Raw genomic sequence first — 57,671 nt, 5'->3', positions numbered from 1 at the left:
TCACATCTTTGACGGTGACCACATAGGTACCGGCGCCAACGCCCGTCAGCAATGCTCCCGTGGCGCCGGTGTTCCAGCTATAGCTGTATACCCCCGGCGTGCCTCCCCCCGCTGTGGCCCGGATATTGGCATCGGTGCCGTTGAAGCATTTGATGGGCTGACCGTTATAGTCGGTGGTTGGCCCCGCATTGACAACAACCGGATCGGGATCGTTGAGCGGATACGTGCCCTCTGTTTCGCACGCGGCACCGTAGGTAATCACAACTTTGTACAACCCTTCGCTCAGATCGTTCATCGATGTCAGGGTCGGGCTTTCTCCGATCCTGGTTCCGTTCTGCGTCCACAGGTAGTTCTGTGCTGATACGACCACACCATCCGGGTCTTTTACGACGGCCTCCAGCGCGCCGTCGCTTCCGCCGTTGCACTTGATCCGGCTGCCGTTATAGTTTGACAGCGGCGCCAGGGCGACCGTGTGTGCGCGTGGATTGTCGAGTGTCACCGATCTGGCCGTACTGCACCCTTGCTGATCGGAAACGGTAAAGGTGTATGTACCGGCTCCCTTGCCGGCGACCGATAATGTTGTCTCTCCGGATGACCATGCATAGGAAACGGTGCCGATCGTATTGGCAACGGATTTTCCCGCAAAGGAGACCGTGGCGTCGCCGGGGCAGGAAAGTGTACCGGTCTGGTCGATCGTAAAATCGATCGCCGGTGGTGCCAGGAGCGTAATGCTTTCCGAATCCGGGCAGCCGTTCGCGTCGGTAACAGTGAGGGTATACGTGCCGGTACCTCTGTCGGAGATGGAAGGGCCCGTAGCGCCGGTAGACCAGCCGTACGTATACGACTGTCCCGTGATGCCGCCCGATACGGTACTGTTAACACCGCCGTCGTTTTTATTCCAGCAGCTCACGGCGTGGCCACTCATATATGTTTTCGACGGCGACAAGGATACCTGCACGGGGGCCGGTTGTTTGAGCTCGACACTTCCCGAAGCGGGGCAGCCGTTGGCATCCTTCAGGCTTACCGTATAGGTACCGGCCGTAAGACCGGTGATCGTGGCGCCCGTGGCCGTTGTGCTCCAGCTAAAATCTTTATACCCCCCTACTCCCCCTGCGCCGACAGCCGTGGCCTCCCCCTGGGTACCACCGTTGCATTTGATCGCATACGTGTTGTGGAGCGGAACGTTGAACGAAACAGCCACGGCTGTGGGCTCGGCAACGTTATGATCGATCGAAACCGGGCAGTGGCCATACGAATCGGTGTCGGCGGTATTATTGTTCACCACTTCAAATTTCCAGCGACCGGCATCCAGACCGGTGATGGTCGTGTTCCCCACCCGGACGTCGGGAACGACCCACGCCGCGCCGTTATCCAGGTTCGTACAGTTAATGTAAAACCGGTCTACTACCGAACTGGAGATTTGCAGCGTTGCCGTCCCGTTTTGCTGACCCTTGCACACCACATCGGTCTGACCGCTGAGAGAAACGGTCGGCGGCGGCGCGTATACCCGAAAGGTATAGGTGTTGGTCAGGTTCCTGTCTGGCAGGCCGGGGTCCTTCAGACGGATATAGAAAAGAACATACGGATTTGTATAGCCCAGGCTGACCAGTTCTGCCGCGTTGAACGTTACGGTCGGACCGGTTCTGGCAATGGGGCTATAGGTGGCGCCGTTGGTGGACAGTTCCCAGACATAGCTTCCCGTGGACGAGCAGGACGATGCGGTGTAGATCGACTGGCTGCACGTTTCGGTCTTCAACGGTTCGAACCGGGGAAAAAACCGGATCGTAACCGTGGCATTTCCAGGCGGATTGTTTCCCGGCCCGGAATACGATGTGCTGGAGCACGACGACCCGAACATCGAGAGATCACGTGCCGGAAGGAAAACATCCGAGCATGTTCCCTTTACGGCAACGCTGATGTTCTTGTTGGCTATGCCCGCCCAATTCGTTCCCCGGGCATACACTTTATATTCTTTACCTAACGTTCCCGGTACGACATCGCCATTGAGCCCCCAATTCTGTCCGTTAAACACGGCTTGAATAATATCGATCTGCTCGGACATGCATCCGGAGTGCGAATACCGAACGTGAATCTCCAACATCCATTCATAGTTCTGCGCCCGGGTTGTGCCCATGACGCCGAGTATAAAAAATAAAAGAAGACAGCTATTCCGGATCATTTTCGGTATCATCTTATCTCAAAAACCCTCTCAGAATTCCAGTACGATCACTTTGCCCATATCGGACAACGCACCGTTTTCGAATACGGCCATTACCTGATAGCTATATTTCTTGCCCGCCACCATTCCGCTGTCTGTGAAACTCTTTCCTTTCACGGTGCGGTATAGTATCGGCGCCTCTTCGCTTGTTCTTTTATACACCCGGTAGGCTGTCACATGCTGTTCTTCATACGACCAGTTCAACGTGATCTTTTTGTTGGTCCGATCGATGGTCGGTGTACGGACCGTGACCGGCGGCTTAGGGCCTGTGAGCCTGAAGCCCGTCATGACCTGTCCGGGAGGAGATTCCAGTCCTGCTTCGTCGACCGCAACGACGGTATAATACTGTACGGTGCTGTTCTGTAAATTCTGATCGGTATACGTATACAAAGTATCCGTACCCGCTGCCTTCGCCGCCAGGCGGATCCATTGCCCCTGATCACCTTTGCGGTATACCTCATATTTCACAACGTCCTGGCTTCCGCTCGGCGCCCAGCGAAGGACGACACCTTCTTTGGTGGACTGCACGGGCAGCCAAACGGGGGGCATGGGGGGAACCTTGTCCGGCAGTGCAAGACTTAATATTTCCGACAGCATGGAATGGTTCTGGTTCCGGTCGATGGCCATGACCCGGTAGTGGATCTTTTCATTCAGACTTTTCAATTCCACTTTATCGGTGAAGACCGTATCTCTCACGGGCTCGCCGGTCTTTAACGAAAATTCTTCGCTCTGATAATAGGCCCGGTACACCCGGTAGCCCAGGATGTCGAGGTCGGGATTCGGCTTCCAGCTGATGCTGACATTGCCGGCATCGTCTACTTTGCCTTTTAAACCGACGGGCTGAACCGGCGGCACGCTGTCCACCAGCATCGCCAGGAAGGGCATCGAAAGGATCTCTGTACCATCCAGTGTCTTTGCCTTCACCTTGTAATAGTTGGACTGCTGCGGGCTGGTATCTTTGAACACGCGCGACGCCGGGGGAAGAATGTCTTTGTGAATGGTCTTATACGGTCCCGAGGACTTCGCGGAGCGCGTTACCTCAAACCCTGCCAGCGCATCGTTGTCGGCTTCGGGAAATTCCCATTGCAGATCGACGGTCTTGTTATCGGAGCTGAGCGCCGACGTGATAAAAACACTGGACGTCACGACTTTGCTTCCCTTTACTTTCACGATATTGGAGATGGGGCCGGATTCCCCGAACGGGGTACGACCTCTGATCCGGTAACTATATTCTTTTCCGAGTGACGCCAAGGTATCGACCGCATACTGGTATTTGCTCTCCGCGCCCTTCTTGCTCAGCGCCACGCCGGCGATGTCGGTAATGTCGGTGAATGTTTTGCCATCCTCCGAACGCTCGATACTATACGTTGTATAGAGGCTGGCGTATTCAAGCTCGTTCCAGCGAAGGGTCACCACGTTTCCGGCGGTTTCTCCCGTTACATCCGTCAGGGCCGGCAACTGATATTTCTGGGACGGCTCGATGAAGACACTTCCCCGCAGTGTGTCGGTCGGGGTAATGACGCTGATGCGATACAGGTACTTTACATTCTTTTCAATTTGTTTGTCGCTCCAATACAATCCTTGTGCTTTGGCTACGGCCGGCGACATGTCGGCGCAAAATAAGGCGATGGAAAAACGCTGGTCGTTTTCCTTTGCTTTGTTTACAATCTGCGTGATGTCGCTCTGCTCGATGTTCAGCTCGAAGGTCTCGCCGTACAGCGCCTGCGCGGCCACCAGCCCGTATTTATCGTTCACGAACTTTTCCCAGGCAGCTTCCGGCAGCGGCTTGAGAGGCGCGGACGTCAGTGCCTTTCGCTCTACCGGCCGCACGAGCTTTCCGTTTCGCACGAGGGTGAACCGTTCGACGTAATAGCCATATTTATTCGCCGTCGTCCAGTCACGGAAGTTCAGCGGCGCCCAGCGCAACGTGATCGAATCTGCTGACGGGCGCGCGATCACGCCGATGGCATCGCTGCGATCCGCCACCCGCACCGAGTCCTGCGCTGCGGCATGCATGGCCGACAGGATCAGCATGCCGATAAAAAAACCCTTAATCCGGGACGGCATTGAATAACTCCCACTCATAACTGCTTGTCGTTTTATTTGTTCCTGGTATCCTGTAGTTCAATCGTATTTTGTATTTGCCATACCGGTAGAAGGGGAATGGTCCGATCAGGATCTTCTCCAATCGTTCGGTGATCCGCTCCGGTTTGTCGACCACATAGTTGGCCACCTGTTGCTGGATGCTCCTGTAATCTTCCATCATGACACGCATCAGGTCATAGCGGACGTTGCCCACGAGGGCCGACGCCGCGGCCGGGGTTCCTTCGGCGGAAAGCTGCGCTTTCTCTGAGAGCTGGTCGAGGAAAGCAGCCCGGACGGGCGGGAATCCCAACGCCGCTGTATCGCGTCGGGTCCGGATATACCCCTGGAGCGGATACCCGTCGTATACCAGCGGATATACACGCTGATTGTACCAGGTGTTGTCCGCCAGCAGCGCTTCCGTGGTCACCATCGGGCTATATTCATCCACCCCTTCGAGTTCGTACCGGTCCAGCGACTCAGGTCCCTGCATGTACGATCGCAGCTCGCTCACGTCGCCCGTCTGCGATGGGATGTTCAGGGTGGTGTTCAGCTTGATGCTGGCGATCTTCTCGCGGAACGTATTGTACTTGCTCGTGCGGAAAGAAGCGTTGAATACCGTCTTGGCATCGCGCAGGGTCAGGTCGCCTTCGATGTTCTTCGTGGTCAGGGTCGACTCGCCCGCATCTTTGAGCTCGGTATCGATCTTCTGCACGTTGGCATCCACTACTTCCGAATTCCGGGGCAGGTTCAGGATCTCCAGCTTGTGCACCTTGTCGTTGGGCAGGCCGCCCGGGATCTCAAAATAAACACTCTTCTCTCCCGCGTCGTATCGCAGCGTTGTCTCGGCATAGCCCTGTGTTTCGACGTTGGTCAGGTGCAGCGTCTGGATCCATTCCTCACCCGGTGTGAACAGGTACGGCTGACCTTTTCGCAGCCGGATAAAGCCCTGGTTGTATTCCTTCGGATAGAAGTTGAACTGCCCCATCACCGGGTACGAGATCGCCACGTTCGACGCCGGGATATGATCAGGTGCCGTGCCCGTTGTAAAGTCTGTCTCTTTCACTTCTTCGACCTGTTTTCCTTCAAAGATCAACGGGGTCCAGGAACCATTGACGAGCTCCTCGAAGGTGAGCTTCACGTACACCTTTATCTCTTTCTGCGGCGGCAATACGTCGTGTGAATCGAACGCCACCACGTCGTTGTCGTCGTTCCAACGCAGCGTTCCGGGTACTTCCACGGTTCCGTCTGATACTTTAAAGTCGGCCAGCTTGCCACGGAACGACCGGCGGCGGTCTTCGATGTCGGTGATCTCGAACACTTCTCCTACCGGGATATTGAATGCCGCCTGCGGCGCGTTGAATACATCGACGTCTTTTTCGCCCTTGAGCGGGCTGAGCTCGGAGATCAGATCGATGTTCTCGAGCGGGTTGCTCTCGCCTACGATCTTACACTCTTTTCCGATGGTCACCTCGAATTTACAGTTGCCTTTCACAAGACCGCCCAGGATGCGGTAATATCCACCGACAATACCCTTCATCCAGAAAGGATTCGGGCCTTTGGCCTGCAGGACCGCGGCGACCCCGATCTTGATGATATCAAAATTACCTCTATAGAACCGCAGCTTCACCTTGATCCCGATCTTACCGGCCACATATGCATAGGCTTGTCCGTTGGCAAACCATCCGTTGATACCGATGGTCTCGTCGGAGCCGGCGCAATGATACTGATCGCCGTATTTCTTCACCATGATGTCCGAGCCGATGCCAAAGGCGAACCGCGCGTAGAACATGAGGAAGCGAAGCTCGCCCGTGTCCATGCTCAGGTTGATCCCGAACGCAAAGCCAAAGGCCGATTCCGCGGCGTTGAGGTCGCGCATATAGTCCAGGTCCGCGGCGCTGATGCCCAGGATCTCGGATACCTGCCGCGGCGGCGGCGGACTGCCCGGAAGGTTTTTACCCAGCATGAAGTAGCTCTTCACTTTCAGCAGCCACAGCAGCTCCAGGCCGATGGGGTCGTTCGGCGTGCCGACCAGCACATACCATTCGTCTTTCTCGAAGTGCATCACGGCCCAGCCGGCGCGGTTGCTCGCACCGACACCTTTTATAATGCCACCCGCCACGTTGATGTACATTTCCATGTTCGCATGGAACACATCGTTGACGTTATCGAACAATATTTTCACATTGGCCGACACCTGCCCTTGCAGCATCGCCAGGATCTTCTGCGCCGCCTTGGAGTCACCCACGACCGCGGACGCCTGTTCCTTGATCTTTTCGACGCCTCCCGGTAACGGCGGCGACATCACCACGATATTGCCGGTGAAGGTCACCGAGTTGATGCCTCCATGCCGGTTCAGCATGACTTCGAGCATGACATCGCCGTTGTAGGGCGCCTTGCTGGGCGTTGCCCCGAATTTCACGATGGCTTTGATCCCGATGGTATTTTCGTCCGGCACATACGTGACCCCGGATGCATTCTTTCCGATGGGGCTTCCGTTGGACTCGGCGCTTTGCTTCATTTTAGAATAGTAGCCACCCCCAAATCCGTAGGCGGAAAATCCGGGTGCGAGCGGCAGACCACTCTCGAACTCGACCAGCGCGTCGGCATACCAGTAGCGGAACTCCGGCGTTCTGCCAAAGAGCGCTTCGACCTTCAGCGAGATCACCTGGATCTTACCCGACACCGAGCCTTTGAAGCCATCACCATATACCGGGTCCTCATCGAAGAAGCGGATCATGCCCGCGATCTCGATCACTCCGGCTTTTTTGAAGTTCACGCCGATGGCGGTGAGCTCTATTTTATCGAACTTCCAGTCGCCTTCCGCGCTTTCCACCTGGCCGCTGGCCGACGTCGTTTCCGTCACGTCACGCTTGCCCCACACGATGAGACCGGCGGTTCCTCCAAAGCCCTCATCTTCCGATTTGCCGGCGATGTTGATCGTTACGTCAAACCCAATACCCAGGCGGTTGGTACCATCTTTCTGTACCGAAATGTTGTTGATGGTCAACGGGAACTTGGATACCGATTGCGATTCGCCTTCTTTACCAAAGCTGATCGATTGGATATCAAAGCGCGGCGCTTCCGAGCTGATGCGAAGCCCTTCGAAGCTGATGCCGTTGAAGCTGGCCTTCGGACCTTTGCTCAGGGCACTGATGCTCAACTCGCCGTTCAGTATGGCGGTGGGGTAAAATTTATTCTCCTTCTCCTTTATGGTGATCGACGTACCCGGGCGTAAGGTCAGGTCGGCTACGAGCAGCGGCAGGCTGAGCTCTTCCTTGATCGTGACGGAAAAGAGATAGTTTCCGTCGGCGCCGCGTGCGGCCCGGTAGCCGAACTCCGTGGCGGTCTTATCCTTTTTCTTTTTCAGGTTCGGAACCGAAATCTTACCGGCCAGCTCAAATCCTTTGATCTGGTTGGTCACAAAGACGAGCTCCACGTGATCCAACGAGTAACCCCATCCGCTCATGTTACCGAGCTGCAATACATTATCGGCAAACACTTCGCCGGAGAAGCCCTGGTCGTCGAGGATCATGTGCTCGACCCCGACTACGATGCGCGAGCTGTCACCCTTCTGTTTGGCAAAAGACGGTGGCAGCCTTACCTCCAGGCGCTGCATGTAAAATCCCTGCCACAGCAACGGCTGTCCTGCCTGGACGAACGGTGAGGAATAGTCCTTTGGAAACGTTATGCCCGGAGGGTTCGCCAGGTCGCTCCAATCCATGAACGCCTGGGTGACCTTGAAACCAAAACCTTTGAGGTTTGCCAGCTGGAACGCCGGAACGTTCACGCCCACCATCAGGTCGTTGAGGCTTTGCGCGTAGGTGGTGAACGCTATTTTTACACGCTCATCTTTGTTGGTGCTGGCAATCCCCTTGTCATTCTCCGGCACGATCAGGTCGCGCGAGAACTGCACGAGCGCTTCGATGCTGACGCCTTTGAAGCCGCCGCAATCGAACTCCACGTAGGTATTCTTAGAGCCTTTGATCGTCAGCTGTGCCGAGCTGCCGAACTTGAGGATATGATCGCCCACCAGGAACACTTTTGCATTGCCCGCAATCCCTCCTTCTTTCGACAGGGGCACTTTGCCGTGGAATGCGATCCGGTCGCCCGACTGGGGCAGGGCCAGCGAAACATAGACGTCCATGATGGCGCCTTGTGTGGTAAAGGTCATGCGGTCGATCAGGATGCTGTAGTCTACAGCTCCCCCCGACTTCACCACGCCGACGGGCAGTTCTATTTCAGAGAGCGCATCCAGCGATTCGACAAAGCGCTGTGTGGCCTGGACTTTTTCCAGCAGTGATTGTGCATAGGCCCGTTGCTGCAGCACGGTGTCGGCCAGGACCACGTTGGGCAATATGATGGGATCGGATGCGATGTTGAGTGACTGAACATAGTTCAACTCGTTGAACGTGCGGGAAAGCTCCGCCCGGACGGCAGGCGGCAGCTCCGCCGGAGGCACAACCTTTGTCGAGTCGGTGTAGGCTGCGCCGGCGCAGAAAAACTGCGCTGTCAACAAGAGAACGGCTACTATACCAGTCCGTAAATATTTTCGCATATCGTAAAAATTCAAATCACTGTTCATTCCAGGGTTCAATACCGGTCCCGCAGGATCTTATAATCGGGATGCTTCACAAACCATTCGCGCACGGTCTTCAGGGCCGTTACGTAGTCCTTTGTTTTGATGTCGCCGCTTTTGTCCAGTTCCAGCGGGTAGCCCGCAATGACCGGCGCCAGTTGCTCCATAATGCGATACCCACACAGAATGGGTTGCTCCCGCTCGGCATCGGCAGACAGGCAATTGGTCTCGTCGCTGTTCAACGCCTCCACCATGTAGCCAATAGCGTCCGGGTGCCGGGTATACACCAGGTCGGGAAAGATCTTATAGATCACGTCGTCGTTCACCGGCAGCTTGCGCACCCGTTGCATAACATCTTTTATAGCCCCTGCATCGTTCATCCGCGCAAGCGCCAAGAGGGCAGCCCAACGGATGGCCGGAGAATTGCCGGGCTGCGCACGCAACTGAATCACTTTTTTCAGCTCTGTCATTTCCAGGAAACCTGCCAGCTTCAAAACCAGGTCAAAATGCGGAGGTTCGGCGGCAAATATCCGAAACACGGTGTCTCTCGCCTCCCGTGTAAAATCTCCCTGGTGGAACGTAGTAAGATAGTCTAAGGCCAGACCTGCATTGCCACTATCGCCATCACGCCCACCCTGCACTAGTTGCGCGACTGATGCCTGGCGGACGGCAGGTTGTTTCGCACCTGCGCCAACGCGTTGCAGCAACGTATATACCGCCGCACGCACCGCCGCAACCGTATCTGCCTGGTAGGCAGGCAACGCGCCGAGCACAGCTTTCGCCCGATCTGGGTGCAATACGACAGCGGGTATCGCCGGGGAGTCGCCCGAACGAACGGCCGAAAAATAAGATCTCAGCAAATCCGTCGTCTGATCCTGGGCAAAGCTTACCGTGGACGCCAGAAAAAACACAAGGGCTGTCAGCACAAATTGTATCAGAGCTTTTGTACTCACTTGTTGCATACTAATCAATATTGTAGGTGGTAAACTCCCCGTCCTTTTCTACTTCATATTCCAGACTGTAATCAATTGCCTGCACCCGTAGCGCTGAAACCAGTTTCGGCAAAAAAGCCTGTAGCTCCTGTTCATCGCCATGAAACTCAGCGCTGAAGGCCAGGCGACCGGCTGCATCGTCATGGTCAATCGAGTATTCCAAAATGTCGCCATTTGAAACAAGAACTGTCTCTGTTTCGATGAAAGACGATTTACCCGCAGGAAGAAGCGTATCCAGAACAGCCTTTAACTGATGCAACGTTGCCCCCCTGAATCCGCCATAAAACATGATCATATCACTTTGTTATAATGTTATAAATGGTTTCAAATCAAAAGTACCACCTGCCGTCTGAACGGTAAGGTTGTCGATTTCCAGGTTCGAATAATTCCCTTGTATTTGGTGATAAAGATCTTTATGCCCCGGAATGATTTTGTCGTTCGAATATGCGCCTATTTTGCGTTCACGCATAGCTTTTGAAAAACTCTCCGCCTGATTAGTGTAGTTTTTGGGGTTCGCCAGAATATCGTTGGCAAGCAGGCGCAGCTCCTCCGCAGACTTGCCTGTGAGATCCAATGCAGTCCCCGCTTTGGTCGCAATGCGTTTCGAGAATCGCTTCACGAGAAACTGATCGAAATCGGCGTCAGAAATGAGCACTGCCATGTCTACGTCCTTGGCATCGGGTGTACGGAGAGACGACCCTTGAATACGCACGTTGTCCGACGGAATTCCGATTTTATCCAGGCCTGCTTTGAGCTCATTTGAGAATGCTTGGAATTGGTCCTTGGACAAAAACTTATAAGGGTATCCGCGCACGTTAGGATTACTGACCACGTTTACCCAATTATCCATTTGTTTCACTAATTCAGCCGCAGCGATCGGCTTATCATTTCTACAGCTGATAAAAATAAAATCCTCGATTACATCTTCCGGTAAGTCAAGCTCGAGTCCCTTTTGCATCATCTCTTTAATCTGTTTATCGGTATGCTTCAAGGTAAAGTCTTTCGCACCGCCTACCCGCGCGGTAAGCCTGGCCTTAAAGGCGGCAAACAATTCCTCGACTTTGAATGCCGCGGCCATCTCCTTCCGGATCACATCTTCCAAATCCTCGCCATGCTTCAGCTTCCAGTCATTGACAATCTTGTTCTTCAGCTCAAGCATCTGTTGCGCCGCCTTCTTCGAAGCCGCCTTCGCCGACAGTTTTCCCTCTACTTTGATGATCGCCTTCACAAAGCCATACACCGTGGCCCGGTTCATGGTATAGGTCAATGCCTTCGCCTTCGACAACGCCTTGGGCATGCCCTTAATACCACCTCGGATCAACTCTGCCGCACCGATCGCCAGCATTGCTTTGTCCGACCATTCCACAGCCTCTTTGAACTCAGGCTCCGGAAGCTCACTTTGCATGGTGCGCAATGTGAGGTTACCCGCAGCATTGGCAACCTCCAGCGCACGAAGCGCGATCTTACCGTACTTGATCCATTTATTGACCGCGGCCGTGGCCCGCGTAAGCTTCACAATCGCTCCCGCGCCGGTAACCATCGTGGCAGCATCCAGAATGTTGAAGGCAACATCCTGAATCGCATCATTGTCGCCTTTTATATCGATATACTTCAAAAAGATGACGGGCACGAATACCACCTGTCCCGCCGGAGCCTCGGTGGCTGCATCGACAATAGACAAATCCGAGTAATTCGTCAACGCTACCAACTCAAACGGCGCCAGCGTATGCTCGACAACGCCCTCACCGGTCGGCATGCTCACGACTACGCTCTCCGCATCACGCCAGACTTCCTCTTCTACCTTGTAGCGGATCTGTGAATCCTCGTTGCCCTTGCTGTCGGCCGCCCAGTTCGCAAATTGAAGCTCAAGGGTGGTACCGATATAGCTGTAATCTCCCTCCAAACGCGGTTTCGGCACGTGGGCGTGCAGGCTTACCGTGCGTTTGCTGATATCGTCCTCGAACAACCGCAGCAACCGGTCTTCAAAATCCGGGCTCTTCAACAACAGATTTTTGATCACTGCCATCATCTCGGTATAGTTCCCGGCGGCAAGCCCCAGAATACCATCGTGAACCTTACTATTTAGATTATACAACAGCGAAGAACTTGCATTAGCCGCCTTCTCGCCACAATTCAGCGACACGGGCTTCGCTTCCAGCGCTGCCAGCAGGTCTGGTACCTGCTCCGGCGGTGTGTTTTTCAGTGTCTTGATGGCAAAGCTTTCTTCGCCGCCAAAGAAATAATAGTCGCCCACCATGGCGCCCGTCACCAGGTAACTCAGCAACTTGGTACGCTCGGGCACTGTCAGAATACCGTAATTGCTTTGGTCCAGGTCCACAAACCGGTCTTTGATCACCGACCGGTCTATCGTCGGCTTGTCAATCTCTGCAATAAGCGCTTCGATCGCATTGCGATGCCGCTGTAAGTAATCCTCCAGACTCTTAATCAGCTCATCCCAGCAGCCGCTGTAATCGATACCAGGTTCACTGACCATAATATACCGGCACGGCCCTTCCTTCGCATCCGGCGATTGCTGGTACGCCTCGTACATTTCGTCCGTGAACTGCTCCAGCAGCAGGCTTATCTGTATGGCCTTGTCGATATTGAGATCCTTGCGTGCGAGCAAGTCTTTGGAATAGGCCACGGTATGATCGCGGATGAACGGAAAAAGCTTGTAGCTCTCCTGGCTGTACCAGCCTTTACCGTTGTCCAGGTCTGACTTTTTCCATCCGCCGTCGTCTTTCTTCGGGATAGTGGCAAGCTTTGTCGTTTCGTACAAGCCCATGAATTTGTCCGACACGCCCCCTTTTGCGTCGACGTAAAACAGCGTGACGTACTCTTCCGAACCGATTTTAAAATGACCGTTGGCGAGCTTCTCCACGGCAATACCTTTCTTAAACACCAGTACGCTGCCGTTGGCAAGAATAAACGATGCGCCTCCTTCGAAACCGTCGTCGGGATTTTCATCGATCCCCCACGCAATACCCGCCAGGCTGGCATCGGCCAGGGTAATCACGGCTGACTCACTTTCCTCATCACCTTCAAACAACCCAAAGACGCGCTGCGGCTCGTGAATGTAGTCCCATTGGTATTTATAGAGTGCGGTGCCGTGGTTATAATCCATCAGGTTATCGGTCGTGCCTTTGGCCAGGCCTCCGAATTCGCTGAACGTGTGTTTGAGATTGAAGGCGCCGTGCCCTAACTCGTGGCCGATGGCCTCGACGACATTGCCGGCATCGAGGTTATCGACAAAGAGGAACCCGGCCTGCCTGGAGCGGGGCATATACCCGATGGCATCCGGGTCGGTACGCGGTTTGGAAACCAAAAACAGATAATACGTTTTGTCAACGAAGGGCCCATAGGCGTTGATGACCTTCTTCATGTCTCCGGTATAGTTGGTCAGTATGCCGCTCTCACCTTCGTCGAACGTGGCGTCGAGCGGAACGGAAAGCGACGGATCGACCTTGACCTCCCACGCCGCCACGGCCTGACCATAGATGTCGTTGAGCTGTTGCGTGATCGCGGCCGCCGAAAGTCCACCGGGAACACCGTTATCGTTCACCGGCACCACGACCAGTTTGCGGCTGATCTTATCGTAGCTGACCAGGTTGAGCTTGCCGAGCACATCGTCTTTTGAAGTATCGGTCGGGGCATAGAGCGCCAAAAGCTCTTCCACCATGCCACCGGTTTTACCGCGCAGGCTCAGGGTAAAATCATTGCCGTCGCGGGTAGGAGTAACCGGCACGCCGTTTACTTCAAAACGTATTTTATCCGGCTCGACATCGGTCCCTTCCAGCACCGCCTGCACCGGATCTGCCTGGGCACTGGTAACGGCCTTCCAAGGTATATACGCGCCCGATTCCAGTTGCTGATAAAACGACGCCAGTGCATCGTGCTGTTTCTCATCAAAGCCCAGTTTGCCTACGCCTTTTCGGAACGCGAGCGTCAGTGTATAATTACGATCACCGCGACCCGCGGCGTCTCTTGCTTCCTGCGCCGTGACTTTGGTGATCTCGCCGTCTTTGCTTACGATATAACCATTGCCGGTTTCATCGGCGATGGAATAGCTCTTGCCTTTTTCGAGCGTCTTCGTTTCTCCGTCGGATGTAGCGATCTCGATGTCGCCATCCTCATTTTTGGTCACCGCTACAATGGAGGTCCCCTTGATCTCGATCAGCGTTTCGGTTTCCGCTACCGTCACCGGCACTTCACCATTCGAAGGCCGTGTCGAGGGGTCGGGCTTTTTGTCCGGGGTCACCAGGAACTTACTGTCCGGATTCCACACACTTTTGATCTCCCCCGACGTCAGCCAGTGTTGTTCGTTTACGCTGATCTTCTTAAAGGTCACGCGCACTTTGGCGCTCATAAACCACGGCACGATCGCCATGCCCGAACCGGTATAGACGCCGTTGTTGTTCTCGGAAAGCTCGCGTACCAGTACATCGTATCCACCGGCATGGATCGTATCGTTGATGCCCAGCCTGACAGCCGGTGCGTTCGTGGTCGGGGCCGGCGGCGGTGTGACGTCGCTCTTGCAAACAAACTCGTTGGCGCCCGGCAGGGCCGTTTTGAAAACCTTTACCGGACCGTATTCGCTTACCTGTACGTTTTGCTCGGCGCGCACCTGTACTTCGTACTCCGTATCGGGTTGCAGCTGCGTCAACGCGCGCCATTGCTCCTGGCTTTCCTCTTCATACCAGTTATCGTGCGCACGGTCCTTGTGCGGACGGTACCGGACGCGATATTTTACAGCGTCTGTGCCGGCTACGTTCTGTTCCCACCGCACGACAAGCGATGTAGGATTTGCCGTTTGCAGGTATAAGCCTTCGGGGGCGCCCAGCGCGTCGCCGAATTGAAACACAAACACTTCGCTCTTGCCCAGGTTCTTGAACAGGTCTCTTCCCTCCACATCTTTCGCCTGCACCTGCCAGGCATACTTTCTGCCGGGGATCAGCGCGGGCTCTGCGGGACCGTAGACGATCTGCGTGGAATTGGTCGTGATCTCGTAGAGCGGTTGCTGACTTAAGAAAGCGTCATAGGGATTGCGCGTGGCGGGCCAGATCTCCACCAACCGGAAGATGTATTCGGTTGTGAAGGCTGCATTGGGCGAGCCGGTGTGCCGCGGTGTCCACGTGAACGGAATGTTGGTGGGATCCACGATCCGGACCTTGGTATCCGTGCGGGGCATGTTCAGCAACGGCGGATCGTTGAGGATGATAAAGGCCACCGTGGTGCCTTTGTTGCTGACCAGGGTGCCGCGGTTGTAGTCCAGCACTTCGACCGTGAACCGGTACACGCCATCCGGCAGCTTGGCACCTTTGGTGTACTGAGCTTTGGAAAAGCCTGCAAAGTCCAGGTTATTGGGATTGAAATACTCTTCCAGCTCTTCGCCATATAGTTGGAGGGGTATGCCTCCGCCCGGCAGCACCAGGGGCTGCGGCACGAAGCTTTGCTTGGTACGAATCGTGATCCCGACGCCTTCGATCGTGAGCCGGAGCTTGCACCGGTATTCCGGCAAGGTGGGGTCCCTGAGCACGAAGTTAACCATGAACCGCTCCGCGCCCACGGCAGAATAGTCACTCAGGTACGGGCTATACGGCGGTTTGATCTGGGTGCTGACCTGAACCGGATAGGTCTGTGCGTACAGCCGGGCCGTGCTGGCGGCGAGCGCCAGCGCACTGATCAGCAATATTCTTTTTAGCAGCTTCAAGGTTTTTCTCATTTCATTCCAAAGGCATAACTGTATCCAAGCGTGCCGGTAAACTCCGAAAAGGAGCGCGCGGATGTTTCTGTCTGGCTGTCGCGGTTCACGGCAACCAGGCTCACGTTGAGGTTGTGTTTCTTCTGCAGGGTATAGCTTCCATTGACGCGTCCGTTCAGGATCGTGCTGACGCGTTGCGAATTCACGTAGCTTGTGTTGTACGATGACGAGACCGTTGCGCGCAACCTTTTTTCCAAAAACGACTTGCTGACAGACGCCGTGGGGCCTACGGTCCTGGAACTGATCCCCGGACTGTCATTTATATTGGCATTGAGCGCCACCGATACGGTCAGGTTTTTGGGTACGATGTTCAGCGCGTACGATGTGTTGAGGTTGTAGAACTTGCTTCCCGAATTCTGCGTGACATCGGCCTGCTTATCCGCGGCGCTCTGCACGCTCAGGTTCAGGTTCACGCTTTGCTTGCGCTCCTTCGAGCGGCCGAACGAATACAGGGCCATGGCGTTGGCGCTCTGCGTGATCTGTGTGTAGTTCAGCGTATCGAGGTTATCGTAGGGCGTGAGCTGATTGATGTCCAGGAATTGGGAACGGATATTGGTATATGTCTGAAAGCTGGAGTACGAAGCCGACAGGTTCAGTCTTTCCGTCGGCAGATAATTCACATTCACGGAGCCCACCATCCTGCGCATCGTGCTAACCTTGGTTTTGTCAAGATTATCATGCTGGGTACCGGCGCTTACCGCCACCGTCATTTTCCCCTCCATGATAGAACCGCTTCCATTGACGGTGATGCTTTCCAGGTCGTTGTTAAAGTAGTAGGCTCCCAATGTGCGGTATTCCGGATCCACGCGCTCATAGGCTACGCCGATCGCATATCCATCCTGCTGATAGTCCAGGGCCGTTTTGAACGCTTTATAATAAGACGACGACAACCGGGGGGTATACAGGAACCCGGTCTTCGCCAGCACATGTGAGTTTCCGTTTTCGTCGGCACGCGTGTCCCGCGACAGTGCACTGGACGAGATGTCGGCCTTCAGTACAAAATGATCGAATATCGTTTTCCCGGCACTGACACCGACGACCAGGTTCTCTTCCGGCAAAATGCCGAGACTGTCTGGCACAAAGCCGATGGAGTGGATGTCGTCTTTTGCATGGAACAGGATCAGGTCGACAAAACCACCTTCCCGGCCATAGCTGGCCTTAAACCCATAGCCCATGCGTTTAAATGCCGGAATGGCGGCATTTTCATTTACCGTATCGGGCTCCACGGCTTTTAAAAATCGTCCGTATAACGCGCTGAACTTCCAGTTCCCTTCGGGGGCGGCATCTACGGCGGCGCCCAAAAAGATATGGCCATTCACCGTGTAGGGTGAATACGACATGGAAATATACCCCAGGTGACCGGTAAACCACTTATACGTGGGATGCAGGCTATACTGATTGAATGGCTGCTGAAAGGAGGTATTCTGGTTGGAAAAACTAAAGCTGAAGGGTACGCTCCAGCCGTACAGTGAAAAATTTACGTTGCCGGAAGCGAAGTACGTGTAGGGGTCGCGCCGGGAATCAATACCGTTCGCGGCATAAAATACCTGGCTCAATGAAGCGCCCCCGGTAATACTGAGGGGCTTTTCCTTGCCAATGGATTCCAGGTTCTGTGCCACAAGCGATGTAGCCGACATGCACATTACTATGGTAGCAACGGTAGAGAGTTTTATCATAGATTAGCCCCACACATACACCCCTAAAGATGTGACATTTCCCATCCCTCGAAATGCATCACTCAACTCATTCCTTACGTATGTCTGCTGATCTCGCATTCGCCAGTAATCGTATCCGGAGCCACTCATGAAGGGTTCAGGAAGTATACCTGACGGTCTTTTACCGGATAAATCCGGTATTAGAAAGGTATAAAATGAAGCCTTTCAAATAAAAAACTTACCTGATCCGATGTAGGATAAGGCCTCTGAATGATAGTATAAATCGGAATTACCGTCCAAACCGACGGTTTTTACGAGGCGTTATCCCAGAAACTGCCGTTGGCCCGCTTCGCGGAGCCAAAATGCGTCAGTCACTACGATCGGGCGGAATGATTCACCAGGTTGGTGGGGGGATATCCGAACTGCTTCTTGAAAGCCAGCGAGAAATGTGACAGATCCTCAAACCCCACTTCCAGGTATACCTCCACGGGCTTCCGGCGTTTCTCCCGGATCTGATAGTGCGCCAGCTCCAGTCGTTTTTGGGTGAGCCACCGTTGTGGCGTAACGTGGTAGTGTTTTTTGAAGTCGCGGTTGAAGGTCGAGAGGCTGCGGCCGGTGAGGTAGCTGAACTTCTGCATCGGCATGTTGAACATATAGTTCTTTTCCATGAAGCCGGGCAGGTCGATCTTGCCGGGCTCGTCGAAGTTGGCGAGGATGCCGTCGATCCCCGGATCAATGACGCGCAGGATGCTGATGGCCTCCTGGATCTTCAGGGAGGCAATGTTCTCGGGGAATTTTTCCTCCACTTCAAAGTAGGGTATCAGGGACGCAAAACAGCTCTTTAAGAGTGGATGCTGCTCGAAGTAGCGGATCTTGTGCGACACCACGGTGGGCGCGGCGGGCGTTATGCCCTCGTAGAACTTGCGCAGCCGCCGCTCCGGCAGGTGCATGGCCACGGATTTGTGCGGCTGCCCGTCTTTGGGATAGATGATGACCGACGACAGCTGGTTTCGCGGGATGAGGAAGATGTCCCCGGCCTGGAACGCATACATCTCGTCTGCCTGGATGATCTTCGCTCCGCCCGCGATGATCCATATTAGCATGTGGTCGTCAAACAGCGCTTCTGCCTTGAACGGCTTGTCCGAATAGCAGGCCAGCTTGATGTCGGGGGTGATATAATTCGTTTGAAAGTCCATGAGTCTTTTGTTGTCTGACAGGACGCATGTAGCCGCGCGCGGGTTGCCTGCGCGACGGCATAAACAAAGGTAATGATGCGGGGTCAATCCACCGCGAAGGTTATGCCCGTCATTTCTTCGCTGAGCGACCATAACCGTTTGGCATTGGCTTCGTCGAGGGAGTACGGCTGCACACCGCGGTGCGTCGACGGGTCTTCAAAGTCGGGCAGATTGCCCTTGTCCAGCTCGGCCACATCGGCGTCTTCGCAGTACACGCCGCCGAGGTCGTTCAGCAGCGGGCTGGTGGCACACCACACCGTCGTGGCAGCGCCCTGGGCCAGCGTCTTGAGCCTCGCGGCGACTTCGGGCTTCAGGTTGCCGGCTTCATCAAAAGTGCCCATTTGCTGGAAGAGCGCGATCGGCGCCTCACGCCCCAGGTCTGTGCCGTTCACCGCGCCTGGGTGCAGTACGTAGGCCCGCACGTTGTGCGTCCGGGCACGGCGGTCGAGCTCGACCGTGAACAGGTTGTTGGCGGTCTTCGATTGGCCGTAGCCTTGCAAGGTTTCATAGTCGCGGTGTCTGAAATCCGGATCTTCGAAATTGAACGGAGCAAACTGGTGTCCATACGATGATACCGTAACGACCCGCGCGCCGTTTGCCTTCTTCAGCGCGGGCCAGAGGCGGGCCGTCAGCTGGAAGTGGCCCAGGTGGTTGGTCGACAACTGCGATTCGTGACCGCGGCTGTCGTAGCGCAGGGGTACCCACATGATGCCGGCATTGTTGATGAGCAGGTGCAGAGGTCTGCCCGACCGTACGAAGCCCGCGGCAAAGGCATCGATGGACTTCGGATTCATCAGGTCCATCGTTTCCACGGTCACGTTGCGAAGGCCTGCCAGGTTTTTACCGGCCTTTCCCGGGTCGCGCGCAGGCGCAATGACGGTCGCCCCCGCTGCGGCAAGCACCCGGGTAGTTTCCAACCCGATGCCGGCATACCCGCCGGTGATGATCACAACCTTTCCGGTCAGGTCCTGGTCGCCCAGTACTTCGCGGGCGGTAGTGGTAGCGTTAAAACCGGTGTTCAGGGGCTGTTGCAGCACGCCTTGATAATTGTTCTGTTCCATAGTCGTTTCTGAATTTTGTTGGAACAAAACTAGTGTGCACCGGCCCGGTGAGGCTTTGTTAAAAACGTCAATCTTACTTTGTTCAGATTGTCACTTCCATGGCACGATCTTAGAAATTAGCCTATTTTGTAACAGATTACAGACCTGGACGACAAACCCTTCATGAAACCGCTGGTAATTCTCCTGGCCGTCTTCGGCCTTTCAAGTCTTCTCTTCTGGCTTATTACAGGTGACTGGAATCTGCTGTTCTGTGGCAACCTGGCTATGTGCGCCATGTTATGCTTTACCGCCCTGGGCCACTTTCTCTTTCCCAAAGGCATGGCCATGATGATCCCGCCTTTTATACCCTTTCGCACCGCGCTGGTATATATCACCGGCGTGGCCGAGGTCGCCTTTGCCATCGCGCTCCTGTTTCCGGCGTCGCGCTGGTATGCGGGGTATGGGCTGCTGCTGTTCTTCGTGCTGATCGTACCCGCCAACATCTATGCGGCCTGGCACCACATAGACCTCGAAAAAGGAACGGCCACCGGCCCGGGTCCCTCCTACCTGTGGTTCAGACTCCCGCTGCAAGTGTTCTTCATCGCCTGGGTAGCGTACTTTGCCACGCCGCTGGTCGCCGTGTTATCGTGGTAAGAGCGCCGAAGTTTCCTCGATCAGCGACTGCATCAGCGCCGCGGCTTTGGTGTGTTTCAGCAGCGGGGCGATCTGACCGCCCCAGAACAATACCATGTCGTGTTTCCTTTGGGCCAACGCGGCCTGGCGGAGCGACGACATAAAGGACGTCTGCAAGGGGAATGGCAGGATGTTTTTCTCCAGGCCTGTCAGGTCCTTTGCGATCTGCGTGGTAAGGCCACGGCCGAGCCGACCGGTAAAGGCGCGCGACAACGTGGTATACTTTGCGGCGTCCGAAAAGAGCGCCGCCCGGTGTACCGGCAGTGCCCCGGACTCATCACACGCCAGGAAGGCCGTACCCACTTGCACGGCATCGGCGCCCAGCGTCAACGCGCCGGCTACACCACGACCGGTGGCAATACCGCCGGCTGCGATGATGGGTGCTTTTACTTTCTCCCGCAGCAGCTGCACCAGCACGAACGTGCCCACGGTTGACTGTTCGGAAGGCGCCAGGAACGACGGGCGGTGGCCGCCCGACTCGAAGCCCGATGCGATGATGAGATCCACCCCGGCGTTATCCAGGGCCAGGGCCTCGTCCAACGTGGTGGCGGCGCCCACCAGCTTGATACCCCGGCGGCGACATTGCTCCAGCACATCGGCCGACGGTATACCGAACATAAAGCTGAACACCCGGGGTTTGATGTCGAGCATCACCTGCAGCTGGTTCTCAAAACGCGACTGGAACGGCTGGGGCTTTTCGGGCACGGTTATGCCCGCCTGGTCGAAGTACGGTTTGAATTGCGCCTTGACGCGCTCGTATACATCGTCCGTTACCGTACCCTGTACGGCGTCGGTATCCGATACCCACAGGTTCAGGTTATAGGGTTTATCGGTCGCCTGCCGGATCTTCTGGTCGATGTCGACAATCTCCTGCGGGCTCAGCGTATACGCGCCGTAACCTCCCAATCCGCCGGCCCGCGATACTGCCGTGACCAGCTCGGCGGTGGACAAGCCCCCGCCGAATGGTCCCTGCAAGATCGGGTATTGAATGCCGAGTATTTCGGTTGCCTTCGTGTTATACCACATTGCATTATTTTTAAATCTTCTTATCCCACGTGGTGCCCGGCTGCAAAGCCGCCGTCCACGTTGATGATCGCACCGTTTACAAACCGGCTTTTGGCCACGGTATATACCATCTCGGCCACGTCGTTCGCTTCACCCACACGCTTCAGCAGGTGCAGGCCGGCCATCTGGTCGGCGTTGTCGCCGTGCAGCGGCGTGCGGATGACGCCCGGGGCGACCGTGTTCGTGCGGATGTTCTGCGCACCGAACTCCGCGGCCAGTTGCAAGGTCAGCGCGTGGACGGCGCCTTTGCTGGCCATCGGCGCCGTTACCGGTACACCGCCCAGTGCATGGCCCACGATGGGCGTGCCGATGTTGATCACCACGCCGTCCTTTTGCTTCAGCATTTGCGGGATCACTGCCTGTGTGGTAAAGTACGTACCCTTCAGATTAGTATTCAAGAATTTGTCGAGGTAAGCTTCGTCCACTTCCAGGAATGGCCTGGGCTCGAAGATCCCGGCGTTGTTGATCAATACATCCGCAGAACCGAAGCGGTCGACGGCGGTCTTTACCAGCAGCGCGCCCACGGCCTTGTCGCGGATGTCGCCAGGGACAAAGGCCAGGTTGGCGCCGGCACCCAGCTCGTCATAGGTTTGTTTCAGTTTGCCGGCCGTGGCCGAATTGATCACCACGTTATCTCCCTTCTGCAGAAAATACTGTGCTACGGCTTTGCCGATACCCGACGAGGCACCGGTAACAATAATCGTTTGCTTTTTCATAGTTCTCATTTTTTGTTTGCTGTAATTCCTTTTTCGCGTAAGACCGATACCTGCTCGCCGGCATATCCCCAGTCGTCGAGCGCTACTTCCTGAATGACGACGTGTGTCAGGTGGGGATCTTTGTTCAGTACGTCGGTCACGAGGTCTGTCACCCCTTTGATGAGCTGTTGCTTTTGTTCGCGGGTTACTCCCTCGCGCGTGAGTTCAATCCTAATGTATGGCATGACTGTAATGTTTGTGTTTGCAATAACAACACAAACATGGCGGCGGGTGTTGACGCGATCGTGTGACCTACATCACATTCGAAGGGATCCAGGCTGATATTGTGACCTACATCACAAAACTACGGTTGGTATAGACGGCTCAACGTCTCGCGCGACACGCCCAGGTAGGCGGCAATGAGCTGCTTGGGCACAACGTTGTACAGCTGGGGATATAACTGCAAAAGCTCCTCGTACCGCTGGCGCGCATCGTGGTGCATAAAAGAAAGGAGGCGCTTCTGCGCCGCGACATAGCCCCGGTTGGTGCGCCAGCGAAAAAACGACTCGACGGCATGTACCTCCCGGCAAAGCTTCTCGCGGTCGGCACCGGACAGGCGTAATACTTCGGCGGCCGTAACACAATCAACCGTAGTGGTCGCCCGTGTGCCGTTATACAACGCCTCGTAATCCGACGCCCACCAGGTAGGCATGGCAAACTGCAGGATAAACATCTTGCCCTGGTCGGTCCGGTAGAACGATTTCAGGCACCCGTGCAGCACAAAGTATTCATGCCCGACGGCCTTGCCGGGGGCGATGATCGTTTCTCCCTTTTTGTACGACTGTGGCGTAAAGTGCGAAAAGAAATAGTCGAACTGCTCGTTTGACAACGGTGTGATCCTGGCGACATGTTCCTGTAAGATCGCTTTGGCGTTCATGCTGGTAGCGTGAACGCGAAAGATACAGAATTAAGGCGATACTATGACTACATCACCGCCGGCCGCAGTCGTTTCTGAAAACTGAGAATAACATCATACAAGAACATCGGCCCCGTCCACGACACCCAGATGATCGTCGCCAATACCTCGCCCGTCGCGCCGAGGTATTGCTGCGTAACCGGCAGCACATACACCACACTCTGTATAACAAATGCCATCGTAACGATATAGCTGCGCGTCGCCCATTCTTCATGGAGCTTAAATTGTTTGGTCACGGCCATGCGCCACGCCAGCACCGTCGTGACAGTCCAGGCGGCACCCAGGGCGTGCAACGATACGACATACGAAAGGCCCAGTACCGGCGCCGTGGTGGTGACCAGTATCAAGGCGCCAAAGGCGCCGGTCAACACCGATACCGCATAGGCCCGCCCGATGATGCGGTGCGCGCGCCGGTACTGCTGCCGAAAGGATTTCCAGAACAAAAACGGCCCGGTAACAAGCGCCAAGGCGCCGCCGGCAATGTGACCCAGAATGGCCCAGGTGTACGGCAGGTATTTACCCAGCACCTCCGGCGCCAGGCTAAAGAACTTCGCCGAATGCACGATGAAGTACGCAGACAATAACACCAGGATGGTTTTGCCCACAAGGCGGCCGTAGCCGTAAACTTTATCTACGATTTGCATGATTTTCAAGCAGTAAGTTGTTAGACGATATTTTACCCGGACACATCCCTCCCACGCGTCAAGGTCGGATGTGACGATTAATCACTGTTCCTCTTTTGGAACAGTCCCGAAAGCATTACCTTTGTTTAGGTCAGGTGACCAAACAAAAGTAGGTCACTCGACCTATTTATACAAGTACTTTTACAAAATTCTGATGACAAAGCGAGACGAGCGCACCCGGCAGATCATCGATCAGACCATCCACCTTTTGCGGGAAGAGGGCAGCGAAGGGCTGACCCTGCGCAAGGTGGCTGCCGCCTGTGGCATCACGCTGAGCAATGTACAATATTACTTTCCGGGCAAGCCCGAGCTGATCCAGGCCACTGTCGCGCAGTTCTTTACTACCTGCAAGGAACTGATCCAGGCCGACCGGGCGCTGGTACTCCCTAAAGACCCGGAATCGTCAAAGGCCTTTTTAAAACGGGTCATCGAAGTGCTGGTGGTATGCGATAACCAGGAGTTCAACGTGATCTTCCGGGAGATCTGGGCACTGTCGAGCCGCGACGCCGCGTTGAAGGCCACGCTGGAAGAATATTACCGCGACTATGCGCAGTGGATGATCGGGCTGATCGAGGAGATCTTCCCGCAGGCAAATGAGATCGTCAGTTTGTTGATCCCCTATGCGGAAGGGTATGCATTGGTGGGGAATACCGTACCGCTAAATCGTGATAAGCAGGTGGCGATGCTGGTGAGGCTGATTACGGAATGGCCGACGGCGGGGCGCGGTGTCAAGGGTGGTTCAAAGGTCGGGATCAGGCGGTAGCTTTTTGAATGCTCTGACTTGCGTCAGCAGCCGGCTTGCACCAGCACACCATTACACCCTACGCTCCCACCGGCAGCACTACGGTAAACCTCGCGTAATGCCCCGGCTCCGAAGCTACGTCGATCCTGCCCTCCAACGCCTGTGCTGCCTTGCGTGCTACATACAGGCCCAGGCCACTGCCCTTCGAAGACTCATGCCCGATAAAGAACATGTTGAACACATCCGTGCGTACCCCGTTGTCGATACCCACACCGTTGTCGTATACCGTCAGCAGCACTGTATTTCCCTCGGCTTCGGCTTTTACTTCCACGCGTGCATGGTCGGTACTGCGCAGGCGGCTGAAGTATAGCGCGTTCTCCACCAGGTGTGCCAGGATCGTCTTTACCAGGGGGGCGCTGGAGCGCAGCTGGATGTTGTCCTGGCAGTCGACGTGAAACTCTACGCCGCTGGCGGTGATCTGCGTTGCCAGGCGGGTTTGCACTTCGCCGATCGCTTCGCGCACGCAGAACCTGGCAACCTTCCGGGCTTCCTGGCTGATCTCGCTCGTTTCGATCAGCTTCTTGAGCATGCGGTCCATTTTCAGGACGACGGCTTGAATCCTTTCTACCAGCTCGCCGACCGGCATCTTCTCGCCGATGTGGCACAGTCCGAGGATGGAACTGAGGGGCGAGCGCAGGTCGTGTGAGGCGCGGTATAAGAATGTATCGAGCTCGCGGTTCGATTCTTCCAGCGACAGCGTTCGTTTTACGACAATGGCTTCCAGGTTTTCGTTGATGGTGGTGATCTCTTCGTTGGCCATGCGCAAGGCTTCGCGCTGGCGGCGCAGCCGACCACTGAAGGAGACCAGCAGGACGATCAGCACACCGAAGACGATCAGGATGCCGATGGTGATCAGTAGCCGCTGCTGAAAGAGCGCTTGTTCTTCGGCCCGCTTTTGTTGCGTGATGGAAAGGCGCTCTTCGAGGTGCTGCACATCAAAGTAGGTATCTTTCAGGGTATTGATGATCTCGCGGTAGTCGTTCTGGTTCTTATAGAACTTGCTCTCGTTCTCGATCAGCATAAGCTCCAGGCGGTCGAGGTCGGCCAGCAGGGTCTTGCGCGTCTCCTCGTCGAGGTTGGAGACGCCCTTCTGAAGCTTGCCGGTGATCATGCCGATCTTCTCTTCGAACGCCGTGCGGTTGACGTCCAGGGCTTCGCTTTCGCGGCTGGCGTGGCTCAACAGGTTATGAATATCTTCGGCCACAAAGGACGAGTCGGAAATGTTTGCCATGTAGTCCGACCGGCGGGAGACGGAGTCCTGCATGCGGCCCACCAGCTCGCGGAACTTGGCGTCGATGCGCGCCCGCGCTTCCGGACTGAGGTTACTCATGGAAATGTTCTTGAACACCGCATAAAACACCGTCAGCGACTGGATGGAGTCCAACCGCGACAGATCGAAGTCGCTGAGCTGATCGCGCAGGGTGGTTGTCTTCGCCGGAGCTTTGCTGCGTTCGGCCACCAACACGTTTTCAGACAGGTTGATGCGCAGCACCTTCATATCCTGCACCTGGAACTGGTCCGCCGAGGTAAGCTTTTCCTGCAAAGGCAGCGGCAGCTCGAACTCGCCGGCCTGGTTTGTGGTGACGGTAACAGGCTTGGTGCCTTTGAACACCACCGACGCCTGTGGTATGGGCCGGCCGTTGGGAAGGCGCAGCGCCATGCGCACCAGGGTATAGCTCCGCTGCCGGACGATGATCTCGATCACACCCCTGGAAAAATTCCACGATGCCGCCTCCAGCTTCTCATCCCGGATCCGCACGGACTTTACCGGCAGATCGTCGGCACCTACTTCCACGAACGCCGAGCCTTTGGAACCCGAGGAGATATAGGCACCGTCGTTCAGCGACAGCTCTATATTTTTCAGCGGCTTCAGCTTTTCGTCAAACGTCTTGATCTGGATCATTTGCTTATCCTGCGCCTGTACGACATGGCCGGCGGTCAGCATGACCAGCAGGGCGCCCATAAAAAATACGGAATATTTCATATTACTTCCTGTCGTTGTTCTTTTTAAAAATGTCTTTTACAATCACGATCTCGTGCACACTCGCTTCGCCCTGGTATTTACTCAGCTCAAAGCTCGCTTTGTGCGTCCCCCCGTCGTCGTCTGTCACCTGTACATAATATTTGCTGAAATACGGGATCACAATCGAAAACTTACCCGAGGCATCCGTTTGGGTAGCAAAGACGGACTTGCCTGTGCCGCTGTCCATCAGCGCGACGCGCGCGTTGGGCCAGGTCATGTTACGCGAGCGGTCGCCCCAGGTATGCTCCTTGTATTTCAACTCACACGCGACCGTAAACGGGTATGTCTGCAGGTCCATGTCCACCTCGTACACGTCGTCGTCATAACCGCCGTGCCGTCGGTTGGAGCTGAGGTAGCCGTGGGTTCCCAGGGTGTCGAGGGCCAGGCCGAAGTCGTCGTAGGGACTGTTGACGGGATAGCCCAGGTTTTCCGGCTCGCCGTAGCCGTCGTCCTGCACCTGTGCGCGGAAGATGTCGAGCTGCCCCAGGCCGGGGTGGCCATCGGAGGAAAAGTATAGCATGTGGCCATGCAGGTAGGGAAAGGCTTCGTTCAACGGCGTATTGACGGTCTCGCCCAGGTTGCGCGGCGGGGTCCACTTTCCATCGACCCACCGGCAGGTATATACGTCCTTGCCGCCCACGCCGCCCGCCATGTCGGACGAAAAATACAGGACAGTGCCCTCCTCGTTGATCGAGACATCGTGGATGGAATACCGGTCGCTATTAAATGCGAACGGCGCGACGACCTTCCACTTCTTTCCTTCCCACGCGGCAAAGTATAGTCCTAACGTGCGTCGTCCTTCCGCGCCGGCCTTTTCCGACGAGGTGACAAAGACCATCTGTTTGCCCTGGTGGTAGAAAGCCATGGGTCCCGTATTGTAGCCTGCCCGGAGAGAGGACGCAAAGGCTACCGGCTTACCAACGGTCAGGATATGGGTGGCGGTGTCTTCCTTCCACCGGGCCTGGTACAGTTTATAGAACGGCGTGTTGGACTTCCGGTTAAAGCGTTCGACGACGCCGGCCCCTTTGCGGTTCGAGGTGAACACAAAACCATCCTGGTAAGGCACCGCGCAAAGCTCACCCGATGTTGTATTGATATTCAGGGGGCGCACGGCATAATGCGCGGAGTCTTCGTACAGGTATTGCAGGTTGGCCAGGCGCCAGACCTTTTTGGCGATCAGCTCGTTGTCGGGCTGCTGCGCCAGGCATCGCTTGTAGTAGTCCAGCGCCATGGCGCGGCGCCCCAGCGTGGCGTTCGCTTCCGCATAATAATACTGATCGTCCCAGGTCAATGTACTGCCCGCGGACAAGCATTGGTCGTACGCCGTCACGGCACCGGCATAGTCCTTGGCGCGGTAGCGGGCCTGCGCCAGTTTACGGCGCATGACCACGTCGTCAGGCTTTCGCGACAGCCCGGCGGTATACAGGGTGGCGGCCCGCGCATAGCGGCCGGCGGCAAAATGCCGGTCGGCTTCGCGCAGCGGGTCTTCGAACAACGAAAAGACCGTCGCCTGCCCGGCCCCCTGCAGGTAGCCCAGACATCCTATCGCCAGTACGATCCACGTTTTTGTCATACCATGTTATCGGGGTGATTCCACATCCATTTGAATATCGCTGAAACGGTAGCCCACCATCAGCTCGTGCGAAGCACTGCTCAACCGGCCGGCAAAACGAATCGGGTGGTCGTACGCATAACCCAGCTGCAATTGCGGCGTAAGCTGAAACCGCAGCAGCAGGTCGACCGATTCGCCCTTCCGATACGAGAGGCCGGCCGAGAGGGCTTTGCGGTATACAACGTTCACGTTGACATCGGCCGAAACCGGCACGCCGGCGTAATACTTCAGTATGACGGCCGGTTCGACGTCGAAGAACTCGTTCAGCATAAAACTATACCGCGCATACGCCAGTACATTGGTCCGGCGCAACCGCACCGTCAGCGTATCCCGCACGTTCAGTGTTTTCGACATCAGCTCGGGCACCGACAGGCCGGCACACCAGCGCGTGGTACGATAGTATATACCGGCGCCAAAGCCGAGGAAGGTTTTGTTTATGTTCGTCATGAGCTGCGGGTCGCTGCTGCTGCCCAGCAGCGAGGCATAGTCGGATTTCAGGCTGGTGACGCCGGCCTGCAGGCCCAGGGACAAGATCCCGCGGTTGTGTACCGGCAGGTGGTAGGCATAGTTCGTGCGGATGTTAGTGTTTTTGTGTACGCCGATCTGGTCGCGGATCACCGCGAGCCCCAACCCCACCCGCTGCGGTTGCAGCAAGGTATGCGCCGAAAAGCTCTGTGTGGAGGGTGCGCCATCCACCCCGCTCCACTGGCTGCGCGTCAGCACCGTGAGGCTCAACGCTTCTTCCGCACCGGCATAAGCGGGATTCAACACCATGTTGTTCAGCATGAACTGCGTGAACTGGGGACTTTGCTGCGCGGCGGCGTTTCCGGCGAGGGCCATTGCGAGGGTCACTACCAGCAGCCGGACAATCAAGGAATATTGTCTTCTCCGCATGCTCAGGGTTGTATTACTTCCAATGATCCTTTCCGCTTCCAGACAATACCCTGCACCCGCACTTCAACTGTATAGAAGTACGTACCCGTGGGCACTTTTACGCCTTGCTGGTTGTGGCCGTCCCAGAAGACACGCTCGTTGTCGTAACCACTTGCCTCGTACACTTTGTTGCCCCAGCGGTCGATGACCAGCACGGCATTGTCCTGATATTTTTCCAGGGAAGCAAGCTCCCAGTGATCGTGAATGCCGTCACCGTTGGGTGTGAGGGCTTTGCCGATATCGATCGAAATGTCGGGAGGCGCTACGATAACGTTAAAGCTACACGTTGCTGTGTGATCGCCCTCCCCAAAGGTATATTGTACGGCGGTTGTGCCGATGTTGAAAATACTGCCGGGGGCGTGCGATCGTTTCACCGGCACCTCGCCACAGGCAATGGTCGCCTGCGGTTCGGTCCAGGTGGCGACGGCTTCGCCCCGCTCGTCTGCCTGCACGCGGATCGGCTCCGGCGGGCATCCGGTCACCACCGGAGTGGTCTCGGTGATGACGTTTACGGCAAAGCTGCAGGTGGCCCTGTTGCCTCTCCAATCGGTCGCGGTATACTCCACGCGTGTCGACCCGATCGGGAATTTTTCGCCCGGCTTATGATTGGACATTACCATCGGATTTCCACAGAGATCGCTTACCGTGGGCGGTATCCAGGTGACGATCGTTTCGCAGGCGGCATTTTCCTGGATGGTGATGTCGGCCGGACAACCGGTGAACACCGGGGTGGTCTCGTCTTTTACGCGTACGTCGAAAGAATACGTGGCGGTGTTGCCCCGTGCATCCCGCGCGATATAGGTTACTTCGTGGTCTCCCACCGGAAAAGAAGCTCCCGGAGAAAAGTTACTGCTTACCGTGACGGCCGAGCAGTCTGTCACGGTCGGCGGCGTCCAGTGTACAACGACTTCGCAGGACGCCGTGGCGGCGACGTCGACCGACGGCGGCAGGTTGCTGAACACCGGACGGACGTCGTCCAGCACCGTAATGCGAAAGTCACACGTCGACCTGTTGCCGGCTTTATCGACGGCGGTATAGGCAACGATGGTGTTCCCCACGGGGAAGGCGTCGCCCGGATGAAAGTTACTGGTAAAGCTCGCCACGGTACAGTCATCCTCGGCAGTGGGCTCTGTCCAGCGAACGACCGCCGTACAGTCACCGCTCGTCGATGACAAGGTGACGACACGATTAGACGGGCAATCGTCTATATCCGGAGCATCGTCATCGCGATCGGAGGCGTCGCAACACAGCGCACCTCCATCTTTACTTTCGCCGGCTACAACCGTGAAGCTACCAAAGCGGTCGCCTACTTCTACATCGCTGCCGCAGCCGGTGCCGATGCCGGTGTTGAACAAATCGGCGACGCGAAGCGAGATATTCGGCCCCAGAAACTTTTCATTGGGCCGGGAGCTGGTAATGGTGAACGTGTCGCCGCCATTGACAATCCCGATATAAATAATACCGCCCTGGTCGAAGGCTGTGACCAGGAATGGCAAAAAGCTATTGAACCGAAGGGTAAGTTTACTCAAGCCTCCCTGGCAAGGGGCACACGTACCTGGCAATGGACAATCGCACACTTGTGCGGAAGCGCATAGCGAAGTGAACAGGAATATGACAAGAAAGATATTCTTTCCACGGCGGCCAAGGCAGACGGGATGCTCGGGTTTGGGTGTCATCGAAGGTAGGTTTGGCTGAAAATGGCTCTCATATCCAGTCCACATACCTAGTAAAGGTAATCATTTGATGCACTGCGCACACTGCAAACCGACGGCCGCGTAAGTTTTACGACTAATCTATCTCATTGTTGGCCAGGAATGTATGTGGCACACTTTTTTAATATGGGTATATTTTGCCCCAGCGTCGATAACGCATTACCTGGCACACCATTTACTACGGGAAAACCACGATTGACCCGCGACCAAACATTTTTTTTGATCATGTCACAAATATTCCCTTTTGGCAGTCCTTGCCTATAAATACGACATGACTATGCCTGACAACCGCATGTTCTGAAAAAGTATACATTACTTCGCCGGCATCACCCTGGCTCTTTTTATCGGTTTTCACCTATTGAACCACCTTTTGTCCCTCGGCTGACCAGACCTTCACATCGCCTGGATGAAGCGGCTCCGCACGGTATAATGCCATCCCGTCGTCGAAACGGTGTTGCTACTGGCTGTTGCGCTTCAGCTCATCACCGGCGTTCGCCTGCTGGTACGCCGCGAGGCGAAGATCGCCGCGGAGAAGATCCAGGCTTACTCCGGATTGTACCTCGCCTTCTTCCTTGTCGTGCACATGGGCGGCGTCATGACGGGCCGGTTTATCGAGCACCTCGACACCAACTTCTATTACGCGGGCGTGGGCATGAACTATTACCCCGCTACGTTCCTTCCTCTCGGTGGCATCGATCTCGCTACACGTCGCGTCTATACATTACATCAAGACACGCGCGACCGGTACTTCGTACGCCATTGCGGGCATCGGAATCGTGGCCGCGGTGTTGATCCCGGTGGGATTCACCAATACATTCAATAGCGGGATATGCCCCCCACTTAACCAGGCGTCTAGTTAAACGATTGGCGGAATTCCAGGGGGGAGACGTTGGTTTTGCGTTTGAAGATCTTGCTGAAGGATTGGGGGTGCTCGAAGCCTAGTTGGTAGGCTATTTCGGCGATGGTGAGGTTGCTGGAGCTTAGGATCTGTTTGGCTTTTTCGATCAGCTTGTGGTGGATGTGCTGTTGGGTGTTTTGGCCGGTATAGGCGCGCAGCATGTCGCTGAGGTAACTGGGCGATACGTGCAAGGCATCGGCGAGCTCTTTTACGGTGGGTAGGCCTATCGTTGTGTGGTTGTTGAAGTGTGTGTCCAGGAGCGTGTCGAGCTTTACGAGCAATTCGTTGCCGGCAGGTTTGCGGCTCATGAATTGCCGGTTATAGAAACGGTCGCAGTGATGCAATAATACTTCGATCTGGGAGACCATGACGTTCTGGCTGAAGCGATCGAGCGGGGCTTCGTACTCCCGGCGGATGTTCCGGAAAATGCCTTCGACCGTGCGCTCTTCTTTTTTGGAGAGGTATAGGGCCTCGTTGATGGCATAGGAGAAGAACTCGAATTGTTTGATGCCTTTGTCGAGGGCGTAGCCGCGGATGAGGTCTGCGTGAAACAGCAGGGAGCTGCCGGCGGCGGGGCGATCGTTCCGCTCTTCGTAACACACCTGGCCCGGGGCGATGAACGACATCACGCCTTCGTCGAAGTCGTAGTAGCTTTGTCCGTAGCGGATCTTTCCTTTGAAGTCTTTCTTGATGGCGATCATGTAAAAGTCGAGCGAGCAGCCTTGTGTGAAGTCGGCGGTAGCGTCGCGGATGTCGCGGAAGTTTATCACGCTCACCAGCGGGTGTTGCGGCTCGGCAATGCCCAGCATGCGGTGCATGTCGCGGATGGAACGGATCCGGATCGAATTCTTGTTCATGACGGGAAAAGCGATGTGATGTTGCAAAGATACACATCCACGCAATACGCCGCGTTGCCAAATTGCGGTACGGCGTTGCCAAAACGAGGGTACCGCCGCGATAATAGCAAGTTCCGGGTTTCCGGGGGCTTTCGGCGACCGCATCTTTGCGCTGTCACTAAACAACCTGGCTCTTATGGTCACCGCTGAAATAACTACGTTGCGCACGGCGCTTATGAATACCGACTGGCCGGCCGTCGCCCGTCAGCTTCATGAAAAAGGGTATGCGTCGCTGCCCCACCTTCTCTCCGACGCGTTGTGCGAGTCCCTTAAACAAGGCTACGCCGCGCCGCACGGCTACCGCAAGACGGTGGTGATGGAGCGCCACCGGTTCGGGTTGGGGGAATACAAATATTTTCACTATCCCCTGCCGGCGGCGTTGCAAACGGTGCGGGAAGAAGTATATCCGCACCTGGTGCCGGTAGCCAATGCGTGGATGGAGGTTCTCCACCTGCCAGACCGCTTTCCGGCTTCGCTGGACGCGCTCCTGGAGCAATGCCGCGCGCACGACCAGCATAAGGCTACGCCCCTGATCCTGAAATACGGCGCGGGGGGGTTTAACACGCTGCACCAGGACCTGTACGGCGAAGTATACTTTCCGCTGCAGCTGGTCTTCTTTCTCAGCGCGGCCGGCAGCGACTACACGGGCGGCGAGTTTGTGCTGACGCAGCAAACGCCGCGGGCGCAATCAAAAGCGATCGTGCTGACACCGGATAAGGGCGATATGCTTATCTTCACGACCAATTTTCGCCCCGTGAAAGGCAGCAAGGGATATTACCGTGCCAGCATGCGCCACGGCGTAAGCGAGGTGCACCGCGGCGAGCGATATACCCTGGGGGTGATCTTTCACGACGCGGTCAGCTAACTGTATGCCTGTAGACTATAAACGCTGGAAAGATGGACTTATTCCATGAAGCGGCCTCCGGCCCTCCGAACCTGCTGCCGTACGAAGGTACGGTGCATTACTATGGACCGGTCTTTACACAAACCGAAGCGGATCATTATTTGCAGACGCTGCTGGACTCGATCGCCTGGCGTCAGGACGAAGCGGTGATCATGGGCAAACACATCTTTACCAAGCGCAAGGTAGCCTGGTACGGCGACCAGGCGTTTTCGTATACCTACTCCAACACCACGCGACACGCGCTGCCCTGGACGCCGGCGCTGCTGGCGCTCAAGCGCGTTACCGAGGAGCGCACGGGTGAGACCTATAATTCGTGTTTGCTCAATCTATACCATACGGGCGAGGAAGGCATGGCCTGGCACAGCGATGCCGAACGGGACTTAAAACGAAACGGCGCCATTGGCTCGCTGAGCTTTGGCGCCGAACGTAAATTTTTATTCAAGCATAAGAAAAGTGCCCAGACCGTTTCGGTGGTGCTACAGCATGGCAGCCTGCTGGTGATGAAAGATACTACGCAAACCTACTGGCTTCACCGCCTGCCGCCGACGAAGCTCGTTACACGGCCGCGGGTCAACCTGACGTTCCGCACGATCGTTACCTGATCACTCCGACCGCAGGGAGCTTACGGGGCTTACCCTTGCGGCGCGGATAGCTTTAACGCTGACCGTTACCAGGGCGATGATGATCGCCAGCACGCCGGCCAGGGCAAACATCCACCACGACAGGGATACACGGTATGGGAATGTTTCCAGCCAGCGGCTCATGGCCCACCACGACGCGGGGACGGCGATCAGCATGGCCACGACCACCAGCCTGAGGAAGTCCGACGACAGCATGCCGGCGATGCCGGCTACGGATGCGCCCAGCACCTTGCGGATGCCGATCTCTTTTACGCGTTGCTCGGTGGCGTATGTGGCCAGGCCAAACAGGCCCAGGCAGGCGATGAAGATGGTGAGCCCCGCAAAAATGGAGAAGATGCTGGTGAACTGTATGTCGGCCCTGTATTGGCGGCTGAAGGATTGATCGAGGAATGTATAGAGGAAGGGGCGCTGCGGCACGACGGTATTCCAGATGGCCTGGAGCTCGGCTATTGTCTTTTCAAAATTACCGTCTTCTACTTTCAGCGTTATATTGTTCAGCGATTCGATGGGCGCCAGGCGCAGCGCCAACGGTTCTACTTTGCGGTGCAGTGACTGATAGTGAAAGTCTTTTACGACGCCGACGACTACGCCTTCACGTCCCCACTGTGAGAACTTCTTGCCGATGATGTCTGCCGGGTTGGAGTAGCCATAGAGCTTGGCGGCGGCTTCGTTCAGGAGCATCGTCTGTGTAGAGTCTACCAGGAAGTCCCGCGAGTACGTACGGCCGGCGGCCATTTCGATACCGTAGGTCGGTACGAAATCAAAGTCGATCTCGTACAGGGACGGTCCCCCCGCGATCATTTCGCCTGTGGGGTCTTCCACCACGGTGTGGGCATTGGGAAAAAAGTTACCGGGCACGGCGCGCGAGGCCGTCGCGGCTTTTACGGCAGGGTGCCGGCTGAGGGCGCCTTTGATGGCTTCGATTTTTTTGTTCACTTCCGAATCGCCACCATAGTCGATCACCAGCATCTGGTCTTGCTTAAAGCCCAGGTCGTGCGACTGCATGTGATCGAGCTGCGACAGTACGACCGCCGTGCCGGCCATCAACGCGATGGATAGGCTAAACTGTACGACCACCAACCCCTTGCGGAGCAATACGCCGCTGGTGGAGGCTTTAAATTTACCTTTCAAGACGGACGCGGGCCGGAAGCCGCTAAGCACGAGCGCCGGATAGCAACCGGCCAGCAGGCCGATGACGCCCGCGGCGAACAGCACCCAAGGCAGCACATGCTTCAGTGCCTCGCTCCCACCCAGCGTTTTACCGGACAGTTCCTGTACAAACGGCAATACGAGCAACGCCAGCGCCAGCGCACATACGGCCGAGATAAAGGAAAGGATGACCGACTCGGTGAGGAACTGCGATACCAGGCTGCTCCGCAGGGCGCCTACGGTCTTGCGTACGCCGACTTCTTTGGCCCGCTCCAGCGAGCGCGCGGTGGACAGGTTCATAAAATTGATGCAGGCGATCAGCAATATAAACACGGCTACCGAGCCAAAGATATATACATTGGCCAGGCTTCCGGTGACGCCGGGCTGGCGGCCAGCCCTGGAATATAAATAGGCGTCCGACAAGGGCTCGAAGGTCATGGCATACCAACCGTTGGCACCGTTTTCTACGTTGCGCGTTACGAAGTCGGGTATCCGGGCCTCCAGCTTGTTTATGTCAGTGCCGCCGGGTAGTCGGAAGTAGGTGTAAAAATCCACGTAGCCCCACCATCCGAAGATCTCGGGACGGAACTTGCGAAAGGTGTTCATCGAAATGAAACCATCGAACGAGAAATGCGAATTGGCCGGTATATCTTCCATGACGCCGGTAACGGTGAGCTGGAAACTATTATCGACGCGTAACACCTGGCCGAGGGCCTCTTCTTCGCCGAAATATTTATGGGCCAGGCTTTTGGTCAGTACAATGCCGTTCAGCTCTTTGAGTGCCGTAGCGGGATTTCCCGACAGAAGCTTCCAGCTGAAGATATCGAACGTAGCAGAATCGGCGAACGTGATATTACTTTCCTGGAAACGCTTGTCGCCATGTTCCAGCAAAAACGTATTCGGGCTGGTAAACTGTGTTACGTGCTGGACCTCGGGATAATACTCCTGCAGGGCCGGGCCGACGGGCGCACAACCCCACACCTGGTACTCTTCGGGGGCCGGTGGCGGCAGCTTTGCCTCTTTGTTCGGCTGCCGGAACGACTGCAGCACCCGGTATATCTCCGGTGCATGCTCGTGATACCGGTCGTATGAAAGCTCTTCGCGAATGTAGAGGGTGATCAACAGGCAGCAGCAGAGGCCTACGGCCAGCCCGGTGATGTTGATGGCGGTGTAGACCTTGTTCCGGAGCAGGCTTCTCCAGGCGATGACAAAATAGTTCTTAAGCATAGGTATACCGGGGTTGGCAATGTTGTCCGTAGGGCACTATTACAATTCAACGGCCACAAAAAAAAGCCCCTCCGGGCGCCAGTTCAGGCTTTTTTCCCAGGGGGGCTGTTCGGTTACAGGACAAACCGTTCGCGGGCGGACGGCTATTTTTTCTCTTCTACGGGTACCTCTTGCGTGGTGCCTTCTTCTTTTTCTTCGGCGCTATCCTTGCCCCAGTATGCCCAGATCGCACCGGCGACGAACACGAGGATGATAGCTTTGCCACCGATCTTGTCCCACAGCGAAATGGGGTTCGACGGCAGGTCGAGGTTATAGGCCGATGCATACGACTTCAACTCTTCGTCGCTCACGTCGAAGTATACATCCTTATCTTTGATCGACAGGCAGTAGTGCTCGTCGAAATTCCAGATCGGCAGCCATACGATCCAGAACTGCTTGTAGACATAGGCTACATCGGCATAGGCCTTGTATTCTTCTGAATAGAACTGGGCGCTGTCCGGCAGGTCGGCTACCGGAATGATGTACTGACATTCGGAGCAATACGGTATCCGGGCACGCGCCGAAGACTCTGTATACACCACAAAAAGCAAAGCGGTCAGGAGGAGGAGTTTTCCTTTCATGTTGGTTGTGTTTGCGGTAAAGATACAGGAAGGTATAATTATACCCGATGGCAATCTGTGAACCCCCATAGGGGCCGTTACCGGGTATAAAATTACCGGTAAAAAGCAGGCATTCGGGGACAACCGGCGGGTTCCGCAGATGTAGGGAGGTCGGAAAGCTGTCTATATACCAGCATGTAACCGTAAAAGTGTCATCCGCACGGAGAATGGGCCCAACGTTTACCGGACCGGCTGCCGGCGCGAATGATCGGCCGGCAACAAGCTCACAGTATTTTTCTTTGTTAAAGCGCAGAGGGCTGCATGACAAGGTACTGGCGGATCTCGGCCTTCAGCAGGCCGGTGATGAGCCGCATCTGCTCGTAGCTTTCCTGGATACGGCCGATCAGCAATGCGCCTTCGAGCATGGTAAACATCTTGATGGCAAACTCTTCTGCCGGAAAACTGTCCAGGAACTCGCCGGCTTCAATGCCCTGTTGCACGATGCGTGAGATCCGTCCCTGAAAGAGCCAGATGACATTGTTCACCTGCTCTTTGATAACAGGGTGCGCGGCGTCGGCCTCTACCCCGAAGTTCAGGATGGGGCAACCGCCGGCATCGTCCTGCAGGAGGTATTCCTCGTAAAAGTCCAGTAAGGCAAAAAGCTTTTGCTTGCCGGTACGCTCGCGCGCTACAACTTTGTCGAGCCTGTCAGAGAGGTCCATCGCCAGATAGTTGAATGACTCGCGGCAGATCTCTGCTTTGCTTTCAAAGTTTCCGTAGACGCCGCCTTTCGCCAGCTTGGTAACTTCCATTATGTCCGTAATGGAGGTGCCGGCAAAGCCTTTCTGGTTGAAGAGGGGGGCGGCCTTTTCAATGATAAACTGGCGCGTCCGCTGCGCCTTTTTCAGAGTAGTAACCATAAGACCAATTTTGTGCGTTGTTAGTTAGCTTGGGTATAAAACAACTGCAAGGTCTGCACGAAACCACAGAAAAAGATATGTAGTTATTAAGCGGCTCCGGCCAATTATTAAGCGGTCGGGCTCACCCGCGTGGGCTTTGTTTCAACGGCCGACAGCAGCCTGTCGATGAGGCTCTTTTGTACTAACGCGCGTTCTACTTCGTCGAGCGCGGTCAGAAGATTATTCGGTGTGTCGGTCAGCGCCGTCAGTACCCGCGTCAGCACTTGCCATGCGGGCTGCATCTGTGTGACGAGCGCCTGGCCTTTGTCGGTGAGCTGCAGCAGACGCTTACGCTCGTCCTGTTTGTCGCGCCGGGAGCGGATCAGCTTATGCTTTTCCAGTTCCTTTAATAGGCTGATGGTCGAGGGGTGGGTATAGCCTATCTCGGTGGCGATTTCGACGACACTCAGTACGGGCTTTTGGTGCAGCGCATAGATCACGGGGAACCACTTCGGCTCGAAGTCGATGCCCTGCGCTTTATACAACAGCGCGCAATCTTTCCGCAGTTGCTCGCTGAGGCGTTGCAGGCGGGTGGAGATGGCCAGGATGCCGGCCTCGTCTATCAGGGGAATGCTCATGATCGTGGGGACAGGTCCAGGTAATAAAATACAGTGTCGACGGCCATGACGGGAAACGCTGGCGGCAGGTCTTGTTTTTCAATCCGGCGGAAGCCGTTGCGCTCATAGAATCGTATGGCTGCGTGCAGCTGGGATACAGTGCCGAGGTATAACGCCTGCAGGCCTCGTTGGCGGCTACAGGTGACCAGCGTGTCGAGCAACTGCTGGGCTATGCCCAGTTCCCTGCCGCGAAATTCTTTTCGTACGAACATCTTACGGATGGCGCCGGCCGGTCCGGCAAAGGCGATGAGCCCAATGGTGCCCACGAGCTGCCCGTTATACTGCGCGCCCCAGAAGCCACCGCCCGAGCCGTGGTAGACCTCTTCGAGTTGTAACAGGTCGGGCTGTGCCTCCAGGGTTACGGGCACGTTAAATTCAAGTTGCTGAATGGGCAATATAATATCAATCACCTCCCGGCTCCGGTCATTGCCGAGGGGGTCGATGGAAAGCGACGCGGTCATGCTGCAAGTATTTATGTACAAAACTACGTAGTTAACTACATAAATGCACACCCGGAAAAATACCCTTTTCTCGGTGTTTGGTTCTTTTCGATCTTTTGGGTAGGTTCGCTCATGAGCCCTCCGTATTGTCTCGCACGAGGCGATACCGGTGGGCTTTTTATATTTTTCTGTAACCCAGACACTTTATATATAGTATGGCAGATGAACGTGATGCCGGGAGCGCTCCTCCTGATCAGAATCCCCCTATTCCTTCTCCTCATACGGGCCCGCCCCCGGAGGATCAAAAATTGAGTCTTTCCGCGGCCTTGCTGGCGCCGCTGAACTCCATTTTCGAAGCGCAGGTACAATCGGCCCGCGCGTTCCTGAATTTCATACTTCAGATCGGATTCCGGCACCAATACACGAAAGAAGAGAGATCCGAGCTGGACGCCAAGATCGCCAGTAAGAATATAGATCCTGCGTACCGGGAGGAGCTGCTGCGGGCGCGCAAAGACATCGAGCAATACGACGAGGCCAGGACAAAAATTGCCGCCCAGCTGGAGAAAGCCCGGGACCCGAACCAGACGCTCGACCCACAGGAGCGCGCCGACGTGGAGGACTTCTATCGTCGTTTCGGCGATCTTTACCAGCAATGCTTCAGCTACCTGGACGGCGGTGGCAATATGCGGACCATCTATGTGCCCAACCTGGCGTTGCTGCCCGTCCAACCGTTGGGCATCGATACGGCGAAGTTCAAATTCTCGATGGAAGTTTCCGACACATCGGAAAAATACGATCAAATGGGTACGGTGCAATCGGAGAAGCAGGAGAGCCGTCCCTGGTATCTCATTCAACCGAAGAGTGTACGGGGTACGATCACGTCGGGCACAAAAGAGAACCATTCCCGGTCGATCGAAGTGGAAATGAATATCAAGGCGGGCGACATGCCGTATGGGTTACACCAGATGCTGACCGCCATCACCAATATATCCGCCGACACTGCGAATAAATCAAATACTTAAATCAACTATCAACCCCTAACTATTATGGCCGAAGAAATCAACGTTAGCCCTGCGGAGTTTCAGAAAATTCCCCTGGACTTTATCATTGCCACTCCCCTGCTCACCACCATCAATGCGCACCGGCAGGCGGCTGAAACCACGCTGGCTTTTATTACCAAGCTGCTGAATAAACCGGCGGATGGAAGCGGGCCCGGCGGTATGGAGAACCTGACGTTCAAGATGAAAGTCAACGAGGTCAACGCCAGCGGCCAAAGTGTTGAAACCACGCGGGAGATCTCGGTGCCACTGATCACCCTGGTGAAAGTGCCCAGCCTGAATTTCGATTCGATGAGCGTGAGCTTTAATTACAACATCTCGCAGATCAGCAAAGAGACCAATACGAATGCGCAGTCGGCTAAGCTGGACATCGGTACGACCGGTATCCTCAAGGGCTTTCTGAATGCGTCGCTGGTCGGCTCTGTCGAGCACAGCCGCACGCGCGAAACCACCAGCAACCGCGGCGGGAGCCTGGAAGTAAAAGTAAATGTCAGCGAATCAGCGCTGCCGGCGGGGTTGCAGAAGGTGCTGGATGCGCTCGTTGAAAACATCGAGCTCCCAAAGTAGATACAGTCATAGCCGCAGAACAAAGATCGAGATGGCCGCTATGGCTTGCTGTGCGCGACCTGAAATGGTTCGATAAACTATGGAATTCACTACACGTAGCCGGTCTGCATCACCGGTCTCTCAAGGATTTGCTGCCACCTTTCTTCAGGAAGTGGTTCGGGCAGACATGAGTATGCACGACATGCAACTGGCCGCCTGGCGGCACTTTCTGCAGCACGCCCCGGGAGGACGTGCGGGGGGTGCCGCCGTCGGCATGGCCGAGCAACGCTACCTCTATTTAGACCATGTCAGCCTGACCTTTTATATCAAACCCCTGCCGGGGTCGTCGTTCTGGCAGCGGGTACGGCTGTCGTGGAATGTGCTGCGCGGCAAGCAGGTGATCGATGGCATCGGGCCGCAGTGGTATGAGCTGTGCGAGGCCGACGACCCCGAGCGCATTGCCGTGGTGGTGGACGTACGCCGTGGCGCCGACGGCAATCTGGAGGTTACATCCCAACAAAATGTTATGTCATGAAACTATCCAATATTACTTCTTATTGGTCCAACGCCGTGGAGTGGAAAACCGCTGCCGATTCTTTTTTCGTGGCCCCCGGGGAGACCGTCCAGGAGGCGGCATTGCGACTGGGCCTGTTCAACGTGGGCGAAGTAAAGAACGCGAATAAAACCATCACCGGCCGCGCCGAGGTGCCCCGGCCGCTGACGATCTCGGATACCCCCGAGGTTGTGCCGCGCGAGGTGAAGGCGGTGATCGATACGATGGACCGTATGGGCTATACGGTCTTCCGCAGCGCCAAAAAGAACTACGACCTGAACCTGGTCGGGCTGCGGTCTGAAAATACGACGCCGAATGCCTTCGACGACGAGCTGATGGTATTCTGGAAGTGGGAGAATCGCTGGACGTTGAAACGGTATAAAATTACCACCGATCCGGGGTTGACGTACCTCGCAGACCCCATGAACAACCAGGGTACGGCGATCCTGAAGGAAGGCCAATACAGAAGCTCCCACCGGCTCGGAAAACACAAGGGGCAATACGAAGCGCTGGTGCAGGCCAAGCCCGTAACCGTTATCCGTGACTTCAACCGCGACAAGGTTCTGAACTATGCTTCCGGTAAAGAGCAAACCGGCATCTTCGGCATCAACATCCACCGTGCAACGGCCAGCGGTGAATCTACTTTTGTCAACAAGTGGTCGGCGGGGTGCCAGGTGTTTGCGCGCTCAGCGGAATACAATGACTTTATCAAGCTTTGTAAGCTGGCTATTGCGGAATGGGGGAATTCGTTTACATATACGCTCTTGCCCCGAAGGGAAGTCAATCTATAACACCGGTTTGACTACCACTCGCTATTAATAATATCGGATTACCATCTTCATCGCGCAACCTATTCCATGATATTAATATACCGTATTGGCCGGCCGGGACGGTGAAAGATGCTTTTCATCAAATTAACTGAACATCTCGGACAACTGGAAGATCGACGTACCTGCGATTTTTGAGTAATACCACGGCGCATTGTCGTATTGGCGACGGGCCGGCAAATATTACGCTCATGGAACTATCGTCTATTCTTTCAAAAAAGCCCATCGTGCATCGCGGCGTACTGCCACCGGTGTGCAAGACACCCGGCAGGGTGCAATTTGAAGCATACTCTCTCGAAACTTTTCGGGATGCAACGGCGTGGCCGAACGCAGACTACGTTATCCTATGGATCGTGCAGGGCACTGTGGTGTTGACAACAGGGCTTGACCGACTGATACTGGAGGACAGCTCGATCTGTTATGGTAAACCGTCGCGAGGCTTTGACGTTAAAATCAACAACGGTGCAACGGGGTTTGTGATCTGTTTCTCCCGGGAATTTGTCGAGCTCTATGGGGCGAGCTATTCCAACCTGATCGATTCGACGTTGCTTCATCACCGCCCCTCTGCTGCTATTATCCGCCTGGACGACGCGGGGGCCTTTCTCCAGTCTATAGCGCTGGAAATAATGCAAGAGCTTCAAAGCAATGCACGTCTGCGGCTCGAAGCGATCAGCGCACTGCTCAAGTTTTTTTTGATCAACCTTATTCGCCGGTCCGGAGGCAAGGCCGACGGCACGAACAGCTCCGGGCATTCGGTTCGTTCGAGAAAAGCCGACATCGTAAACAAGTTCTATGCCCGGCTGGAGGAAGATTTTGCGGCGAACAAGACGCCGCGATATTATGCCGAGACGTTGCACGTAACGCCCAATTACCTGAACCAGATTGTCAAAGAGCTCTCGGGCTATACCGTCACCCAGCACATTCAACAACGTATAATATTGGAAGCGAAGCGCAAAGTGCTCTTCGAGGGGTATAGCATGAAAGAGATCAGCTATTTGCTGGGCTTTGTAGACCCGGCACATTTCAGCAAGTATTTTAAGAAGAGTTGCGGCGAGAACTTCTCGGATTTTAAGCGCGGGGCGTTATATCAGTCGCTACAAACCGCCAGGCCGGCTGACGGGTCCGCTTAACCTGGAAGTCGGCGCTACGCGCCGCACGGGAAATACCGCCCGTCTATGCCAACCGTTTGCGCTGCCGTGCCTGTGAACAGCTTTGTTGTATGAGTCATCGTTTGTATGTATTTGTTTCTTTTCCCTAATAGACCAACCGGTCGACATACGGTTTGCTCCTTTGGGCGGTCAACCTACGCGTTAGTCGATTTAGCCGTGCCGTGCGGCGGCGTGTGTTGTCAATTTACGGGCGAATGGCTCCGGCGTGGCGTGTGCGGTTGGGCAAGATTTCGCCGGATTGTAATGAGCGTTTGTAATTTTTCCAAACTATAAAATTAATTGACAACCCCTATGAAGATTTTCTATCAACATGTCAGACGCGCCGTGGCTGCATGCTTCCGACAACGCTTTCTTTGGCTTGCGGCGGCCTGTTGGCTGCTGCTGGCCATTCCACGGGTGCATGCCCAGTACGTCGTAGAAGACCTGACGCCCACCACGGTGATCCGCGAGGGGCTTTCGCTGGCGCAGGCACCCGACGGCCGTATCTTTATTGCCGAGCGCGCCGGTGTGGTAAAAGTATATCAGAACGGCGCCGTATCGAACGTGTTTACGGTTACGACCACGACCGATAGCGAGCAAGGGCTGCTCGGCCTCACGCTGCACCCGAACTTTGCGAGCAACGGTTATATCTATATATTCTATACACGGGCCGACAAGTTCAACCACATCATCGAGCGTGTGCAGATCAATGCCAGCAACCAGGAAGTGGGGCGTCAGCAAATCCTGACGCTGGACCCGATCCAGGGTGGCTTTCACAACGGTGGCGACCTGCAGTTCTTTAACGGCTTTCTGTTTATCACGACGGGCGACAGCCAGAACAATGCAAACTCGCAGGACCTGAGCAACTACCGCGGCAAAATTCTGCGCGTGACGGAGACAGGTCAACCGGCTCCGGGCAACCCGTTCTTCGGCAGCGGCACGGTGCAGCGCCAGAGCATTTGGGCCTATGGTTTCCGGAACCCCTTCCGCCTGGTACCCAACGCCCGGGCAAACAAACTGTTTGTACTGGATGTGGGTACGTCGTGGGAAGAGATCAACGACATTACGAACCCGGCCCCGCTGTATAACTACGGCTGGGGTCATCCGCAGGGCGGCGACGGCATGCAGACGGAGACGAACCTGTTTGTGAACCCTATCTTTACGTATGCGACGGGTTCGATCGGCAATGCGTTGACCAACGGTTTGCTGTACAACCCCACGGTATCGCGGTACCCGGGTGAGCTGACGAACAAGTTCATCATCAAAGATTACGTTCGAAACGAGATGCGCGTATTCGATCCGACGCAAAGCAACCCTGCGTCGACGATCTTCTATACCTCGCCCCACCGCTCGGCGCTGGGGATGATGCTGGGGAACGACGGGTATATTTATTATTGTGAGTATGGCACGAATGGCAACCTGATCCGGCTGAAGTATGGCGAAGGCCAGGCGCCGCAGGTGATCAATCACCCGGTGTCGCAGACGATCGTGGAAGGCAGTCCGGTGACGTTCGGTGTTGACGTTTCGGGACAGGAACCGTTTACGTACCAGTGGCAGTACAATCAGGCCAACATACCGGGTGTCAACGGCCGCACCTATACTATCCCGACCGTTACGATGCAACAGGCGGGTAACTACCGTTGCATCATCACCAACAGCCTTGGGACGGTCACGAGTAACAACGCCGTGCTAACGGTACGTGCCTTCAACAACCACCCGGTGGTGCAGATTACGGCACCGATCCAGTCGTTGACGTGGGATGCCGACGACAATATTTTCTTCGCGGCGACGGCCACAGACGTGGAAGACGGCGTGCTGCCAGCCAGCGCTTTCTCGTGGAGCATCGACCTGTTTCACGAAGATGTGCCGGGTGCAGGCCACTCCCACCCCGGCGCCAGCCCGCAGGGTGTGAGGTCGGGCAACTTTATTGCCGGCAACCAAGGCGAGAAGACGCCGAACGTATGGTACCGCTTCCTGGTAACGGTTACGGACAGCGACGGTTTGACCGACACAGCGTATGTGGATGTACATCCGAACCTGATTACGGTGACGGCCACGACCGTGCCGGCGGGCCTCTCGATCGAGCTTAACCAAAAGCCGGGTACGGCGCCGCGTGTTCAGCGGGTAGTGGTGAATGCCGACCTGCAGGTGTTAAATGCGCCGACGCCGCAGTTCATCGGCAACACGCGCTACGACTTCGACCACTGGGCTGACGGCGGTGCGGCCAACCAGCTGTTCCGTGCGCCCGACCATGACGTTACCTACACCGCGCACTATACGGCCACCGATGTAAGCCAACGTCCTTATCTGGGCGTGGTCGGCCAGATTCCCGGCCGTATCGAGGCAGAGCATTACGATGAAGGCACCGGCGCCTATTTTGATATCAACCAGGGCGGCGACGGCGGCTTCCGCGCCGGCGACGGCGTGGGCACCGAAGGCTCGTCGGAAGGCGGCAATAACATCGGCTGGGTAGTGGATGGCGAATGGCTGGAGTATACAACGAATGTAAACCAGGCCGGCAATTATACCATCGGCTTCCGCGTGGCGTCGCCTTACGACACGCGCAAGCTGCACCTGGAAGTGGACGGCATCAATGTTACGGGCACGGTGAACATTCCGAACACGGGCGGCTTCCAGAACTGGCAGACGGCTGCCGTCTCCAACATATCCCTGAGCGCGGGTGCGCACATCCTCCGTGTGCACTTCGAGGCCAACGACATCAACTTCAACTATCTCGACTTTACGTATGACGGCGATGCCAACACGCCGCCGATAGCCGACTTTGAAGCGAGCACGCAAACGGTTTGCCTTGGCGGTTCTGTCACGTATACGTCCGTTTCGCTCGGACAGATCACGGGTTATACCTGGAACTTTGGCGCAGGCGCTACGCCGGCCACCGCCACGGGTGCCGGTCCGCATACGGTTACGTATGCGACGGCATCGGGTGCCGGCTCGCGCACGATCCAGCTGACGGTGAGCAATGCCGCCGGCAGCAATACCAAGACAGCCACGATACAGGCCACCAGTTGCACGAGCGTGCAGACGCCGTTCGGCGGATCGCCGGCGATCATCCCAGGCCGCGTCGAGGCCGAGGCCTACGACCAGGACGGTGAAGGCATTGCCTATCACGACCTGAGCACCGGTAACGCGGGTGGTGCTTTCCGCAATGACAATGTCGATATACAAGGTGCCTCGGGCAGCAACTACAACATCGGTTGGGTTGAATCAGGCGAATGGTTGGAATACACGGTAAACACGACCGTGCATGCCGAATATACCATCGCCTTCCGCGTGGCTACGCCGTATGACAACAAGGTGCTGCACCTGGAGCAAGACGGCGTCAACATTACCGGCCCGATCGCGGTGCCGAACACCGGCGGCTTCCAGAACTGGCAGACCGTGAGCGTAAGCGACATTCACCTGCACGAGAACATCTCGGAGCTCCGCGTGGTGTTCGAGTCGGCGGATATCAACTTCGACTATATCGACTTCACACCGGTAACCAGCAGCCATGATCCGGAACCGGAAGTTCCCGGCGTCAGCCTGACGCTGCAGGCCGAAGACGCAACCGTCAGTGGTGCTGTCGTGACCGCCAATCAGGCCGGCTATACAGGCACCGGCTTTGTGGACTATGTAAATGCAAGCGGCGACTACATCGAGTGGAATGTAACCGTGCCGGCAGCAACGGCTGTAACCTTGTCATTTGATTATGCTCTCCTCGGGGGCAACCGTCCGCTGGACGTAGTGGTAAACAATGCTTCCCCAGGTGCCTCTAATTTCCCGGCCACGGGTGCATGGTCTACCTGGTCGTCGGTTAACGTGGCGGCGATGCTGCAGGCAGGTAACAACACCATCCGCCTGGCGGCCCGCGGTTCCAGTGGCCCGAACGTAGACCGCCTCCGCGTAAACAGCACGGGTGCCAGCGCTGTACGTGTAACATCGCTTGCCGCGGCGGGTAACGAGTCTACGGTGCGGGCGTACCCTAACCCTTCTACGGGTCGTTACACCCTTTCGGCCACGGCGGCGTGGATGGTCATCGACACCTTTGGTCACGTCATCCTGTCGGGCCATGGCCAGGAGGTAGATATGACACAGCGACCGGCGGGTGTGTATACGATCATCGTCGGTGGAAACCAGAAGATTAAAGTTGTGAAGCACTAACATCGCGCAAGCTAACATAGTACAGCCTGAGACGCATCTAATGAAAGCTCACCGATGTTTATGGAAAATGTAACCCGCTTGTTGTGACTTAATCCGCCGGCGATATGTTCCACCAATTCGTCGACATATTCGCGGATGTTGATCAGGGAGCTCTTTTGCGAGCGATATAGTTTTTGATGGATCAGGGAGATGGCATACATGCGTTCCTGGCTTTCCTGAATGGCCTGCATGGCCGCTTCGTTGTCGAGGTAGTTGGCCTGTGTATTGAGCAGGCTCATGACAATCTGGAGATTGTTCTTGACACGGTGGTGAACCTCTTTCAACAGCCATTCTTTCTCGTCCACCAGTTGGGCCAGGGCCTCATTCTTTCGGGTGATGACGTCCTGTTGCTCGGTTAACTGTTTATTCGTGCGTTGTTTAATGCGAAAACGATTATATAAGACCATCAAAAAAAGAACCAGAAGCGTAGCAAAAGCAATCACCACCTGTTTCGCAAATTGCTCTTCCCGGGCCTTGCCTTCGTGCAATGCCGACTGCTGTTCCAATATCCGGATGTTATTATCCTTCCGTTCGGTCTCATAGCGAATCTGCAGCTCGCGAACCAATTCCGCCTGCACAGCGGTTGTCACGTCTTTAAATGCCATTCTATACGCGGAAAGATGCCGATATGCATTGCGGAAGTCGCCGTTCAAAGAATCTAATCTTGCCAGTGCAAGTTCCGCCTCCGCGACACCATTCAGACCTTTCATCACAGGTTCGTTCAGATATTTTTCCAGATAAAAACGCCCGCGCCTGAATTGGCCAAGTTTGGCGTAGATAAGCCCGGCGCTATGATAGAAATCTCCAAGACGTATATCGCCGGAACGAGCAGAACTCTCATGCTGAAACGCTTCGGCTTTATGAAGGTATGCTTCTGCTTCTGAAGCTCTACCCAAGTCCATATGTGCGGCTGCCAGGTTTAAATGAATGTCGCGTAAACGCAAAGGATCGCGAGTCGGGATTTTCGCTAATATCGATTGTGACAGCGTAATCCGCTCTTCGTTTTTATTCATGTGCCTGAGCATGTTCGAAATACCGTCTACACATGCGTATGCCGTCGGGTCACCGGTATTTTCAAACATACGTATTGCCTTCTGATACCAATCAATCGCCTTGATCGCCTCTTCTTTAAAAGGCCAATGTGCTATAGTACCTGCATGTTTCGCATAAAATGAAGCGACGCGATAGCAGAAATAACCGTAGCCGGTGCTATCTCCTGTTCGCTCGACACCCTCAATCGTTTTTAACGATAATTCCAAACTCACCGCATCGTTTTCTTGTGCCCCTTCTAAAAATGCCAACATGTCATTCGTGTAATGTGTAAACGGGAAGCCGATTATCTGCTGCCGTGCCAACGACTCTCTAGCGTACCGTTTGGAGTCTTCCACCCTTCCGGCGGCGAAGCAGAGATAACTCATATTCATGAATACGTTGATACGTTGATCTGTTCTATCGATGATCGTAAACAGGCTATCGGCCTGCGCGAGTGTGCGAATTCTGTCGTTAAGCGTCGATGGCGAAAAAGGACTATATGTTCCCCAATAGTACCGCGCCAGCGCTTCTTCCAGGCGGTCATGGATCTTTTGTGCCACGCGAATAGCCTCATCGTAAGCTTTTCTGGCGAGATCGACCTCTCCGTAGTCCAGGTAACATTTCATCTTTCCATATAACACGTGACAAACGGTTTTATCGTCATTCCAGGCCGCAGCCTCTTTTTCCGCACGTGTAAGATACGTCAGCGCCTTGTCGAGATCGTTTTTTGTCGTTCCTGGCTGGTATGCATAATAATATCCTACCAGGGCATGCATCCTCGCGCGCTCTTTTCCTTTGCAAGCCGATGCCAAGCGTTCCATATCGCCGATGCTTTCTTTGCCTGCTAAAAACCGATAGCCGTTTTCCGTTTTAACGAGGTCGTCAAAGTTTTCCGTGATCAACACCATGGCGTTCAGGCGCGTACCCCTGCAGGCGAATCGCAGCGCGCTGTCCATATCAATCTGGTTGACACGGACCACATTCGTGTGTGCAAAAGCCAGCTTCAACAACAATCGCTGCTGTGCCAGGCTTGCCGACTGAATCTGAGCACCGGAAGGCTGGGTTAATGCGAGCAACAGCGCTATGAAGGAAGCACGGCTGAAATGACAGAAAAAATGTTTCCTGATTGACATGGTAAGATTGGTAGGTTAGATAAGTTTACTGGCTATCCTTGAAACTGTCGCCTGATCCCCAGCTTTTTCATCCTCGAACTCAGCGTGCTCGGGGGGATACCCAACAGATCAGCCGCTCCCCCCTCGCCGGCAATTCTGCCGTTGACGCGTTGCAGCACTTTCAATATATACTCCTTCTCATTATCAAAGATCGACTGGATCTTAAAGTCCGCTTCCACCGGCGGGTCTGCGACATTGGCGGGCGATGAAAGATGGATATCCTTGATGGTCTGCCCTAGCGTTAAGAGCACGCTGCGCTCCACCACATGTTCCAATTCGCGTATATTGCCGGGCCAGCTATACTTTTTCATCTCCGCCAGCACTTTTCCGCTCAGGCTGGTGATCGGCTTTCCCGACTTCCTGGAGAAACGTTTGACAAAGTGCAGTGCCAGCGCGGCGATATCTTCCTTCCGCTCCCGGAGCGGTGGCAGGTGAATCGGGAATATGTTCAGGCGATAATAGAGATCGGCGCGGAATTTTCCTTCCGCCATCATTTTCTCCAGGTTGCGGTTCGTGGCGGCAATAACCCGTACGTTGACCTTGATCGTGGCTTTGCCGCCGAGTCGCTCGATCTCCTTTTCCTGGAGTGCGCGTAACAACTTTACCTGTAACTCCACGGGCATTTCGCCGATCTCGTCCAGAAATAACGTGCCCTTGTCGGCCAGCTCAAACTTGCCGATCCTGCGCTCGACGGCGCCAGTAAAGCTGCCGCGTTCGTGGCCGAACAATTCGCTTTCGATCAGTCCGGCCGGCAAGGCCGCGCAGTTGATCTTGACCATGAGCTTATTTTTGCGCGGCGATGCCGCGTGGATCGCCCGGGCAATCAACTCCTTTCCGGTGCCGGTCTCTCCGAGCAATAACACGGTGCTGTCGGTGGGCCCCACCTGCGAGACCAGACGGAAGACCTGCTGTATTGCGCCGGAGCCGCCGATGATCTCCGACCAGTTTTGCGTGGTAGAGAGTTCTTCTTTCAAATAGATTTTCTCTTCTTCCAACTGCTCACGGTATCGGCCGATTTCGGTCAACTGGCGGTTTACTTCTTCGTTCGCCATTAAGTTCGATAACGTGATTGCTATTTGCGAGCAAATGCCCTTAAATAAGGGCCGCGGAATGGAGAATGCGAGGTTGTCGTTCCATCGGAAATTCATGACGGCGATATTCTCACGTCCGAGCCTGATCGCTACGCCGGCCATGGTCCGCAACCCTACCGACTCCGCGGCGCGGGAGTAGGTCGGGGGCGCGGGAGAGGTAAACCACTTGGTCACGTCAAAGATGACGATATCGTCAGCTTCCAGGATGGTATTGAAGATGCCATCCTGCACGCCGGTGTCGGTATCGATCAGCTTGGCGAAATCGGGATGCGCGGCAAAGTCGGCCGCCGGATCGAACAGCACCGGCCGGTGTGTTTTTTTGTCTTTGCTCAGTGCGTGAATGACATAGTCGTCTATATCAAATAGTTCTTTTAAATGTACGCGGAGGATCTTGCCCAGGACCTCTTTGTCGCGCACGGACGCGACGGCATTGCTGAATTCCAATAGTTTGGCTTTCTCCAATTCCCGTTCGCGAACAGTTTCGTTGGCCACGATATTGGAAACGGCCAGCGCCAGTTGGGAGCAAACACCCTGCAGCAACGTGCCGGCCAGATCAAACGCGGCGCCCTTTTTGACAATAAACAATACCGCCCCGATATCGGTCCCACCCGCGCGAAGCGCCGATATGACCATCTGGCCGATACCTGTATCCCGCCAGAAGGTAACATAATACGGCATGCCGGACCGTGCCGCTAACGCTGCTACATCATACACCACCGGTCCTTTCGACTGCATGATCTCGTTGAACAAAGGATCATGTACATCAAATTTTTCAGCCAATGTTTTCTTCAGGTCAGGGTGATCGGTTATTTTTTCACAAATCGCGATAACAAAGAATCGGTAGGCCTCTCCCCCTTCTTCTATTGTAAAAAAGCCAAGTTCTTCAACCGGGAACAACTGCTTTATTTGTCCATTGACAACCTTGACCAATTCCTGTCGGTTTTTGACGGCAGCCAGGTCGTTGCTGAGCGACAGCAGCAAGGAAGTTTCCTGCTCACGCCGGCCTATCTCCTCCCGGGCAATGATGTTTGCCGTCGTCATCGACACAGAGCAGGATATCTCTTGCAGCAGGCGGGAGGTTTCCGGCAGCACCGGGCGGTTTTCGGCGAAAAGCAGGACCAGCCATCCGATCAGTACATCCCCTTCCAGGAGCTTAAGGGCGATAAAATCTTTACCCCCTGTGCCTGTGATCACGGAATCGTCCTCGGCAAGCAGTTGCCGGGCATCTCTGTTTCCTACCGCGGCGAAGCTGCCCGCCAGGAACCCGGCGATGTGTTGCTCTTCAGTTTTTTGAAAGATGTAGGACCAATAATGCCCGGTCTGTTGGTTATGTCGCAGGATGAATCCACTCTCAAACACGATATATTTTTTTAGCGTGCTGCTAATAAAAAGCAGCATTTCCTCCTTGCTGCGTATCGGAACGATCTCCTTATTAATTGAATGTAAAATATCCCACTGCATCCGATCTCAAACTCTTTTGATGTCATGCATTCCAAATGATTCCCCAATAAATATCGACGCAGATGTTTTAACGACTATCAACGCTCCCACCTCAGCCCATCCGGCAAAGGCCTTGTCAACAAAGTCTTGAAAGCTGGCGTCCTGAGCTATTCCCTATAAATTTAGTAAAGATATCCCATTACATCAATGGGGTTACGCAGATTGCTACTGCGCAGCCGGCAAATTAATATTTACTGCAAATACAGATAATATGCAACCATATTAACTGCAATTACGATTAATATCCTATATTTACTTTGTCACATCGATCATTGCCATGAAGAAGACCAAACTCGGTGAATTTGAAGAGCTCGTATTGTTAACGGTAGCCGCGCTGCAGGGGGACGCGTACGGCTTGAAGATCAAGCAAGAGCTGGAGGAACGGCTGAATGAAGACCTGAGCATGGGCTCTATACAATCGGCATTAAAGCGCCTGGAAGAAAAGGGCTTTCTCAACTCCGAGTTCGGAGAGGCCACCCCGCAACGCGGGGGCAAACGAAAGAGAATTTACGAGATCACCAGCCTGGCGCATCGCACCCTGGCCGAATTAAAGGCCATTCGCGCCGATCTCTGGAAGTCTATACCTAAACTGGCCGGCGGCCTGAAAACGATATGAGCGCTCGCCATTCCCTGCGTCCTCCCCGGTGGCCCCTTGCCATCCTTCGCTTTTTTATCAAAAAGGAATATCTCGAAGAAATTGAAGGCGACATGGAGGAGCTCTTTTATGACAATGTTGCACGATGGACCGTGCGTAAGGCAAAAAGGATCTATACCGTCGAAGCGCTTAAGCTTCTGCGGCCTGTGCTGTTAAAGAAGCTTGGACATTCATTCACCCTACCCTCCTTCCCTATGTACAGAAATTATTTCAAAACCTCCCTGCGGGGCCTGCTGCGAAATCCGCTGACGGCGTTCATCAATGTGTTCGGGTTATCCGTTGCCATCGGTATTTGCCTGATCGTATATGCTTTCATGCTATACGACCGGAGCATCGACCAGTTCCATGTCCATAAAAAATCGGTATACCTGGTGACTATTTTAGCCGAGCACGACGGCGAAACGCAACAGTATGGTCTTGCGCCGCGGCCCCTGGGAGAAAGGCTCCGGGAGGATTTCGTTCAGGTTAAAAATGTCTGCCGCATCGAAGAGGGCCGCGTGGTGGTCAAACACGAAGATGATGTATATCATGAGCACATCCGGTACGTCGATCCTTCTTTCTTCGATATGTTTACGTTCCCGCTTAAGTGGGGTTCGCCCGAAGCGCTGGCTGATCTGAACAACATGGTGCTGAGCGAAGACATGGCAGTGAAGTATTTTGGTGAAGACAATCCCGTGGGCCGGGACGTACTGGTGATCTTCAACGACTCGACCAAGAAGGCTTTTACGGTAGCGGGTGTGGCAGCGGCATTCCCCAAGGCGCACGACCTCGACTTTGACTTCCTGGTTCACTTCGACAACATCAACGTCGCCGACGGCGCCTATGACATGGACGACTGGCGTGCGTTCCTGCCGGCTACCTTTATACAGGTGGAGAATCCTGCCGGGCTGCGGACGATCGAACAGCAACTGAAACCCTACCAAACATTACAAAACGAAGCCCTGCCCGACCGGCCCCTGGCTGCCTTTGCGTTTGAACCACTCACCTCGTTGCATGAAAGGGCTTCCCACCTGCGGGATGCTATCGTGCATGACTTCAATGCCGAGGGGCGTATGGGTATGCCCATCATTGCCATCTTTATGATTGCCCTGGCGTGTTTCAACTATATCAATATCGCCATTGTGTCGGCGTCGAAACGTTTGAAAGAGATCGGTGTCCGAAAAGTGATCGGTGCCAACCGACGCAAGGTGATCCTGCAGTTCCTTTCAGAAAATGTCGTGGTCACATCCTTTGCGGCGGGCATCGGTATTGTCCTTTGTTATTTTGCATTCCTGCCCTGGTTCGTACAGTTTACGGGTTGGCCGCTCGAGCTGCCGTTGGTACACGGTGATCTTTGGGTATTCCTGGCAGCCCTGCTGTTGTTTACGGCCCTGGTTTCCGGGCTTTATCCGGCACTCTATATCTCAAACTTCGATGCGGTCAAGATCTTCCGTGGCTCGTTACAGTTTGGCAAGCACAATCCGTTCACGCGGGTGTTCCTTTGCGTGCAGCTCATCCTGGCATGTATCACCATTACCGCCGGCGTTGTGTTTACGCAGAACAATGCCTTTCAGAATTACCGAAGCTGGGGGTACGATCAGAAGCATGTAGTATACGCCAGTGTTCCCGACGCCGCGGCGTTCGACCGTTTGCACGCCGCGATGAAACAGCAGCCGGGTATCGTCGTGTCGTCGGGATCGACCGACCACCTCGGAAAAACGGTCTCTCCGGTACTGCTGCGCCAATCTTCGAACCACTCCCACGAGGCGGGCCGGTTGGCGGTCGATGCCCACTACTTTGAAACGATGGGATTGCGATTGATCGCCGGGCGTGGCTTTCGGGAAGATTCCGAAAACGACCGTCGCGCGCTGGTGGTAAACGAGCGGCTGGTGCATGAGCTGAATTTGAAACAACCGCTCGGACATCGGTTCGACGTGAACGGTTCTCCTTATGAGATCATCGGCGTGGTACAGGACTTTCATCATTGGGATTTCTTCCGGAAGATCCAGCCCATGGTCTTTACGCTGGCTACGCGGGAAGACTATCGCTATTTGTCGTTGCGTGTTGAAAGCGGCGCGGAAGCGCGAACATACGAGGCGTTGCAACGGCAATGGGCCCGGCTCTACCCGGAGATCCCGTTCCAGGGAGGCTATCAGTCCGATGCCTGGGGAACTTACTTTAACAGTGTGAATCGTTCGGAGACTTTCAACAAGGTCATAGCTTCCATCGCTGTCTTGCTGGCTTGCCTGGGATTGTACGGCCTGGTGACGCTGAATGTATCGGGACGGATCAAGGAATTCAGTATCCGCAAGATGCTGGGCGCCGGCGTGGAGAATATAGCGATGGGGATGTTGCGTCAATATGCCGTGTTGATGACGGTGTCGCTACTGCTGGGCGCCCCGCTGAGCTATTTCTTCTCACGGGCTTACCTGGATATGCTTTTTGCTTACCCCATGCCCCTGGACTACTCCGGCACTATTATAGCCCTGGTCATCCTAACCTGTCTGGTGCTGGCGGTCATCGCCACGCAGATCAGACGTGTATTACACTTACGTGCGGTAGAGGGGTTAAAGATGGAATAACATATCTCCCTGGTTTCCCCTCGCTTTTGCGAAGTATAGCTCTAACCTCTACAGGGTAGTGTGTAGACCCGCGCCGGGTAGTGTGTAGACCTGGGCCGGGTATTGTATAGAATTATTCTAAATAGGAGTTGTAATTCCTATGTGGGTGTTGCATACTTGCGCGCAGAAACCAACCTACACAAGTACACATCATTACCATGAAAAGTTTAGCGCTTAGTCTTCTGATATTGCTGAGTGGTACGGTGCTGTTTGCACAGACCACCGGCTCGGTAAGTGGTACGGTTAAAACTTCTGATGGCTCGCCAGCGGAGTTCGTGAACGTGCTGCTCGAGGGTACGTCAAAGGGCACGGTGGCGGATAGCCGCGGCCGTTTCAAGATCGGCAACCTTGCCCCGGGATCATATACCCTGGTCGTTTCTTTTATCGGCCTGGAAACCCAGCAGCAGGTCATCGAGATCACCGCGGGGCAGAACAACGAAGTAAATTTCTCGTTGAAAGAAAACTCCTCGGAATTGCAGGAAGTCGTGATCTCGGGCACGCGCGACTCGTATAAGGCCGACCGTACGTCTTCGTCGCTGCGCTTAAGCTCTTCGTTGCTGGAGACTCCGCAGAATATCCAGGTCGTGACCGGCGAGGTGTTAAAAGATCAACAGATCATCAGCATGAGCGACGGTTTAATCCGCAACGTGAGCGGCGTGGTACGTTCCGAGCACTGGGGCGACATGTATGCCAACCTGAGCGCCCGCGGCTCGCAGCTGCAGGCTTTCCGCAACGGGTTCAATATTGTAAACTCGTACTGGGGCCCGCTGACGGAAGATATGGCCTTTGTCGATCATGTGGAGTTTGTAAAAGGTCCGGCGGGCTTTATGCTGGCCAGCGGCGACCCGGCCGGTCTCTTTAACGTCGTGACCAAAAAGCCTACCGGCCAGACCAAGGGCGAGGCCGCGGTAACGATGGGCAGCTGGGGCCTGTTCCGCACGACGCTGGACCTGGACGGCAAGCTGGAGTCGAGCGGAAAGCTGCTATACCGTCTCAACCTGGCCGCGCAAAACAAAAACTCTTTTCGACCCAACGAATACAACGACCGGTATGTCGTGGCCCCGGTGATCTCCTACCAGGTAGACGAGAAGACCAAGCTTACGCTCGAGTACGATTACCAGCGCGCCAATATGAGCGATGTAGGCTCGTTCTATCTCTTTGCCAAGAACAGGTATGCCGAATTCGACCGCGACGCTACGAGCCTGCCGGCGGGTCTGCCCGGGACGGTCATCAACGACCACGCGGTATACCTGAACCTGCAGCACCAGCTGGCCGACAGCTGGAAGCTCACCGCCCAGGCAGCGCGGTTTATTTACAACATGGAAGGCTCGTCTATGTGGCCGACGATCTTTAACGACGATGGCACCTATATCCGTACCGTAGGCATCTGGGACGCCAACAGCAAGATGTCGCTCGGGCAGATCTTTGTGAACGGCGACGTTACCACCGGCAAGATCCGGCACCGTGTATTGGGTGGCATCGACATCGGCCGCAAAGCCTATATGGCCGACTGGAGCCAGGGCCACAACCTCGACTCGCTGACGCATCCGTTCGATCCTGTCAATCCCGACTTGGGTGTACCGCGAGCAGGCTATCCGAAATTCGATCGCGAAACGCCCCTGGAGGAGCGCGCGCAGATCACGGGCGGACTATACGACACACGCTATACCAGCGCCTACCTGCAAGACGAGCTGGGCTTCCTTGACAACAAGATCAGGCTTACGCTGGCACTTCGTTATACCGACATTTCGATTGTGACCTACGGCGGTGCCCCGCAGACATCCGAACATGTTACGCCGCGCCTAGGCCTGAGCGTGACCCTCACGCCGACACTCTCCGGCTATGCGCTGTACGATCAGGCATTCCTGCCGCAAAACCCGCTGGGCGTTCCGGGCGACGAGGTGAAGCCCATCACGGGTGACAACCGGGAGATTGGCTTCAAGAAGAACTGGGGTGGCGGCTGGTCTACAACCTTGTCGGCATTCAGCATCCTGAAGAACGACGAGCTCACGGCCAACACGCTGACGTCCGATCGAAACGATATGATCGGCATTGGGCAGAAGCGCGCCCAGGGTATTGAATTCGACCTGCGTGGTACTGTTGTGAGGGGATTGAATGCGATCTTTAATTATTCGTACATGAACTCTAAGGTAACGAAGGGCACGCCCGGTTTTACCGAGAAGGGTGACGTGGTGCCCGGCTT

General features: G+C 55.3%; 40 protein-coding genes (2 of these 40 cut by a window edge). 14 read left to right on the top strand and 26 right to left on the bottom strand.

Annotation, left to right across the window (positions count from 1 at the left end; genetic code table 11):
* The 9 genes from KK078_RS07200 to KK078_RS07160 all read right to left on the bottom strand — a co-directional run.
* Positions 1-2,134: the start of a T9SS type A sorting domain-containing protein gene (locus KK078_RS07200; protein ID WP_254089576.1), read on the bottom strand. Its footprint begins 2,210 nt before the window's first position; the window shows 2,134 of its 4,344 coding nt (coding positions 1-2,134); the start codon lies at positions 2,132-2,134; the stop codon falls past the left edge of the window.
* 75 nt (positions 2,135-2,209) lie between these two features.
* Complete coding sequence (locus KK078_RS07195; protein WP_254089575.1) at positions 2,210-4,285, bottom strand: fibronectin type III domain-containing protein; 2,076 nt, start codon at positions 4,283-4,285, stop codon at positions 2,210-2,212.
* The gene (locus tag KK078_RS07190) at positions 4,269-8,858 is read right to left on the bottom strand and encodes a hypothetical protein (RefSeq protein WP_254089574.1); all 4,590 of its coding nucleotides are present in this window, start codon (positions 8,856-8,858) and stop codon (positions 4,269-4,271) included. Before KK078_RS07190 ends, KK078_RS07195 begins: the two co-directional genes overlap by 17 nt.
* A 35-nt stretch (positions 8,859-8,893) precedes the next feature.
* Positions 8,894-9,841 (bottom strand): hypothetical protein, encoded by a 948-nt coding sequence (locus KK078_RS07185; protein ID WP_254089573.1) that lies wholly within the window; start codon positions 9,839-9,841, stop codon positions 8,894-8,896.
* A gap of 1 nt (position 9,842) precedes the next feature.
* Positions 9,843-10,166 carry a hypothetical protein gene (locus tag KK078_RS07180; protein ID WP_254089572.1) on the bottom strand — a complete coding sequence of 108 codons (324 nt, stop codon included), beginning with the start codon at positions 10,164-10,166 and terminating at the stop codon, positions 9,843-9,845.
* 9 nt (positions 10,167-10,175) lie between these two features.
* Entirely contained in the window at positions 10,176-15,593 is a 5,418-nt protein-coding gene (locus tag KK078_RS07175; RefSeq protein ID WP_254089571.1) for a fibronectin type III domain-containing protein, read from the bottom strand.
* Positions 15,590-17,308, bottom strand: a complete 1,719-nt coding sequence (locus KK078_RS07170) for an outer membrane beta-barrel family protein (RefSeq protein ID WP_254089570.1) — start codon at positions 17,306-17,308, stop codon at positions 15,590-15,592. Before KK078_RS07170 ends, KK078_RS07175 begins: the two co-directional genes overlap by 4 nt.
* 353 nt (positions 17,309-17,661) lie before the next feature.
* Positions 17,662-18,483 carry a helix-turn-helix domain-containing protein gene (locus KK078_RS07165; protein WP_254089569.1) on the bottom strand — a complete coding sequence of 274 codons (822 nt, stop codon included), beginning with the start codon at positions 18,481-18,483 and terminating at the stop codon, positions 17,662-17,664.
* A gap of 83 nt (positions 18,484-18,566) precedes the next feature.
* Complete coding sequence (locus KK078_RS07160) at positions 18,567-19,583, bottom strand: SDR family NAD(P)-dependent oxidoreductase (RefSeq protein ID WP_254089568.1); 1,017 nt, start codon at positions 19,581-19,583, stop codon at positions 18,567-18,569.
* A 162-nt stretch (positions 19,584-19,745) separates the two neighbouring features.
* Here KK078_RS07160 and KK078_RS07155 point away from each other — a divergent pair, with 162 nt between their 5' ends.
* Complete coding sequence (locus KK078_RS07155; protein ID WP_254089567.1) at positions 19,746-20,216, top strand: DoxX family protein; 471 nt, start codon at positions 19,746-19,748, stop codon at positions 20,214-20,216.
* Here the strand turns inward: KK078_RS07155 and KK078_RS07150 are convergent.
* The 5 genes from KK078_RS07150 to KK078_RS07130 form a co-directional block, all read right to left on the bottom strand.
* Positions 20,205-21,281: a nitronate monooxygenase gene (locus KK078_RS07150; protein ID WP_254089566.1), complete on the bottom strand. Its 1,077-nt coding sequence runs from the start codon at positions 21,279-21,281 to the stop codon at positions 20,205-20,207. The two genes, KK078_RS07155 and KK078_RS07150, sit on opposite strands and share 12 nt — an antisense overlap.
* A gap of 20 nt (positions 21,282-21,301) precedes the next feature.
* Positions 21,302-22,036 (bottom strand): SDR family NAD(P)-dependent oxidoreductase, encoded by a 735-nt coding sequence (locus KK078_RS07145; RefSeq protein ID WP_254089565.1) that lies wholly within the window; start codon positions 22,034-22,036, stop codon positions 21,302-21,304.
* 5 nt (positions 22,037-22,041) lie between these two features.
* Entirely contained in the window at positions 22,042-22,260 is a 219-nt protein-coding gene (locus KK078_RS07140; RefSeq protein WP_254089564.1) for a tautomerase family protein, read from the bottom strand.
* 119 nt (positions 22,261-22,379) lie between these two features.
* Positions 22,380-22,952, bottom strand: coding sequence for a Crp/Fnr family transcriptional regulator (locus KK078_RS07135; RefSeq protein ID WP_254089563.1), 573 nt, complete (start codon positions 22,950-22,952; stop codon positions 22,380-22,382).
* Positions 22,953-22,999: 47 nt separating this feature from the next.
* Positions 23,000-23,635, bottom strand: a complete 636-nt coding sequence (locus tag KK078_RS07130) for a DUF2306 domain-containing protein (protein ID WP_254089562.1) — start codon at positions 23,633-23,635, stop codon at positions 23,000-23,002.
* Between the two features lie 193 nt (positions 23,636-23,828).
* Between KK078_RS07130 and KK078_RS07125 the strand changes: the two genes are divergently transcribed.
* Positions 23,829-24,437, top strand: a complete 609-nt coding sequence (locus KK078_RS07125) for a TetR/AcrR family transcriptional regulator (protein ID WP_254089561.1) — start codon at positions 23,829-23,831, stop codon at positions 24,435-24,437.
* A 58-nt stretch (positions 24,438-24,495) separates the two neighbouring features.
* On the opposite strand, the gene KK078_RS30765 is transcribed toward KK078_RS07125, so the two are convergent.
* The 4 genes from KK078_RS30765 to KK078_RS07105 all read right to left on the bottom strand — a co-directional run bounded on the left by KK078_RS30765 (position 24,496) and on the right by KK078_RS07105 (position 30,573).
* Entirely contained in the window at positions 24,496-25,236 is a 741-nt protein-coding gene (locus KK078_RS30765; RefSeq protein WP_394370549.1) for a sensor histidine kinase, read from the bottom strand.
* Positions 25,237-26,461: 1,225 nt separating this feature from the next.
* Entirely contained in the window at positions 26,462-28,072 is a 1,611-nt protein-coding gene (locus KK078_RS07115; RefSeq protein WP_254089559.1) for a tetratricopeptide repeat protein, read from the bottom strand.
* Positions 28,073-28,078: 6 nt separating this feature from the next.
* A complete protein-coding gene (locus KK078_RS07110; protein WP_254089558.1) occupies positions 28,079-29,005 on the bottom strand; it encodes a PorP/SprF family type IX secretion system membrane protein in 927 nt (308 codons plus the stop codon).
* A 2-nt stretch (positions 29,006-29,007) separates the two neighbouring features.
* Positions 29,008-30,573 (bottom strand): HYR domain-containing protein, encoded by a 1,566-nt coding sequence (locus KK078_RS07105; protein ID WP_254089557.1) that lies wholly within the window; start codon positions 30,571-30,573, stop codon positions 29,008-29,010.
* A 637-nt stretch (positions 30,574-31,210) separates the two neighbouring features.
* Between KK078_RS07105 and KK078_RS07100 the strand changes: the two genes are divergently transcribed.
* The gene (locus KK078_RS07100) at positions 31,211-31,579 is read left to right on the top strand and encodes a hypothetical protein (RefSeq protein WP_254089556.1); all 369 of its coding nucleotides are present in this window, start codon (positions 31,211-31,213) and stop codon (positions 31,577-31,579) included.
* Positions 31,580-31,608: 29 nt separating this feature from the next.
* On the opposite strand, the gene KK078_RS07095 is transcribed toward KK078_RS07100, so the two are convergent.
* On the bottom strand, positions 31,609-32,511 hold the full coding sequence (locus KK078_RS07095; RefSeq protein WP_254089555.1) for a helix-turn-helix domain-containing protein: 903 nt from the start codon (positions 32,509-32,511) through the stop codon (positions 31,609-31,611).
* Between the two features lie 175 nt (positions 32,512-32,686).
* Between KK078_RS07095 and KK078_RS07090 the strand changes: the two genes are divergently transcribed.
* Positions 32,687-33,415, top strand: coding sequence for a 2OG-Fe(II) oxygenase (locus KK078_RS07090; protein ID WP_254089554.1), 729 nt, complete (start codon positions 32,687-32,689; stop codon positions 33,413-33,415).
* A 32-nt stretch (positions 33,416-33,447) separates the two neighbouring features.
* Positions 33,448-34,056, top strand: coding sequence for an alpha-ketoglutarate-dependent dioxygenase AlkB family protein (locus KK078_RS07085; protein WP_254089553.1), 609 nt, complete (start codon positions 33,448-33,450; stop codon positions 34,054-34,056).
* On the opposite strand, the gene KK078_RS07080 is transcribed toward KK078_RS07085, so the two are convergent.
* The 5 genes from KK078_RS07080 to KK078_RS07060 form a co-directional block, all read right to left on the bottom strand.
* Positions 34,057-36,471 (bottom strand): ABC transporter permease, encoded by a 2,415-nt coding sequence (locus tag KK078_RS07080; RefSeq protein WP_254089552.1) that lies wholly within the window; start codon positions 36,469-36,471, stop codon positions 34,057-34,059.
* Between the two features lie 143 nt (positions 36,472-36,614).
* On the bottom strand, positions 36,615-37,091 hold the full coding sequence (locus tag KK078_RS07075; protein WP_254089551.1) for a hypothetical protein: 477 nt from the start codon (positions 37,089-37,091) through the stop codon (positions 36,615-36,617).
* A gap of 281 nt (positions 37,092-37,372) precedes the next feature.
* On the bottom strand, positions 37,373-37,990 hold the full coding sequence (locus KK078_RS07070) for a TetR/AcrR family transcriptional regulator (RefSeq protein ID WP_254089550.1): 618 nt from the start codon (positions 37,988-37,990) through the stop codon (positions 37,373-37,375).
* 107 nt (positions 37,991-38,097) lie between these two features.
* Complete coding sequence (locus KK078_RS07065) at positions 38,098-38,607, bottom strand: MarR family winged helix-turn-helix transcriptional regulator (protein ID WP_254089549.1); 510 nt, start codon at positions 38,605-38,607, stop codon at positions 38,098-38,100.
* Positions 38,604-39,107 carry a GNAT family N-acetyltransferase gene (locus KK078_RS07060; RefSeq protein ID WP_254089548.1) on the bottom strand — a complete coding sequence of 168 codons (504 nt, stop codon included), beginning with the start codon at positions 39,105-39,107 and terminating at the stop codon, positions 38,604-38,606. The genes KK078_RS07065 and KK078_RS07060 overlap by 4 nt, the downstream gene beginning before the upstream one ends.
* A 194-nt stretch (positions 39,108-39,301) precedes the next feature.
* On the opposite strand from KK078_RS07060, the gene KK078_RS07055 reads away from it, so the two are divergent.
* The 6 genes from KK078_RS07055 to KK078_RS07030 all read left to right on the top strand — a co-directional run bounded on the left by KK078_RS07055 (position 39,302) and on the right by KK078_RS07030 (position 47,379).
* Positions 39,302-40,108, top strand: a complete 807-nt coding sequence (locus KK078_RS07055) for a DUF2589 domain-containing protein (protein ID WP_254089547.1) — start codon at positions 39,302-39,304, stop codon at positions 40,106-40,108.
* Positions 40,109-40,132: 24 nt separating this feature from the next.
* Entirely contained in the window at positions 40,133-40,711 is a 579-nt protein-coding gene (locus KK078_RS07050; protein ID WP_254089546.1) for a DUF2589 domain-containing protein, read from the top strand.
* A gap of 79 nt (positions 40,712-40,790) precedes the next feature.
* Positions 40,791-41,225 (top strand): hypothetical protein, encoded by a 435-nt coding sequence (locus KK078_RS07045; RefSeq protein WP_254089545.1) that lies wholly within the window; start codon positions 40,791-40,793, stop codon positions 41,223-41,225.
* A complete protein-coding gene (locus tag KK078_RS07040; protein ID WP_254089544.1) occupies positions 41,222-42,034 on the top strand; it encodes a hypothetical protein in 813 nt (270 codons plus the stop codon). Before KK078_RS07045 ends, KK078_RS07040 begins: the two co-directional genes overlap by 4 nt.
* A 227-nt stretch (positions 42,035-42,261) precedes the next feature.
* The gene (locus KK078_RS07035) at positions 42,262-43,200 is read left to right on the top strand and encodes an AraC family transcriptional regulator (protein ID WP_254089543.1); all 939 of its coding nucleotides are present in this window, start codon (positions 42,262-42,264) and stop codon (positions 43,198-43,200) included.
* A gap of 330 nt (positions 43,201-43,530) precedes the next feature.
* Positions 43,531-47,379, top strand: coding sequence for a carbohydrate-binding protein (locus KK078_RS07030; RefSeq protein WP_254089542.1), 3,849 nt, complete (start codon positions 43,531-43,533; stop codon positions 47,377-47,379).
* A gap of 11 nt (positions 47,380-47,390) precedes the next feature.
* Here KK078_RS07030 and KK078_RS07025 read toward each other — a convergent pair whose 3' ends face one another.
* Positions 47,391-49,583: a sensor histidine kinase gene (locus KK078_RS07025; RefSeq protein WP_254089541.1), complete on the bottom strand. Its 2,193-nt coding sequence runs from the start codon at positions 49,581-49,583 to the stop codon at positions 47,391-47,393.
* 32 nt (positions 49,584-49,615) lie between these two features.
* Positions 49,616-52,111 carry a sigma-54 interaction domain-containing protein gene (locus KK078_RS07020; protein WP_254089540.1) on the bottom strand — a complete coding sequence of 832 codons (2,496 nt, stop codon included), beginning with the start codon at positions 52,109-52,111 and terminating at the stop codon, positions 49,616-49,618.
* A gap of 379 nt (positions 52,112-52,490) precedes the next feature.
* Between KK078_RS07020 and KK078_RS07015 the strand changes: the two genes are divergently transcribed.
* The 3 genes from KK078_RS07015 to KK078_RS07005 all read left to right on the top strand — a co-directional run.
* Entirely contained in the window at positions 52,491-52,829 is a 339-nt protein-coding gene (locus KK078_RS07015) for a PadR family transcriptional regulator (RefSeq protein WP_254089539.1), read from the top strand.
* Positions 52,826-55,429: an ABC transporter permease gene (locus KK078_RS07010; protein WP_254089538.1), complete on the top strand. Its 2,604-nt coding sequence runs from the start codon at positions 52,826-52,828 to the stop codon at positions 55,427-55,429. Before KK078_RS07015 ends, KK078_RS07010 begins: the two co-directional genes overlap by 4 nt.
* Positions 55,430-55,626: 197 nt before the next feature.
* On the top strand, positions 55,627-57,671 hold the 5' portion of the coding sequence (locus KK078_RS07005; RefSeq protein ID WP_254089537.1) for a TonB-dependent receptor. It continues 355 nt past the right edge of the window; the window shows 2,045 of its 2,400 coding nt (coding positions 1-2,045); the start codon lies at positions 55,627-55,629; its stop codon lies beyond the right edge, outside the window.

It is taken from the genome of Dawidia soli, from assembly GCF_018598185.1.
GTDB lineage: Bacteria > Bacteroidota > Bacteroidia > Cytophagales > Cyclobacteriaceae > Ohtaekwangia > Ohtaekwangia soli.
The sequence above is the reverse complement of the archived record's forward strand: the minus strand, read 5'-3'. Positions and strand labels throughout refer to the sequence as shown.

Bases quoted from the DNA above. Each gene is read 5' to 3' on its own strand.
- KK078_RS07195 (WP_254089575.1), bottom strand. From the start codon at position 4,285: ATGCCGTCCCGGATTAAGGGTTTTTTTATCGGCATGCTGATCCTGTCG.
- KK078_RS07190 (WP_254089574.1), bottom strand. From the start codon at position 8,858: ATGCGAAAATATTTACGGACTGGTATAGTAGCCGTTCTCTTGTTGACA.
- KK078_RS07185 (WP_254089573.1), bottom strand. From the start codon at position 9,841: ATGCAACAAGTGAGTACAAAAGCTCTGATACAATTTGTGCTGACAGCC.
- KK078_RS07180 (WP_254089572.1), bottom strand. From the start codon at position 10,166: ATGATCATGTTTTATGGCGGATTCAGGGGGGCAACGTTGCATCAGTTA.
- KK078_RS07175 (WP_254089571.1), bottom strand. From the start codon at position 15,593: ATGAGAAAAACCTTGAAGCTGCTAAAAAGAATATTGCTGATCAGTGCG.
- KK078_RS07170 (WP_254089570.1), bottom strand. From the start codon at position 17,308: ATGATAAAACTCTCTACCGTTGCTACCATAGTAATGTGCATGTCGGCT.
- KK078_RS07165 (WP_254089569.1), bottom strand. From the start codon at position 18,483: ATGGACTTTCAAACGAATTATATCACCCCCGACATCAAGCTGGCCTGC.
- KK078_RS07160 (WP_254089568.1), bottom strand. From the start codon at position 19,583: ATGGAACAGAACAATTATCAAGGCGTGCTGCAACAGCCCCTGAACACC.
- KK078_RS07155 (WP_254089567.1), top strand. From the start codon at position 19,746: ATGAAACCGCTGGTAATTCTCCTGGCCGTCTTCGGCCTTTCAAGTCTT.
- KK078_RS07150 (WP_254089566.1), bottom strand. From the start codon at position 21,281: ATGTGGTATAACACGAAGGCAACCGAAATACTCGGCATTCAATACCCG.
- KK078_RS07145 (WP_254089565.1), bottom strand. From the start codon at position 22,036: ATGAAAAAGCAAACGATTATTGTTACCGGTGCCTCGTCGGGTATCGGC.
- KK078_RS07140 (WP_254089564.1), bottom strand. From the start codon at position 22,260: ATGCCATACATTAGGATTGAACTCACGCGCGAGGGAGTAACCCGCGAA.
- KK078_RS07135 (WP_254089563.1), bottom strand. From the start codon at position 22,952: ATGAACGCCAAAGCGATCTTACAGGAACATGTCGCCAGGATCACACCG.
- KK078_RS07130 (WP_254089562.1), bottom strand. From the start codon at position 23,635: ATGCAAATCGTAGATAAAGTTTACGGCTACGGCCGCCTTGTGGGCAAA.
- KK078_RS07125 (WP_254089561.1), top strand. From the start codon at position 23,829: ATGACAAAGCGAGACGAGCGCACCCGGCAGATCATCGATCAGACCATC.
- KK078_RS30765 (WP_394370549.1), bottom strand. From the start codon at position 25,236: ATGGCCAACGAAGAGATCACCACCATCAACGAAAACCTGGAAGCCATT.
- KK078_RS07115 (WP_254089559.1), bottom strand. From the start codon at position 28,072: ATGACAAAAACGTGGATCGTACTGGCGATAGGATGTCTGGGCTACCTG.
- KK078_RS07110 (WP_254089558.1), bottom strand. From the start codon at position 29,005: ATGCGGAGAAGACAATATTCCTTGATTGTCCGGCTGCTGGTAGTGACC.
- KK078_RS07095 (WP_254089555.1), bottom strand. From the start codon at position 32,511: ATGAACAAGAATTCGATCCGGATCCGTTCCATCCGCGACATGCACCGC.
- KK078_RS07090 (WP_254089554.1), top strand. From the start codon at position 32,687: ATGGTCACCGCTGAAATAACTACGTTGCGCACGGCGCTTATGAATACC.
- KK078_RS07085 (WP_254089553.1), top strand. From the start codon at position 33,448: ATGGACTTATTCCATGAAGCGGCCTCCGGCCCTCCGAACCTGCTGCCG.
- KK078_RS07080 (WP_254089552.1), bottom strand. From the start codon at position 36,471: ATGCTTAAGAACTATTTTGTCATCGCCTGGAGAAGCCTGCTCCGGAAC.
- KK078_RS07075 (WP_254089551.1), bottom strand. From the start codon at position 37,091: ATGAAAGGAAAACTCCTCCTCCTGACCGCTTTGCTTTTTGTGGTGTAT.
- KK078_RS07070 (WP_254089550.1), bottom strand. From the start codon at position 37,990: ATGGTTACTACTCTGAAAAAGGCGCAGCGGACGCGCCAGTTTATCATT.
- KK078_RS07065 (WP_254089549.1), bottom strand. From the start codon at position 38,607: ATGAGCATTCCCCTGATAGACGAGGCCGGCATCCTGGCCATCTCCACC.
- KK078_RS07060 (WP_254089548.1), bottom strand. From the start codon at position 39,107: ATGACCGCGTCGCTTTCCATCGACCCCCTCGGCAATGACCGGAGCCGG.
- KK078_RS07055 (WP_254089547.1), top strand. From the start codon at position 39,302: ATGGCAGATGAACGTGATGCCGGGAGCGCTCCTCCTGATCAGAATCCC.
- KK078_RS07050 (WP_254089546.1), top strand. From the start codon at position 40,133: ATGGCCGAAGAAATCAACGTTAGCCCTGCGGAGTTTCAGAAAATTCCC.
- KK078_RS07045 (WP_254089545.1), top strand. From the start codon at position 40,791: ATGGAATTCACTACACGTAGCCGGTCTGCATCACCGGTCTCTCAAGGA.
- KK078_RS07040 (WP_254089544.1), top strand. From the start codon at position 41,222: ATGAAACTATCCAATATTACTTCTTATTGGTCCAACGCCGTGGAGTGG.
- KK078_RS07035 (WP_254089543.1), top strand. From the start codon at position 42,262: ATGGAACTATCGTCTATTCTTTCAAAAAAGCCCATCGTGCATCGCGGC.
- KK078_RS07030 (WP_254089542.1), top strand. From the start codon at position 43,531: ATGAAGATTTTCTATCAACATGTCAGACGCGCCGTGGCTGCATGCTTC.
- KK078_RS07025 (WP_254089541.1), bottom strand. From the start codon at position 49,583: ATGTCAATCAGGAAACATTTTTTCTGTCATTTCAGCCGTGCTTCCTTC.
- KK078_RS07020 (WP_254089540.1), bottom strand. From the start codon at position 52,111: ATGCTGCTTTTTATTAGCAGCACGCTAAAAAAATATATCGTGTTTGAG.
- KK078_RS07015 (WP_254089539.1), top strand. From the start codon at position 52,491: ATGAAGAAGACCAAACTCGGTGAATTTGAAGAGCTCGTATTGTTAACG.
- KK078_RS07010 (WP_254089538.1), top strand. From the start codon at position 52,826: ATGAGCGCTCGCCATTCCCTGCGTCCTCCCCGGTGGCCCCTTGCCATC.